This window comes from Trinickia camelliae (assembly GCF_053525655.1).
Window position 1 is genome coordinate 113,964 of sequence record NZ_JBCHAA010000016.1, and the last position, 57,671, is coordinate 171,634.

The following is a 57,671-nucleotide window of genomic DNA, read 5'->3' on the forward strand; positions in this document are numbered from 1 at the left end:
TATTTAGTACGACTACGCGAATGTTGAGCAGATGATTTGAGGATTCGGTCCGGAAATATGAGGGCCGACCCCACGATCCGGCGCAGTGGGCGGATCGCTTCAGGTGTGTGCACGATAAAAAAGATAACCAACCGATGAGACAGGAGAAGACGCGTGAGGAATAACAGGAGATATGTTCGCTCTGCCGTTATGGCGGGGTTTATATGTTCGGCTGCGCTTGCTGGAAATGCGAATGCCCAGTCGGCCGGAAGTTTTACCCTGGCGACAGGGTGGCTTCACGTAGCGCCACAGGGTCATGCAACGCCGCTCACCGTGGAAAGCGTTGGTGGTATGGCTGTCAATCAGGAATTGTCGGGTACTGGCGCACACGCGACGTCAACGAATACGCTTGGCATCACCACCGAGTACTACGTGACCGACCACATCGGCATCGCCACACTCTTCGGCCTGCCATTGACAGTGAATCTGCAGGGCGATGGGACGCTCGCGAAGTACGGCAAACTGGGTACGACGCGGCCGATGCCGCCCGCCGTCGAGCTTCGATATCACCTGTTTGAGGCTCAGTCGAAATTTCGTCCTTTCGTCGGATTGGGCGTGAACTACACGTGGTTCACCCAGGTTCGCGCAACCAACGGCCAGTTCATCACCGATAGCGTGGGTCCGGGCGGTTCGGTACGCGCAACCCTCAGTGCATCGTGGAACCCCGTGTTCGAGGTCGGGGCAAGTTACGCGTTTTCCAAACACTGGTCGGTCGGAGCGTCTGTCGGCTACATCCCGCTCAAGACGCACATGACTTTATACGGACAGACCGCAACCGGAACGCAGATCGTTTCCAAATCGACGCTCCGGATCGAACCCATTAACGTCTTTTTGAACGTCGCCTATACGTTCTAACAGGTACGACCGGCGTTCCGTGAGTCAATCGCGGCGGCGGTCCGTATTGCCGTGATGCTTGCATACGCGCAGCCCTTCCACTGGATAAAAAAGTGAAACGACAGATCCTCAAGACCATTCTCCTTGCCATGCCCAAGGTCCTTGATCTGACAGCACGCCGCTTCCCCGCCTATCGCGATCGTCTGAAGGAGCGCGACCTCGTCGCGTGGATCGGGCTCATGGATGAAAGCATTGGTCGAGTCATCAAGCTCAAGAACGGCCGCATTCGATCGTCCGCCGGCACGCATCCGAAGCCCGACGTGCGCATGCAGTTCAAGGATGTCGCCACCGCCCTGAAATTCCTTTCGCCCAGTCCGGACTACTTGGATATCATCCACGCGGCGAAGAATTTCAAGGTCGTCACTGAAGGCGACGATGAGCTGCTCGTTTGGTTCATGCAAACGCTGAGCATGATGCAAACCATCAGCCTGCCGATGGGCACGCCCATGCGGGATGGCACACACCGCTATACCACCTGCACCAACGGCGGGCCATTGTTCGTCTACGTGAAGGATGGACGAATCGTTCGCGTCACGCCCATCGATCTCGACAGCAAGGATGCGCCGAGCTGGGAGATCGAGGCGCGCGGACGCCGATTCAGCCCGCCACGGCGCGGCCTCGTCGCGCCGCATGCGCTGTCGATCAAGTCGCTTGTCTACTCGGACAAGCGCATCCTCCATCCGATGAAGCGGGTCGATTTCGATCCCGATGGGGAACGCAACCCGCAGAACCGCGGCAAGTCCGGCTATGTGCCGATCAGCTGGGACGAGGCGTTGGACATCGTCGCCCGGGAAATCAACCGGCAAAAGCGTGTCCACGGCCCGGGTTCCATTACCTTTCCGATGTCGTCGCACCATCAGTGGGGCAATATCGGCTATTACCTCAGCGCACTGACCCGCTTCGCCAATCTGATCGGCTTTACACGGGTGGCCGCGAATCCGGACAGCTGGGAAGGATGGTACTGGGGTGCCATGCACCACTTCGGCAACTCGATGCGCGTTGGGGTGCCATCTGGCTATGGCGGCATCGAGGACTGCCTTAAGGAGGCCGAAATGATCGTTTTCTGGTCCTGCGATCCGGAAAGCACGAACGGCGCCTACGCGGGATTCGAAGGCACACCGCGGCGTCTATGGGCCAAGGAGCTGGGAATCGAGTTCGTCCATATCGATCCGCATTGCAATCCGACCGCGCAGTTGCTGGGCGGCCGGTGGATTCCCATCCGGCCTCAAACGGACGCAGCCCTCGCCACTGCGATCATGTACGTGTGGCTCGAGGAGGATCTGTACGATAAGGAGTACGTCGCGAAGCGGACCACCGGGTTCGATGAGTGGCGGGCCTACCTGTCAGGCAAAACGGACGGCATACACAAGACCCCCGAGTGGCAGGAGCTGGAGACGGGCGTGCCTGCCAAGGACGTTCGTGCGCTCGCGCGTCTCTGGGGGAAGAAGAAGGTCTATCTTGCCGTCGGGATGACGGGTGCGGGATTCGGCGGGGCGGGACGCGGGGCAACAGGGGCCCAGTGGGCGCGCTGCATGATCATGATGATGGCGATGCAAGGCTGGGGCAAGCCAGGCGTGAATTTCGGCTGTCTGCAGCTCGGTGCGCCGCATGACTTGCATTTCTACTTTCCGGGCTACGCGGACGGTGGCATGTCGGGCGACCTCGCGTGGACCGCGAACGCCGTGAACAACTATCAGCGCATGCCGCACATACTGACCATGAATCCGGTCAAGCAGATGGTCCCGCGGCAGCAGCTGCCGGATGCCATCATCGACGGGCACGCGACAGGCTATCTCTGGGACGGTATGTCTCAGGAAGCCCAGTTCGCGCCATTCAGCTACCCGATGCCGGGCTACTCGCCGATCCACATGATCTATCGCTATGGCGGGTCTGCCTTCAGCACGGTCACCAAGTCCGGACGCTGGGTGGACGCCTACCGGCATCCCAGCATCGAATTCGTGGTCAACCAGTCGATCTGGATGGAGGGCGAGGCCCAGTTCGCCGACATCATTCTGCCGGCGTGTACGTCGCTGGAGCGATGGGATATCGGTGAATGGTCGAATTCCGGCGGCTATGCGCATCATGGCTTCAACACCGTGAATCACCGCATGATCACGATGCAGCACAAATGCATCGAGCCTCTCGGCGAGTCCCGCTCCGACTACGACATCTTCACCGCTATTCTGTCGCGTCTTGGCCTTGGCGGCGTTTTCACCGAGGGATGCAGTGAACTCGACTGGGTCAAGCGCGTGTTCGCATCGTCCGATCTCCCGGATCACATTTCGTGGCGCCAGTTTTGCCGCAAGGGCTATTTCGTCGTTCCGCCCGAAAAGCCGGAATTGCGGCACCCGGTGGACATGCGCTGGTTTGCGGAAGGACGGCGCAAGGACCTGCAGGAACCGCATCCGATGCCGTCGCAGTACGCCGAAAAGTTCGGCATGGGGCTGCAGACGCCCAGCGGCAAGCTGGAGTTCGTGCCGGAGTTGCTGAAGCGGCACACGGCGGACAACCCGGAGCGGCCGCCGCTGAACCGATACATCCCGTCCTGGGAGGGGCTGCGATCAGAATTGGCTCAGCGCTTTCCGCTGCAACTGATCGCCACTCACAGCCGGTACAGTTTTCACACGCATTGCGACGGGAAGAACTCGTCGGTCAATAGTGTCGAAGATCATCGCGCGTTGATCGGCGGTCATCGCTTCTGGCTGCTGCGGCTCAGCCCCGCCGACGCGGAGGCCCGGGACATCGCCCATCGCGACCTCGTCAAGGTGTACAACGACCGGGGCGCGGTCATCTGTGCGGCTGACGTATCGCAGCTTGTCACCGCCGGTGTCGTCAAGTCGTACGAGGCCAGCGCTGAATTTCAGCTGGTCGAAGTCGATGGCGAGCGCGTTGAAATAGGCGGCTGCATGAACCTGCTTACCCCAGACCGCTCCCAGACCGCGGGCACAAGCAGCATGAGCCCGAATTCATGCCTCGTGCAGGTTGAAAAATGGAAAGGCGCCGAAGCTTTCTTGCTCGGTCGCGCAGCATGAGGAGCACATGATGAGCAAGTGGAATCTGATTATCAAGGTAGGGCAATGCGAGAACTGCAACAACTGCGTTATCGCGGCACGTGATGAGCACGTTGGAAACGATTTTCCCGGTTACTCCGCGCCCGCCGCGGCCGGCGCCGAAAGCCCCATTCGCATCCTGCGCCGCGTGCAGGGCGATGCTCACATGGTCGAAACGACGTACCTGCCAGTGATGTGTAATCACTGCGACGAAGCGCCATGCATGCGCGTCGGCGGCGACGCGATCCGAAAGCGTGCCGACGGGATCGTCATCATCGATCCGACCAAGGCACGCGGCCGCAAAGATATCGTCAACTCCTGCCCGTACAAAGCGATTGTCTGGAACGAGGAACTGCAAGTGCCGCAGACCTGGATCTTCGACGCTCACCTGCTCGATCAGGGTTGGCAGCGTCCGCGATGTGAACAGGCTTGTCCCACTGGCGTATTCGAGGCCGTCAAGCTCGATGACGCCGCGATGGCGGAAAAGGCCCGGCGCGAAGGGCTCGAGGTTTTGCGACCCACTCTCGGCACGAGGCCTCGCGTGTGGTACAGCGGCCTCGAACGCTGGCAAAGCTGCTTCGTAGCCGGGAGCATCAGCGCCCAGGTGAACGGGGTGGTTGAGTGCGTCGCTGGTGCTGCGGTTGTCCTGTATACGGACGATCGGCGGGTTGCGGAAACGGTCTCTGACGCCTTCGGCGATTTCCGGTTCGGCGGGCTCGCGAAAGGCAGCGGCAAGTACCGGATCGATATTCGTCATGCACTCGGCGAAGCATCGCGCGAATGCAAGCTGGGCGAAAGTGTGTTCCTGGGCGAAATCAGCCTTGTACGCTCGACCAGCTCGGTCGGGCTTGTCTGAAGCCGCAGAAGGCGCCGATGTCTGAATGGGCAGACCGGTTGTGCTGTCGCTTTCTTTGGCAGGCCGCAAGCGGCCTTGACGAAGCTTATGCGCAACCGACCGTAACTATGATTGACAAAAGTATCATTTATGAGTTTAATGTCAATAGTCCGCTCGATCGCAGCCTGAGCAGAGGTCGACGGTGCTGATGTGAAACCGCCATCTGACAGTCTCGCCTATCGCTGCGAGTGCAGACGCCAACTTCACCCGTAAGCTACGCCATGAATCCCGAACGCATGACGCGCGACCGCAGAAAAGAGCAGACGCGCGAGCGACTGCTTGACGCTGCCCGACAGATGTTTCTCGAGAAGGGGGTTGCGGCAACGAGCGTCGAGGATATCGCCGGGACGGCCGGTTACACTCGCGGCGCGTTCTACTCGAATTTCCAGTGCAAGCAGGAACTGCTGGTCGAGTTGTTGCGGCGCGATGACGATAAGGCGCGCGCTGCTTTACATGGGGTCATCGAAGCGGAGGAGGGGGCGTCGCAAGAGGCGAAGGTGCGCGCGTGCGTTGGTTACGGTCGCCATTTAATGCAAAGCGATACCTTTGCGCTTTGGATGGAAGCCGGACTTCACGCCTGCCGTGACAGTGAGTTCCGGGAGCACATTAACGGGTTCCAGCAACACAAACTGGAAAAGATGGCGGCCTGCATCCGTTCATGGATGCAGTGCGACGAACACGGGTTGCGGCCACCACCGGAAAGACTTGCCCTCGGGCTAGTGAGCCTTTGCGACGGCCTGCAATTGCGCAGAATCTCCAACCCGGACGAAGTGAACGACCAGGTAATTCAAGAAACGCTATCCGGTTTTTTGTCGAGCCTCTTCAGACTTCCTCTCGCCGCGGACGCAGGACCTCCGTTTCCTTCGGCGGTCGGGTCTGACTCTGCAGGACTGACCGAGGCTCTCTCGCGCACGGCGAAACAGATATCAGACGCGCAGCGGAAATGATCGGGCCGGTCCACGCTGTTGCGTAGGCGGAAACATGATGGACGAGAAGTCGGAAGATGGAATATATCGCTAGCTTGCGCCTGTTTCGCACGATCGTGGAGGTCAAGAACTTCAGACGTGCCAGTGAGATGTTGGACCTGTCGCCATCAGTCGTTTCGAGGGCGATCGTGGCTCTCGAGGAGCGGCTGGGCGCTCGATTGTTCCATCGTTCTACCCGCCAGTTTTCGCTGACCGACGCGGCGGAGCGCTTCTATAGCGGATGTTGTCAGATCCTCGACGACCTGGACAATCTGGAAGCTTCAACGGCGGGTCACGGCCGGGTACCAACGGGCGTATTGCGCTTGGTCGCTCATACGACGGCTGCGCTGACCTGGCTCGCGCCGTTGATCGCAGCGTTCAGGAAAAAGCATCCTAACGTCACGTTGGATATCACGCTGACGGAGCGCCCCGTTGACCTTACGGCCGATGGCTATGATCTCGGCATCGTGCTGCCGTTCATGCTGGCGACCGACCTCGCCGTAACACGGCTGCTGCGGCGGTTGCCGCTGGCTATCGTTACCACGGAAGCTTATCTCCAGGGGCGTCGCCGGCCGCGACACCCCGCCGACCTCGCTGAGCATGTGTTTGTCGCCGTTCCCCCATCGATGCACAAACCATCCGTCACTTTCCGCGTCGGCCAGCAAGACGTTGCTGTCCCGACCAACTACGAGATCGCGTCAAATAACCCGATACTCAATCGCGACATCGTGCTAGAGGGAGTCGGTATCGGCTTGCTGCCGATCACGCTTGTCGATGAGTACATTCAGACCGGGCGGCTCGTGCGCTTGCTCGAAGACTTCGAGATCAGTGACGACGCAGCGGAGATCAGATTGGCGTACATCGGTCGCGCACTGTTGCCCGCGAAGGTCAGGGCATTCATCGACCACTGCACCGGGTTCTTCGAGGCAGGCATGCAGGGGTGTGCCGCTGATCGCTGATAGCAGCATGTGTTGAACCGCTGAGAAGCCGTACATAATGTTCAGCGCGCGATCTATATCGGCAAGATTCCCGTCGAACTGGCCCGACGCCAGGAACCACTGTCGGCGGTTTCCTCCGCGCTGACACTTCTCTCCAATATCCTGATGGCGTGGAACACCACCCACATGCAACGCGTCGTGGACGAGTTACAGGTTGCCACGGGCCAGCCACTGCAATCTGAACAGTTAAGGCGAATCGCGCCGACCCACCTCGATGGCATCAATCTGCGTGGGACGTTCAACTTCCCGGTAGCTCGGTACGCGCGACGAATCCTTCCAAGTCTCGCGAGTGATCTGCCCGCTGCGACAGCCAGTCGTCATGCATAAACAATCGAGTTCTGGCGATTGAATCGATATTGCAAACGACGTATGCAATGTCGGCTTGTCCTTGCGCTTTGCGGAAAGAACCATCGGGCTGCCAGGTCATCCACGCAAATGTGGGGCCCTCGAAGGGGCAGTCAGCAGGTGATTTGATTAGAAAGACAATTTAAACGGGGCCGCAAGGCAGACTCGTGCCATGCTCAGGTGCCCCTAACCGGAAAAACGCATGGAAATCAAATGCACCCCCTTATGTGGAGCTAGACATAGGCCGACGAGCGGTGACTTTCTTCCGTGACATCGAGCTGTGCAACGGCGACTAGTGAACGGGCCGACTGCACCGAATCGGCGGGCAACTGTGCCCATGCGTCAAATAGCGACGCCGCTAAGGGCAGCCTCGTTGGCCAAGCCAGCCAAGGCGGCCTGTTCGAATGCGGTTAGCTTGCTGACAGACATCTCGGGGCATTTGCTTAGACAGCGATCATGACTTGCCCCGCTGGGGGCGTACGCCACATTGTTCGACCAACCCGAGCAATGCGACCAAGCGTCGAATGGCCCGGTCCTCTTCAAGGAAACGGAAATCGTTGGGTTGCCGCGGCGCTGGGCACTGCGGAAACCGACGCAGGAGGAGGTTCGGCGAAGGCACGAAAATGCCCGCAGTTAGTGGGCTTTGGGGCAGCGCTGACTACGTGAAAATCTCGGACTGTTCATGCCTCAGTTCGTTGATCTTGTCGTGAAGCCGGATTTTCTCGTCGGCTTTTCTCATGGCTGGTTCAGACATAAAGCCGACCAGGCTTTCGAGCTGCGCCACGTCGCCGACAGTCTGAAACTGCTTCGCCTTGTTTACGAAGACAACTGATTTTTTCTTTTGGCGAAGCAGTTCGATGACGTTCCGGAGCGTTCCAGTACTCTTGGCGTCCCAAATCATGAGGCCAAAGTCAGCAGCCTTCGCCATCTCGATGTCCTTCGCTGTGAAGAATGTCCGAGAACCCGGCGCCGCGTGCTTAGTCTGAACGCACTTGACGGGCCAATGACCAATGTTGTTGCGTGGCTTATCGCCACTGCAATAGACGACGGTAAGACTGGCACCCTTTTTAAACAGGTATGCCTGTATCGAGCTGTCGGCGCCGTCAGCATCTCCGACGATGACGGTATGGTCCGCTTCGATGATGTTGTCGATACGCTCGCGTACCTTGGGGTCCAGATGTTTGATGCTGATCGAACCAGCGATGAAAATCTTGGTCATTCGTCGGCCCTCACCATGTCGCGGTTGCGACGTAGACTTTTCCCACCTTCGCATAGGTGCGAAGAACAGCGCAAGCGGCTTCCAACGACGCGCCGGCATCGTACCGAGCATCCATGAGCAGCACATTCCATCTACCATCGCCTGTGATCGCCTCGTTGAGCACGATCTTGCGCTCGAGCGCCTTGACCACTGCGGCGATCATCGACGACTAATCGCAACATACGAAACATCGCTTGTCCCGCCGGCTGCGCCGCGGTAGCACTGATCAGCGCGGCAACCACTCGACCGTTCGTTCGATAGGTCGGACACCGAACACATGCTGCTCGGCAAGACGTTTGGCAGCGACGTTCCACGTCGTGGCAACAATCCGGTAGTACAGATTCTGTAGTGAAATGAACTGATAAGAGGTTCGTGGGCTCGACAGACGTTCTGTTAAGAAGCTGATCGCGCGCCGGCGTTGATTTATGCCTGGATGGCTATCGCGCGTACTGCCAGGTAAAGACTTCCCGTTCTTGAGTATCTGATTTCCCTTGCGAATAAATTCCAGCGTTGCAAGAAGAGCCACCGCTCCGGCGTTTGCCAATGCAAATACATTGTTTCGAGGTTCCGAGTTGCCTGCCTCCATGCAGAGCCACGTGGCTAGCATGTCAGCTTCCAATTCCATACCATGTTGTCGATCTCGATCTTCCCCTTCTGCACTCGCAATTCCGCCGCTACCATGCTTCATGATGTGGTGGCCGTATTCATGACCGACCACAAACCACATCATCGATTCCGAGATGTCGTCCTGCACACTGAACTCACGCTCCCCCGGAATACTTATAAAGTCGCCGCGAGCAGGGGTGGTTGGATTATGCGAATAATCGTAGTAAAGCGAATACCATTGAGACATTAGGTTTTCGTTTTTGAGAAGCTTCTTTTCGATCCTTCGGAAATCCTTTTCGATCGTGAATCCTTCTCGCTTATTTTTCAGTGGAACGCTCAGGGCAAGCAGTTTCGACAATCGGTGAACCAGCAAAAGCAAATTCGACGTTAGCATCACAAGGCTTGTTTCCGTCCCGAATACTGGAACCTGCATTGCCTCGCTACCCTCGGCAAACAGAGCCCCAAAGGAAACGCCATTCCGAAGGTTGAAGCCGATATTTTCTGCCACCGTTTCGATTTTATCCACGGCTGCTTTCACCAATGAGTGCGACAATGGCTCGTCTAACGCAGTCTTCACGTCGCCTGGATCATCCAACGCGCGCTCAACCATATCTAGGTCGGCTGTCGGAAGCGCGTTCAAGGTATGCGCGATAGCGGCATGTCGCAAGGTCTGCAGTTTTTGGAGGGCTTGCTCGGCGGAACTCCCGTACCTCACCTGCTGCTGATGTCGATAGTCGTCAGCAGCGGCCATTTCCTCGGCTTTCTCATTGTCCATCTTCGTCCTTTTATTCGTTGCCCTTGTTATCTGGCACGGCAGCGTCTACGCATGCAAACCGGCATTACAGCTTAATCAAATTGGCGCCCTCTATGATAGCGGTTACTGGCGGCAGTGCTAATTCTCTCGACTTTCTGGTTCTCCGTTGACCTCTCGCGCCCAAACACGATCCAGAAAGCTCATGACCAACGGAAAGCCGTATCCGGAAAGAATCTTGAGAACACCTGGTTCTTTCGTCTATTTTTCAGCCCCTTTTACCCCACGCTCGGCGAGAACAAGCCAGTAATCAAAAATGTGTTGCAGAGCAAATCTAGCCGTGAAGTTTGGCGAAGCTGCGCTTCTCGAGACTGCTTGCCTCACCAGTTGTATATCGCCAGTCTTTGGTATTCCAGGAAATTCGGACATATTTTCTCTTCGCTTCGTCCTTCATGGCGGCGTTCCTCGCGTCGACTCTTCGTGAATGAACCACATCTCAATGTTGCCCCGCTGGCCTGTACGGCGGGAGGGCGTGTTGATGTATGGCGCTAGGTTCCTGACCCGGAATCGCAATGTTCGGCATTTTCGATCAAAAACCCTGAGGGAGTTTTCGACTTTTTGCTGAGACCCTAAAGCAAATTTCAATGTTGACGATATCAGAAAGGAGATTCCTTTTTTCATCACAGGTGTACATTTTCTTGTGAGGTCGCAATGGGTAAATCAAACGATAAGATGCCCTTGATCAGAAGCGGTATCAGCTTGCGGGACGTCCGAGACGAAGAAGAGGAGTACCTTGCCAAACGTCGGAATTCCACTGGAGTGGAAAAAACGGCAACTTTGGGGGTTGCGCTATCGGGCGGGGGCGTTCGAGCAGCGTGCTTTGCGCTCGGGGTAATCCATTGGATGGAGAGATCAGGCCACTGGGAGAGGGTGGATTACGTGTCCAGCGTGTCCGGTGGCGGTTACGCAGCGGCCGGCGTATTAGCGGCGTCAAATGACAAGGGAGCAGAAGTTGACAGTGTTACCAGGGCAGAAAGAGTTTTGGCGGAGCTAAACCGCGATGACAATGGATATATCAAATTTTCGGCGCTAACAATCTTGGTGATGCTCTCGCTTTGGGGCATCTCCATGCTGTTGTCCCTGTCTTGGCTTCTGCTTTTGGTGGGGCAGTCCGGGCCGCTTGTAATGGAGATGTTTCCGATACATCATGCGATTGACCGATATGTGCCGGGAGTCGGCTGTCTTGGCTTTCTGCTGGTCGTGATATACCAACTCGTGGCGTCCCGCGTGAGAAGGCGGGCTTCACCAGATGGTCAGGTCTGGTTCTTCCTCGCGATGATCTTCGGTGCCATACAGATGGCGGATCTGGCAGGGCACCTATCAATAGGGCATTCGCCGAGAGCGCTGTATTGGCTGACGTGCGTAGTAGCTGGCCTGATCTGGTTGTTCGTCGGAATTGCCTTGAGCCTGCGTCCTAGTCATCCATCCATCGTCAGGCTGCACGGCCGCGCAGGGTACGCCTTTGGGTTCGCTTTCATTCTATCTGCAGGATTGATCATGCAGGCGTTCATGCGCGATTTGACGCATCACGCTATCGCTGAGGGCTTAAATCTTCTTTATTTCGCGTCCCTGCTGATTGTGCTCTTTGCAATGGTGACGAATCCGAACTGGCTATGTTTGCCTGCGAAGATTTACTACGAAGGACTGAGACGGAAATTTGGTGGCGGTACGGATCAGGCGATACATAAGGTTCATGGCTATGAACGTGCGCCTATCCACCTGATAAACTGCTTCTCACAGTCGCCTGTTGCACGTGACGACGAAAAGAAGCAGCGACGGGGTGGAGAAAATTTCTGCGTTAGCCGTCGTTATTGCGGATCGGCATCCAGTGGGTATTTCCCGACTAAGGAATGGTATGTTGGGAACAAGCGAAAAAGCTGGAAGCATCAGTTTATCTGGCGACTGGTAGCCACTTCAGGGGCGGCGGTCGACATCCACCCGGTCAGGCAGAGCCCGCTACGGAATTCGCTTCTAACGGTGTTCAACATGGGACTTGGGGCGTGGGTGATCAATCCAGCGTTCAATCCCGAGCGTCGGACGTGGCGCCCGTCGTTTTTTCTCAATTCAATGGCGGCGCTGAATGTGCACAACAACCGCACGAAATGGATGCGCCTCAGTGATGGCGGGCATTTTGAGAATCTGGGGATATATGAACTGGTTGCTCGCGAATGCATGGATATCGTAGTGGTGGATGCCGGGCATGATCCGAACTATGAATTCTCGGACCTTGCGTATGCGATCGACAGATGTCGCGAGGACTTTGAGGCTGTGATCGACGTTCCGGACCTCTTTCCGCGTGAGACGCAGAATCGCATTCAGGAGGTGAACCTGACGGGAACGATTCGTTATAAGGGGAAGACCGAGCTCGGCAAGATCACATATATCAAATTGGGGGTGGAGAAATGGCATTCGCTCCCGCTACGGCTGCGGTCTTCAATCGACCGCCATTTTCCCCACGAGCCGACTACAAATCAATTTCCCACGCGGGATTTTATCAACGCCTACTACCGGCTCGGCGTGGAGACGGCATCGAGGGCGTTGCCAGTGGTGATTAGTGAACAAGCTTCCGTTGATGTCGCTGTCGCGTGAGTGCTGCCAGTCCATTTGTTCGCTCACGTGTTTGTCCAGTAGGGGTGGGAGGGACGTGTGAGCGTATCGATTTCGGTGATCATTTTGGACCATCGGCGATGCACGCGCTTGGTTCGCAGAAGGAATCAGTCCAACGCCGAAATGTTGATACGATAGCTCATGCCGCTTGCCGGTCGAGGGAATCTCGCGATGGATATCCTTCGTTCTCGACGAAGTGACAACAGTGATTAGGGGCTGGTGCCCTAGAGAAGCTAAACAACCCGCTATGAGCAACGGTGGATACATGCGCGCCCGCGTCGTCTACGACTATCCGAGAGACGAATTGATAGGGACATTGCTGGCCACGGGCGAGACCTTTGTTACGAGCGATCCGAAACAGATGGCCGAGTTGCTTTTCGCTGCGGGTGTTCGGCATGGTCAGGTACAGATGCCCGATTGGCGCGAGGGAGACATTGCCCCGGCCACTGGCGACAAGATCGCGCTGAATTTTCGCCTAGTCCAGCTCGGACGACAGGAGTCAGGGGAATGAAGCGGTAATCGCGATCGCCTTGACGTTCTATAGAGTGCTTGGTTGATTAGATCCGCGAGTGATTACCGCACACCGCCCAATGTGTCGAGGCATCGCCCATTGATCGAAACATTGTTAGAAGATCGAGATGTCAGTTGGCGCTAAAGTTCAGAAACCATCTTTCGTATCGCTTTCACGACACGGAACGCTGAACATTGAATCGACTCATATTGCTCTATCAAGTAGTATGGTCATGTCAGCATGACAATTTTTTATATTAACGGCCGGTTCATAGGATTAGCGCGCAAGAAGGCGGGCGTGACTGGTCTGATACTTTGGCGCGCTCGATTCCAAACTTTATTGTGACGAGACACCAAGTCTGGTTTCAGCAGGAAAAGCAGAAAGCCCTCGAATTCGAGGGCTTTTTGTATTTTGCGCGTCACCTTCTTACATCGGCGTGCGCTTAACGTAATCAACTCCGCAGCCCGCTCACCACAACACGCCTTTCTCCGGCTGCACCGCCGTCAATTCGTGCGCTTCGCCCAAGCTGTCCCGCAAGTCGATCTCGATCGTGCGCGTGATCGCCGTGAGCGGCACGTCGTTTTCCGTGTTCGAGAACGGATGTTCCATGTCGTTGCCGATTTGCAGCAACGCAAGAAACAGAAAGCCGACGCCGGTCGAGCCGAGCGGCGTGAAGATGCCGAGCGATTCGACGAGACCAAGCGGCAAGAGGATGCAGAACACATGGGTGAATAGCGCGGGGTAGGTCGCATATTGCTGAGGAAAGGGCGTGTTCCGGATGCGCTCCATGCCCCCTTGCGCGTTCAGCAGTTCGCGCATCGTCTGCTCGATGGTGGTGAGCCGGATGTTGTCGAGCGACGCTTCGCGCGCGATGATGCGCGCCGTCTCGTTGAGAATCGTGTTCGGCACGTTCGCGACTTGCTGCAGGCGCGCGATTTCGTCTTGCGACAGGCGGGGCGTGAGTTCGTCCCATGGGGGCTGGCGGCGCAGGTGCAGGCGCAACGCGTGAACGTAGGCAACGTGCCGGAGGATCAACAAGCGCTGCAACGCCGTCGTTTCGATTGGCAGCAGCGTCTGCATTTCGCGTCCGAAGCTGCGCGAGTAGTTAATCATCGCGCCCCACAGCGTGCGCGCTTCCCACCAGCGCGCGTAGGCTGCGGTGTTGCGAAAGGCCAGGTAGATCGCGATCGCGGAGCCGAGCAAGGATAACGGCAGATGCGGAAACGAGATGTACCGGTTATCGATGCCCTTGATGAAATACGCGACGGTGACGAGCACGTCCCAGAAGAACAACAAAGCCAGCGGGCGCCCGACATAGAAAACGACTTGTCCGAGGCGAGCACGGCCCGGAACGATCACGGCGCGGCCTTGTTCTGCAGATTCTGCAGACGCTCGCTCGCTTCTTCGAGCGTCAGGTACTGGCTGCCCTGTTCGTCGAACACGGAGATCTTGCCGTGCCCGATGTCGTAAACCCAGCCCTGCACGGCGAGCCGTCCTTCGGCAAGTCGCGCCGCGACGGCCGGATGGGTGCGCAGATGCATCAACTGCAGGCGGACGTTTTCCTCGACCAGCGCCTCGACGACGTGATCGTGCTCGATCTTGCGCGTACGCACCACGCTGCGCGCCGCTTCGGCGTTGCGCAGCCATGCATGGACGGTCGGCATCTCGTCGGCGAGCGATACGTCCGACGCGAGTCCCTTCATCGCGCCGCAATCGGTATGACCGCATATGACGACTTGCCGGACATTGAGCGCGAGCACCGCATACTCGACGACCGCCGAGACGCCGCCGAGCATCTCGCCGTATGCGGGCACGATGTTGCCGATATTGCGGCACACGAACAATTCGCCGGGACGGGTCTGCGTGATCATTTCCGGCGACACGCGCGAATCGGCGCAAGTGATGAAAAGCGTGTGCGGGGCTTGCTGGTGCGCGAGGCTCTTGAACAGGTCCTCGTTGCCGGGGAAGACGTCGCGGCTGAACTCGCCGACGCCTGACAGCAGGTAGAGCAGATCCGGCGTGTCGGAGCCCGCACGCCCGCCGTTGACAGGGGAGTTGCTTGACATGGCGCGCCTTTGCTTTTCAGCGTGGAACGTGGCCCGGCGGGGGCGCCGGGGCAGCACTATCGAAGTTTACGCCGCCGATGTGACCAGCGTATAGCGGACCGCGCGCCGTGCTAAACGTTGGCGCGATTTCCACCTACAAATGCAGCAGCGCCTCCACGCGACAGCAGCGCAACAGCAGCGCAGTTCAAAGCAGATCGCGGTTCGGGATAGACGGCAGCGAAGTGCGCTCGGTCAGCACGTCGTCGATCAAGCCGTATTCCTTGGCGGCGACTGCGGACATGAAATTGTCGCGATCGGTGTCCTTCGCGATTTGCTCGACGCTTTGGCCGGTGCGCTCGGCGAGCACCTTGTTCAAGCGCTCGCGCAAGAACAAGACTTCCTTCGCCTGGATCTCGATGTCGGCGGCCGTGCCTTGGCTGCCGCCCGAGGGCTGGTGAATCATGATGCGCGCGTTCGGCAGCGCGAAGCGTTTGCCTTTTGCCCCGGCAGCGAGAAGGAACGTGCCCATGCTCGCGGCGAAGCCCGTGCACAGCGTGGAGACGTCGGGCTTGATGAACTGCATCGTGTCGTAGATCGCGAGGCCGTCGTACACCGAGCCGCCCGGCGAGTTGATGTAGAAAAAGATGTCCTTGTCGGGGTTCTCCGATTCGAGAAACAGCATCTGCGCGACGATCAGGCTCGCGGTCTGTTCCTCGACGGGTCCCACGAGAAACACGATGCGCTCCCGCAAGAGGCGCGAATAGATGTCGTAGGCGCGCTCGCCGCGTCCCGATTGTTCGATGACGGTCGGTACGAGCTGGTTGTATGGCTGCATGACGTTCCTTGTAATCGGTGGGGCCGGCCATCCGGGGGGCGGCCAACCGCGGGCCGGCCATCCGGGGGCGGCATCTGCGGCGCGGCCATCCCATAAATCCACTGCTCAAGATAGTACTTTTTCGCTTTACCTGCCGGACGGGCGAGCGCTCGGTGGAAATAGAAAACGACGGCAATCCACCCCAGCGCACACGACAAGAAATCTTTCAAATTAACTACATAGAGTGACGGCTCAGGACAGCGCCGCTCCCATCTCGAATCCCTCCGATTAATCTGTTCGCCTTGCTGCAAAAGCGCGATGGGCCAGGACAGACAGGCATTTTTTTCGTCACCGCTCAGCTTTCCCAGCAACCGCTCGCTCTCCGCATTCGACCGCTCGCCAGATAGGGACTGACTGGCGTTCCTTTCGGCCATATAACGTCACTGAAACATCAGTTGATCAGTTGATTCGGAGGAACGCCTAATGACCCACGCCCTATACATCGTCATAGCGACGGCGTGCATCTTGATGATCACGTACCGTTTCTATGGCATTTTCTTCGTCCGCAAGGTTCTTGGGGCCGACGACAGCGAGGTGACCCCGTCCCACGCTCTCGCTGACGGTAAGAATTACGTCCCCACCAAGAAGTGGGTCAATGCCGGTCAGCACTTCGCGGCAATCGCCGCCGCCGGCCCGCTCGTGGGCCCGGTACTCGCCGCTCAGTTCGGCTATCTGCCTGGACTGGTCTGGCTGCTCGTCGGCTGCGTGATCGGTGGCGCCGTGCACGATACGGTCGTGCTATTCGCGTCGATGAAGTACCAGGGCAAGTCGCTTTCCGAAGTCGCGAAAGCCGAGCTCGGCCCGGTTGCCGGCTGGTGTACCGGTCTGGCGATGCTCTTCATCATCACGATCACGATGGCGGGTCTGTCGATCGTCGTCGTGCACGCCCTCGAGCGCAATGCCTGGGGCACGTTCGCCGTCTTCATGACAGTGCCGATCGCCATCGCGCTTGGCCTGTTCGAAAAATTCTTTGGCTCGTCGAAGATCGCAACCTGGATCGGCGTTGCGATGATCGGCGTTTCGGTGCTTGCCGGCCCGCATATTCAAGGCACGATGCTCGGCAACTGGCTGACGCTCAACGCCCACACGATCTCGCTGATTCTCCCGATCTACGCGTTCTTTGCCTCCGCATTGCCGGTGTGGCTGCTGCTCACCCCGCGCGGCTATCTCTCCAGCTTCATGAAGATCGGCGTGTTCGGCGCACTCGTGATCGGTGTCGTCTTCATCAACCCGGCCATCCATTTCCCGGCTGTCACGAAGTTCATCGCCGGCGGCGGCCCGGTGCTTTCCGGTCCGGTGTGGCCGTTCATCTCGATCACCATCGCTTGCGGTGCGATCTCGGGCTTCCACGCTTTCATCGGTTCGGGCACGACCCCGAAGCTGATCGACAAGTGGAGCGACATCCTGCCGGTCGCGTTCGGCGGCATGCTGGCCGAGTGCCTGGTTGGCGTGATGGCCCTGATCGCTGCGATCTCGCTGCAACCGGCTGACTACTTCGCGATCAACGCCGCACCGGCTGTGTTCCACACGCTTGGCATGCAAGTCGTCGACCTGCCGCGCCTGTCGAGCGAAATCGGCCTCGATCTCTATGGCCGCACCGGCGGCGCCGTGACGCTCGCCGTCGGCATGACCGAAATCTTCACGAAGGTGCCCTGGTTCACGAAGCTCGCTGCGTACTTCTTCCAGTTCGTCGTGATGTTCGAAGCGGTGTTCATCCTGACCGCCGTCGACTCCGGCACCCGCGTTGCCCGCTACCTGCTGCAAGACCTCGGCGGCAGCGTCTATGCCCCGCTCAAGCAGATCGACTGGGTCCCCGGCGCCGTGGGCGCGAGCCTGATTGCCTGTGCCGCATGGGGTTACATGCTGATGTCCGGCGACATCAACTCGGTGTGGTCGCTGTTCGGCGTGTCGAATCAAATGATGGCCTCCATCGGCCTCGCGATCGGCGCCACGATCATCCTGCGTCTCTCGGTGAAGCGCAGCTACATGCTCACGTGCCTGATCCCGCTGGCTTACCTCTACGTGACGGTGAACTACGCGGCTTACTGGATGGTGGCCAAGGTCTACTTCAACAGCGCGGCCAAGGGCTACAGCCTCTTCAACGGCGTGCTGACGATTGTGATGGTGGTGCTGGGCCTCGTGATCATCGGCTCGGCGATCCTGCGGTGGAAGTCGCTGATTGGCAATCGCATGCCGGTGATGACATCGGTGGCAGAACTTAGCAAGACTGAATAAACGACTAGTAGAGCAGTTCCCGACCTTTCGTAATTAACGGAGTTGAATAATGAACATGATGTCGAAAATCCAAAACGCAGACGCCTGGGCAGACTTTGCTGAGGGTCAGTGGCAGACATCAGTCGATGTGCGCGGCTTCATTCAAGCCAACTACGTGCCGTATCAAGGCGACGACTCGTTCCTCGCCGGTCCGACCGAACGCACCAAGGCTGTGTGGGCGAAGTTGTCGGAGCTCCTGAAGGAAGAACGCAAGAAGGGTGTGCTCGACGTTTCCGCCGATCGCGCTTCGTCGATCACCGCGCATGACGCCGGCTACATCGATCAAGAGATCGAGCTGATCGTCGGCCTGCAGACCGATGCGCCGCTCAAGCGCGCAATCATGCCGAACGGCGGCCTGCGGATGGTGGAGAACGGCCTGGAAGCCTTCAACTTCAAGCTCGATCCGGCCATCCATGAAATCTGGACGAAGTACCGCAAGAGCCACAACCAAGGCATCTTCGATACGTACTCGCCGGAAATCCTGGCAGCGCGCAAGTCGGGCGTCATCACGGGCCTGCCCGATGCCTACGGCCGCGGCCGCATCATCGGCGACTATCGCCGCGTCGCGCTGTACGGCACCGACTTCCTGCGCGCGGAACGCCTGCGCGTCTTTCACGAGCTCGACGACGCCGTCTTCAACGACGACACGCTACGCCTGCGCGAAGAGCTCTCCGAGCAATTCCGCGCGCTCGACGAGCTGAAGCAAATGGCCGCCAAGTATGGCTACGACATCTCGCGTCCGGCGACTAACGCGCGCGAAGCGATGCAGTGGACCTACTTCGGCTACCTGGCCGCGGTGAAGGAACAAAACGGCGCGGCGATGTCGATCGGCCGCATCTCGACCTTCCTCGACATCTATGTCCTGCGCGACTTCGAACGCGGCATCCTGACCGAGCAGCAAGCGCAAGAACTCTTCGACGACCTCGTCATCAAGCTGCGCATCGTGCGCTTCCTGCGCACGCCGGAATACGACCAATTGTTCTCGGGCGACCCGACCTGGGTGACCGAAGCGATCGGCGGCATGGGCGAAGACGGCCGTCCGCTCGTCACGAAATCGAGCTTCCGGATTCTGAATACGCTGTTCAATCTGGGCCCGGCGCCGGAACCGAACCTCACCGTGCTGTGGTCGGGCAAGCTGCCGGAAGGCTTCAAGGACTTCTGCGCGAAGGTGTCGATCGAGACCTCGTCGATCCAATACGAAAACGACGACATCATGCGTCCCCGCTGGGGCGACGACTACGGCATCGCCTGCTGCGTGTCGGCCATGCGCATCGGCAAGCAGATGCAGTTCTTCGGCGCCCGCGCGAATCTCGCGAAGGCACTGCTGTACGCAATCAACGGCGGCGTCGATGAAAAGAGCGGCGTGAAGGTGGCCGATGGCTTCGAGCCGATCAAGGGCGACGTGCTGAGCTACGAAGAAGTGATGGCCAAGTTCGACCCGATGATGGACTGGCTCGCGAAGACCTACGTCAAGGCGCTCAACTCGATCCACTACATGCACGATAAGTACGCCTACGAACGCATCGAGATGGCGCTGCACGACCGCGACATCCTGCGCACGATGGCTTGCGGCATCGCGGGTTTGTCGGTGGCCGCGGATAGTCTCTCGGCGATCAAGCACGCGAAGGTGCGCATCGTGCGCAACGCGGATGGGCTGGCAGTCGACTACGCGATCGAAGGCGAATACCCGGCCTACGGCAACAACGACGACCGCGCCGACAGCATCGCCGTGTGGCTCACCGAAACCTTCATGAAGAAGGTCGCTTCGCAGCCGTACTTCTATCGCAACGCAATGCCGACACAATCGGTGCTCACGATTACGTCGAACGTCGTGTACGGCAAGAAGACCGGCAACACGCCGGACGGCCGCCGCGCAGGCGAACCGTTCTCGCCGGGCGCGAACCCCATGAACGGCCGCGACAAGAAGGGCTTCGTCGCAGCGGGCGCATCGGTCGCGAAGCTGCCGTACGCGAGCGCGCTCGACGGCATCTCGTGGACGGCTTCGGCCACGCCCGACGCGCTCGGCCGCACCGGCGGCGAGCGCGTGAGCAACCTCGCGAAGTGCCTCGACGCCTACACGGGAGCGGGCGGCCACCACGTGAACGTGAACGTGTTCAATCGCGAGACGCTCGTCGACGCGATGGAGCATCCGGAAAAGTACCCGCAACTGACGGTGCGTGTTTCCGGCTACGCGGTGAACTTCGTCAAGCTGACTCGCGAACAGCAGCTCGACGTGATCTCGCGCACGTTCCACGCATCGCTGTAATCAAGTAGCAAAGCAGGCCGCCAGGCCATCCCGGCGGCCGCCAAAGACTCGGAATAGAAAGCAGTGCAGGGCAACCGGAAAGAGGAAACATCATGACTGCCGCCATTGAGACTTCGTGCCAACACCCGCAGTGCGTGCCTACCGTGAGCGTCGAAGGGGCCAACGGGCCGATCGGCTATCTGCATTCGGTCGAAAGCGGCGCGGCGAGCGATGGCCCGGGCATGCGCTTCGTGTTCTTCGTGGCCGGCTGCCCGTTCCGCTGCGTGTATTGCCACAACCCCGATACCTGGAAGCGTTCGTCGGGCCGTCAGGTGACGGTCGACGAGGCGATCGACGAAATCCGTCCGTACGTGCCGTTCCTGAAGATGGCGGGCGGCGTGACGGTGTCCGGCGGCGAGCCGCTGATGCAGCCGGAGTTCGTGGGCGCCTTGCTGTCCCGCCTGCATGACGAATACGGCCTTCACACCGCACTCGACACGCAAGGCTATCTGGGCCGCAACGTCAGCAGCAGCTGGTTCGACGCCGTCGATCTGGTGCTGCTCGACATCAAGCACATCGATCCCGCGAAGTACCGCACGATCACGAGCTGCGAGCTCGCGCCGACGCTCGACTTCGCCCAGCGCATGGTGCGTCTCGGCAAGCCGCTTTGGATTCGTTACGTGCTGGTTCCTGGTCTCACCGACGACGCCGGCGATATCGCGCGTCACGCCGATTTTCTTGCCGACCTCGGCCCTCTCGTTCAACGGGTCGACGTCCTGCCGTTTCACCAGATGGGCGCTCACAAATGGGAGCAGCTTGATCGCGAGTACGCATTGAAAGATACTCCGACGCCCACGCCCGAGCAGGTCGCCGCCGCCGTCGAAATTTTCCGCTCCCGCCAACTGCCGGCGGTATGAGCGCAGCTCAACTAAATAACTGAATCAACAACAAATCATGTCCACTCAACTCGATCTCGTTCTTGTTATCAACTGCGGCTCATCGTCGCTGAAATTCACCGTCCTGCCCACGGGCGGCGGCGAGCCGCTCGTCTCCGGCATCGCCGAATGCCTCGGCTTGTCCGATGCGCGGCTCGTCATCAAGGAAAACGGCGAAAAGACCACGCTATCGCTTTCCGGCGGCGCGCACCCGAAGGCGCTGGAAGTGCTGATGGACCGTTTCGACGACGCGGGCCTGCTCGATCGCGTGGCGGTCGTCGGCCATCGCGTCGTGCATGGCGGCGAGCGTTTCACGGAGTCCGTGCTGATCACGCCGGAAGTGATTCGAGATATCGAGGCGGTGTCCGGCCTCGCGCCGCTGCACAACCCGGCGAACCTGCTCGGCATCCGCGCGTGCCTCGAAGAGCTGCCGTTCGTGCCGCAAGTGGCCGTGTTCGACACCGCGTTTCACCAGACCATGCCGAAGGCCGCGTACTCGTACGCCGTGCCGCAGCGCTTCTATCGCGAGCACGGCGTGCGCCGCTACGGCTTTCACGGCACGTCGCACCGCTATGTGTCCGGGGAGGCCGTGCGCCTGCTCAAGCTCGATGCGAAGGACCACGGCGTCATCGTCGCTCACCTCGGCAACGGCGCTTCGGCGACGGCCGTCGTGAATGGCAAGAGCGTCGACACGTCGATGGGTATGACGCCGCTCGAGGGCCTCGTGATGGGTACGCGTTCGGGCGACCTCGACTTCGGCGCAGCCGCGAAGATCGCTCGCATCGGGGGCGCGGATTTCGCCGATATGGAAACGCTGCTCAACAAGCAGAGCGGCCTCTTGGGCCTCTCCGAGCTGTCGAGCGACTGCCGCGACCTCGAAGCTGCCGCGAGCGAAGGCCACGAAGGCGCGCAGCTCGCGCTCGACGTGTTCGTCCACCGGCTCGCCCGCTACATCGGCGGACTCGCCACTTCGCTGCCGCGCTTCGACGCGCTGATCTTCACCGGCGGCATCGGCGAGAACTCGGTGCGGATTCGCAGGATGACCCTCGAGCATCTGAAGGTGTTCGGCTTCGTGCTCGATGAAGCGGCCAACAAAGCGGCGGTGGGCGGCAAGAGCGGCCGCATCGATAGCGGCAGCGGCCCGCAAGCGTGGGTCGTGCCGACTGACGAAGAGGGCACGATCGCCCGCGAATCCACCGAGATCGCCAGCACCATCCGCCATTCCGAAAGCACCGCCGCGGCAAGCAGCTCGAGCAAGTCCGCGCACCGTTCGTCGTCTATGGAGCAACTGTCATGAACGTGACGAATCTACCCCGCACCTTCTATCTCGTCCCGGTATCGCACGACGCCGGTCTCACCTCGATGGCCCTCGGCCTCGTGCGGTCGCTGCAGCTCGCCGGCGTGCGCGTCGGTTTCGTGAAGCCGATCGCGCAGCCCGAAGCGTCCACCGGCGACCGCGATCTGTCGAGCCACTTCGCGCGCACGCTGTGCGGTACGACCACGCCCGATCCGATCCCGTTCGCCCACGCTGCCGAGATGGTGCGTGAAGGGCGCCTCGCCGGCCTGATGGAAGAGGTCGTTGCGATCGTCGAGAGCGCGCGCGAAGGCAACCACGTGATGATCGTCGAAGGCTTGATTCCTTACGTCGACGCGATGATCTCGACGCGCCTGAACATCGAGATGATCCGATCGATGGGCGCCGACCTCGTGCCCGTCGTCACGGGCGGCTCGAAGAGCGCATCGGAGCTGGCCGCCATCGCGGCCGGGGCGGCGGAGCAATACGGCAACGGCGGACGGCGGCCGCTCGCCGGCGTGCTGGTCAACCGCTGCAATGAGGCGAGTGCCGCCGCACTGGGCGAGTTGCGCAGCCTGCGTCTCGAAGGGGCGTCGAGCAACGTGCCGATCCTTGCCGCGGTGCGGAGCAACCCGCAGCTGATCGCGCCGCGTCTGATCGATGTCGCCGCTGGTCTCGACCTGACGGTGTTCCGGCGCGGCGATATCGAATCGGCGCGCGTCGAGAACTTCGTGGTTGCGGCGCGCTCGCCGGAGAAGCTGATTCCCCACCTGAAGAGCGGCACGCTCGTGGTGATGCCGGTGGACCGCTCCGACGCGATTCTCGCCGTGGCGTTCACCGCGCTGCGCGGCATGCCGCTCGCGGGCCTGATCCTGACCTGCGGCGGCGAGCCGGCCCCCGAGGCAATGAAGCTGCTCGAGGCGCCGCCGCTCGACCGCCTGCCGGTCTTGCTGTCGGACGAAGACACGTTCACGGTCGCATCGCGCTTGACGAGCCTGTCGAGCCACGTGGTCGCCGACGACCCCGAGCGCATGGAACGCGTGCTCGACTTCATCGCAGGCAACGTCGATGCGCAGCCGCTCGTCGCGCGCCTGGACGTGCCGGTCGACACGCTGATGCCGCCGCCGGTGTTCCGCCATCGCCTGGTCGGCAAGGCCAGCAAGGCCAACCGCCGCATCGTGCTGCCCGAAGGCGACGAACCGCGCACGATTCAAGCCGCCGTGATTTGCGCGGAGAAGGGCATCGCCCGCCCCGTGCTGCTCGGCGCGCCCGATAAGATCCGCTCGGTGGCGGCGGGGCATGGCATCGAGCTGTCGGAAGCGGTCGAAATCCTCGATCCGGAAGCGATCCGCGATGGCTACGTCGAGCCGATGGTCGAACTGCGCAAATCGAAGGGACTCACCGCGCTGCAAGCCGCGCGGCAGCTTGAAGACACGGTCGTGCTCGGCACCATGATGCTCGCGCAAGGCGACGTCGACGGTCTCGTCTCGGGCGCCGTCCACACGACGGCCAACACCGTGCGTCCGGCGTTGCAGCTGATCAAGGCCGCGCCGGGCAACAGCGTCGTATCGAGCGTGTTCTTCATGCTGATGCCCGATCAAGTGCTCGTCTACGGCGACTGCGCGATCAATCCCGATCCGAGCGCGGCGGAGCTGGCCGAAATCGCGATCCAGTCAGCCGACAGCGCGAAAGCGTTCGGCGTCGAGCCGCGCGTCGCGATGATCTCGTACTCGACAGGCTCGTCGGGTTCAGGCGACGACGTCGAAAAGGTGCGCGAAGCGACGGCGCTCGTGCGCGAACGCCGGCCCGATCTCGTCATCGACGGCCCGATGCAGTACGACGCGGCCACCGTGGAAAGCGTCGGCCAGCAAAAGGCGCCGGGCAGCCCGGTCGCGGGCCGCGCCAACGTCTGCATTTTCCCGGATCTCAACACCGGCAACACGACGTACAAGGCGGTGCAGCGTTCGGCCAACGTGGTCTCGGTCGGCCCGATGCTGCAGGGCTTGCGCAAGCCGGTCAACGACTTGTCGCGCGGCGCGCTCGTCGACGACATCGTCTACACGATCGCATTGACCGCCATTCAAGCCGCTTCCGGCGACGAGAATCCGTCGAGCGTCGTGCCGCCGGTTCCGGCCGCTGCCGCTTAATCGAGGACAACCCGAGAGAAATGTCATGAAACCCGTATCTGAAGTTTCCACGGAGGCCGCCGGCTCGACTGGCGGTACTCACAAGAGCGCGGTCGAGGTGCCGCTGTTCGATGCGCTCACGCCGCCCGCCATCGCGCGCGCGGCTGAAGACCTGGGGGTCAAGAAAGCCCACTACGACACCGCGACGCTCTTCGTGCTCGCCATCCTCGGCGGTGCGTTCATCTCGTTCGGCGGCTTCTTCGCGATCGTCGCGATGTCGGACGCCGCCGGGCATATGTCGTTTGGTGTGACTCGGCTGATCGGCGGCATTGTCTTCTCGCTCGGCCTCGTGCTGATCATGTGCGGCGGCGCGCAGCTCTTCACGGGCGATTGCCTGATGGTGATGGCGTGGGCGAGCAAGCGTCTGCGCTTTCGCGAACTGGTGCGCGTCTGGGTGACGGTGTGGGTCGGCAATGGGGTGGGCGCTATCGCCACCGCCGCGATCCTGTTCCTGGCGGGCGCCTACAAGATCGGCCATGGCGCGTTCGGCGCGGCCGCGCTGTCGTTCGCGTCGGCCAAGGCCAGCGATGCGCCGATGGAAGCCTTCTTCCTCGCGATTCTCTGCAACGTGATGGTCTGCCTCGCGGTCTGGCTGTCGCTGTCGGCGCGCTCGTTCACCGACAAGATGCTGTCGATCATGTTCCCGGTTGCGTTCTTCGTCGCCGCAGGCTTCGAACACTGTATCGCCGACATGTTCTTCGTGCCGTTCGGCTTGATGATCGAACAATGGGCGCCTGCTTCGTTCTGGCTTGATCTTGGCCACGGGAGCATTGCGATGGCGCCGGCGATTCCGGTCGAGCACTTTCTCGGCAATCTCGCTGTGATTACGGCGGGGAACTGGATTGGTGGGGCGGTGTTGGTTGGGGCGGTTTATTGGTTCGTGTTTTGCCGCAAGCGTTCGCACTGAGCGACGCTTAGCGTGGGTTGGCCGTGCAATGCGGCCAGTTGGAAATCATCGGCATCGTGAGGCTTGCGGGCGTTACGGTGCCGATGGTGTTTTTAGCATTCGGGTTTGTCAGCGAGGCCGTAGGTGCAGGCAAACGGATCATGCCAGCGGTTTTTTCGATGGAAGAGCGTTACTACGTCTCCTCTGGAAAAGATGAAGGTGGCGACGCCGCTCGAAGACAACTTCCACTCTCCGCTGCTGCCGTCGCTGAATTTCAATGTCCCCGTTGCGTAGCATGATGAATAGCGTTCGTGCGATAGCACGTAGCCTTCAACCGGATAGGCTTTCGAGAAGAATTCCTTTACCTGATAGGGAGTCGGTTGGAATTTCTTGCAGTTCTCTGAGGCGGTATCGTCTCTGCTTTTTCCGGTCTCGGTGATCTTGACGCTTGCTACGGTTCTCGCATGAGATACGGAGCTAAGAAATACGATCAGGACGGGAATTAATAGCCTCAATTCCATTTTGCTGTGCTTGCCTCGGTTTTTATTTTCTTTGAAGTTTGCGAGGGCTGGTAATTTCAAAGAAACGTTCTGCGACACCGATATATCCTTTCTTGCAAAAATCCGACTCTCCTGCGTCGGCCTAGTTCTCAGATGATCCATCGATTTGGCATAACTTATGACTATCTAGTTTGTCAGGTGGCGACTATTTGTCGCTATATCGTTTGATGTTCAATTATCTTGTAATAAATCCCTTGCGACTTCTGATGTCAGTGCAACCACGCGCCGCGGCTTTGAGAAGGGGGTGTTGAATTTTGCGATGACTATTCGCACCTGTCACCATGCTGGGACCAGTCAGCTGTTCAGAGATTGCTGTGTTTTTGACGTCGATGATATAGTCCGAGACCTATAAAAAAGGGAGTGAAGTAATGTCAAATATGTATGATTACGGCAATAATCGTAACCTGGATCGTGTTGAGTTTTTTTATTTATTGTTGCGCATGAGGCTTGCCAGCAATTTGGTATTGATGACATCGAATATATGATTCTCATATTCTCGGGGTTGCCTGTGTTGCCAACTAGAGCTAAGCCAATGGGCGCGACCAAGGGAACCTCTATAATGTCAGTTATGGCTCGCTCCACAATAAGGTACGAGCTAAAAAAGAAGGTGCTTCCGACGTTGACGTTAGAGAGCATGAAATCTTTGAGGATTCTTTTCACTCATCGTCTTAGTGTGTTTGTTGGCCGGACGTTGCCTGGTGTAGGATGGGTTTTGCTTGCGGCTGATGTCTATCAAGTTATTCACGATTCTGTGGTGAAATACAATCGTTTAGTCAAGCCAGAGGATAAAATTTTCTGAAAATGGAACGATATTCGTGGGATGATCTCGTCCAGTTTGTGCGCAAAGAGGCGTGCGTTTCTGAGCGAAAGCAGATTTCCGAGAGCACAACCGTTTCGGGGGATTTGGGCCAAGAAGGCGACGATGCCGATATATTCATGGAGCGCTTTTTTGAGCGCTTTGATATAGGAAGGGGGGATTACGATTTTTCGCGGTATTTTCTAATGGAAGGTGAAGGGGTCTTCTATCACCTTCTGAGGAAGTTTATTCTGCGGAAGCCCCATTCGTTTGACCGAGAGGTCCTGACCGTCGGCATGTTGTATAGGGCGTTGTCTGTTGGTAGGTGGGATGCGCAAGGCATAAGGTCAATAGCGGGGCAGGGCGATCAGCGGTAGGGCATGCATCGGCCTGTTCGAAGGCTATTTGCGGGCCGAGCCGTGTGCGCGGTACCTCCGACCTGATCGCCGACGGGAACCACATCGTGATCCTGGATGAGGATGACAGCACTGTCACCGCGGCGAAAATCGTGCATGCGCGGTTGAAGCATCCCCGACGGCCTGTCCGCGCGGGTGATTGACCTTAGTCTTTTCTTATTATGTTTTGACGGCGTTTCTCGGGTCAAATTTGAGATCTATAAGCGAGTCTAAATATCTGAATTTATGGAATATTATAGTTGGACATTTTCACGAAGATTTTGATTTGTTTGGTCAAAATATTGAGGAGATAATTTCATATCATAAAAGTGTTTCCGATGCCTCGGCCAGAGCGGAAACTATCCGTGAGATTGATGAGTTCAAGACGGACAATCAGGGGAATTTGGATGCCGCATTGGAGAGAGAATTCGGAAGGCAATTCGATCCCAAATTATGGGGCCACACGACCGAATCGTTTCTTGACGAATTAAAACACTTGCTGAAAGCTTAGCGTGTTGCGGGCGGTCTAAAGGCCGCCCGCTTTCCTTGGTGACACGCTACGCGCACTCCGCGAAGGGCTCGGCTGATTTACGTATAACGGAATGCTCTAGCCCCCTCACGCAATCGCCAACCTCTCCTTCAACGGCCCCAGAAACCGCCGGCTCACCGGAATCTTCTGTTCGCTGAACGTAACGATCTCCGCAAGCCCGTTGTGCTGAAACACGATCTCCCGAATCGCTTCCGGATTGACGAGCACCTGCCGGTGGCAGCGAATCAGCGGCGTGCGCGCTTCGAGCGTCTTCAACGTGAGTTCCGTGAAGCGCTCCAGCCCCCCGCGGCCGACGACGAACGCGCCGCTCGCCTTCGAGATCACGTATTCGATGTCCGCCACCTTCACGAGAAAGATGCGGTCCTGGCCCGAGCACGGGATCTGCGTGAGCCTCTGGCTCTCGTCGAACAGCGCCGGCGGCGGCGAGCTTGCTTCGCGCAGCCGTTCGATCGTCTTCGCGAGCCGATCGTGATCGGCGGGCTTGAGCAGATAGTCGAACGCGTTTTCCTCGAACGCCTTGAGCGCATATTCCTCGTGCGCGGTGAGAAACACGACTTTCGGCTTGCGGTCGGGATCGAGCATCGTGAGCATTTCGAGGCCCGTCACGCGGGGCATCTGAATGTCGAGAAACACGACGTCCGGCGACAGCCGGTTGATCGCCGCAATCCCTTCGATCGCATTCGCGCATTCGCCCACGACCGTCACGTCTTCGAAAGCCGCCAGGAGCCGGCGCAGTTCGTCGCGTGCGGGCGCTTCGTCGTCGACGATGAGGGTATTCATATCGTTGTGGTCTCCATGGGAATGCGCAGCGTGACGCGCGTCGAGACATCGTTCTCGCAGGTGACCGTGGTGCCGTAGCCTGGGCCGAACCGGTTTTCGAGGCGTTTGGCGACGAGATTCATGCCGAGTCCGCCGCTTGTCGCATGTTCGTCGTAGAGGCCCGCGTTGTCTTCCACATCGATCAACAGATCGTCACCGTCGCGCCGGGCGGTGATATGGATTTCACCCTTGCCGATCAATTGCGAAGTGCCGTGCTTGATCGCGTTCTCGACGATCGGCTGAATCGAGAAAGCGGGCAGGCGCACCGCAGCGAATTCCTTCGGGATGTCGATCCGCACTTCGAGCTTGCCGGCAAAGCGCGCCTTCTCGATCTCCAGATACGCCTCGATGTGCTCGAGCTCGTCGTCGAGCGTCACTTCCTCGGCCGGCCGCTTCAGGTTCTTGCGGAAAAACGTCGACAGGTTCTGCACGAGCTGGCGGGCGCGCTCGGGGTCTTTGGCGATGACGGCCGCGAGCGTGTTCAGCGTGTTGAAGAGGAAGTGCGGATTGATCTGCGCCTGCAAGAGCTTGAGCTCCGATTGCGTGAGCAGTTGCTTCTGGTCTTCGAAGCGGCCGGCCAGGATCTGCGCTGACAGCAAATGCGCGATGCCTTCACCGAGCGTGCGGTTGATCGTCGAGAAGAGCTTGGTTTTCGCCTCGGCGAGGATGATCGTGCCGATCACGCGGTCCTCTTCGCCCAGGAGCGGGATGATCAGCGCGGCGCCGAGCGGGCAGGTCGCCGGCTCGATCGGGCACACGTAGGCGACCTCGTTGCCGTCGGCGAAGACGACGGTGTTCAATTCGATCGCCTCGATCGTCTGCAGCGACGTGATCGGTGTGCCGGTGAGATGGTGATCGTCGCCGATGCCGATGAACGCGAGCACCTTGTCGCGATCGGTGATGGTGACCGCGCCGACTCCGGTCTCCTCGTAGACGATGCGCGCGACCCGCGTCGCGTTCGCCGCATCGAGACCGCTGCGCAGCGCCCCTTCGGCCCGCGCCGCGATCGTGAGCGCGCGCGCCGAGAAGATGCTCGATTGCCGCTCGAGCGCCTTGCGGCGGTCGAGCAGGATGCTCACGAACATGCCTGCGCCAAACGTGTTGGCGACGATCATCGGCACCGCAATGTGGTCGACGAGCAGGGTCGCTGCGCTCGCGGGCTTCACGATCACGAGCAGAATCGCCATCTGCGTGAGCGCCGCGATGAACGTGGCGAGCGCGACGCCGAACGGCTGCAGGACGCGCTTGAGCTTGCCGCGCCGGACCATCCACAGATGGTAGAGGCCGCCGACCAGCCCCTCGGCGATCGTCGAGATCATCCCTGCGAAGCCCGTCGGCCCACCGATCCAGTAGCGGTGCAGCCCGCCTGTCAGCCCGACCGCGACGCCGACGAGCGGCCCGCCCAGCGCGCCGCCGAGCACCGCGCCGATTGCCCGCGTGTCGGCGATCGACTCGTCGATGCCGACCCCGAGGTAGGTGCCCATGATGCAAAAGATCGAGAACACGACATAGCACGCGACGCGGTGCGGCAGGCGCACGCTCACGTGCATGAACGGCAGGAACAGCCGTGTGCGCGTGAACAGGTAGGCGATGACCAGATAGCCGCAGGTCTGGACGATCAGCGTGAGGGTCAGGTGGGCGGTGTCGTTCGACAGCACGATGGGCGGTACGGAGGCGTTGTTACGTTCGTTGTGCAGTCCGGGGACGGCTGGGGTGCGATGCGGCCCCTGCTCCGGGTGTTTCGAGGCACCGGAGCACAAAAATGCCGGGCGATCCTGATTATCTCAAAACTCAGGATGAGACATTTCTTGTCAGATGTAAACGACGCCGCCGCGGACGCCCCGCGCCGTCAAACGCGATGCAGGGCCGCTTCCCAGTTGATGTCGGCGCACAGCACCTGCAGGCCGCGTTTGGTCTGCGCCGCGATCGAGGCCGTCACGCACAAGTGCGCTTCGTTGATCGACAGATACGGCGCGGTCAGATGCGCGCGCCCCGGCACACGCATCGCTTCGATGAAGTAGGGACGGCGTTCCCAGCTCGCCCCTTCCGAATGCAGGAGCGGCGAGAAGCGCTTCGCGCGCCGCGACACGCGCCCCGGCGGCAGGACGTTGTCGCCGATTTGCCGGCCCGACGCATCGAGCAGGAAGCAGCGCGCGGTCTCGCTCAAGGCGAGCAGCGGCGCCGCGGCTTGCTCGACATCGTCGCCCGCGATGATGCGCTCGCTCGCTTCTTCGAGCGCGCGGACATACGGCTCGAGACGCGCAAGTTGCGCCCGCTCGCGCGTGGCGACGCGCTGGCGCAGCGCGGCCGACAGCGCGTCCATCACGCCCGCGGCTGTCTCCGGCTTGACCGGCTCGACGCTCGGTCCGGCGAAGAACGTGCCTTGCACGAAGTCGACGTCGCATTCGAGCGCAATCAGCGCGTCGCGCTCGGTCGCGAGGCCGCCCATCAGCACCAGTTGCCCCGACTCGTGCAGCAGCGACACCAGCCCGGGCAGTACGCGCTCGATATGTGAGTGCTCGCTCGCTTGCGCGAGGATGCAGCGGTCGAGCGTGACGATATCCGGGTGCAGGTGCCAGACGCGGTCGATATTCGAATGCTTCGCGCCGAAGCCGCCGAGCGCGATCAGGAAACCGGACTTGCGCAGGCTGTCGATGATTTCGGCGAAACGCGTGGTTTCGCCGCCCGCCTGCTCGGGCACTTCCAGCACGACGCGCTGCGGCGACAGGCCGAGCGCCTTGAGGCCGGCGAGCAGGGCGTCGCCGTAGCTGGTGTCCATCAGCGCGGCCGGGTGCAGGCTCAGGAAGAGCCACTCGTCGTGGCTGTCGAAGGCGTTGAAGTTGCCCAGGTGCAGCGATTCGGCGAGCCGTCCCAGCTCCAGCAGATCGCCGCGCCGCGCCGCCTGCGTGAACACCTCGTGCGACGGCGCGTGCTCGCCTTGCTCGTCGTGCGCGCGCAGCGACGCGTGGTAGCCGATCGCGCGCCGGTGCGACACCGAAAACACCGGCTGGAACACGCTGAACACGGTGTAGCCGCCATACAGGATGGTGCGCCGGGCGCCTTCGTCGCCGGCCATCGGACGCGGCGGCTGAAAGCCGGGTGGATCGAGTTCGATCATGCTCATGTCAGTCGTGGGGTAGGGCGGTGCCGGTTTTCGAGATGCGCAGATGCGAAGTTTAAAGGATCGGCACGCAAGAAGCATGCGCAGGGCATAGTCCGTTTCGGCCGACGCAAGACACGTTTTAGCGCTTTTAGGCGCACTGTCGTAGTGCGCCGCGTGCCCCGTCGCGGGTCGAGGCAGCGCCGGCGCGCCGCGGCTGGCGGTTCGCCGAGGCAGGCCCGGCGGCGTCAGGTCCGCTCGGACGGGTCCGTCTTTTTGGCCGTCGTCCGGATATCAGGCGCCAATTGCGCGAAGATCCACGCCGATCCCGACGTAATGATCCCGACGCATAAGAACGTCGCGTGGAACGCCGGCAGCGGATTGGCCGTGCTCGCGCGCGGGATCAGATCCGTGAACGTGGTCAAGAGCGCGCCAGCGACGGTCACCCCAAGACTCATCGACAGCATCTGCACGAGCGAGAACAGGCTGTTGCCGCTGCTCGCGCCACCCGTGCCGAGGTCTTTCAGCGTGAGCGTGTTCATCGCGGTGAACTGCATCGAGTTGACGCTGCCGAAGATCGCGAGCTGCACGAGCCGCAGCCACATCGGCTGATGGAGGCTCGTCAGCAGGAAGCTCGCCATCATGAGCCCCACGAGCACCGTGTTCACGACGAGCACTTTGCGATAGCCATGCTTGAGGATCAGGCTCGTGACGAGCCGCTTCGAGAACATGCCCGCCGCCGCGACCGGCAGCATCATCAGGCCCGCTTCGAACGCGCTGTAGCCGAGGCTCACTTGCAGGAGCAGCGGAATCAGGTAAGGCATAGCGCCGCTGCCGATCCGCGCGAACAGGTTACCGAGCAGGCCCACGCAGAAGGTATGGATCTTGAACAGATCGAGCGGGAAGATCGGCCGCTCCGCGCGCGTCGCGTGCAGGCCGTACGCGACGAAGCAGGCGAGGCTCAGGATCAGCAGCACGAGCACGGTCGCGTGCTGCAGGCCGAGTTCGGCCAGGCCGTCGAGCGAGAACGTGATCGCGATCATGGCGAGCGCGAGCAGCAGGTAGCCCTTGAGATCGAAGCGTCCGGTGTCGGGATTCTTCGCGTCGGGCATGTAGATGAAGGTGGCGATGCAGCCCGCCACGCCGACCGGTACGTTGATCAGGAAGATCCAGTGCCACGACGCGATCTTCACGAGCCAGCCGCCGAGCGTCGGCCCGATCAGCGGACCGATCAGGCCGGGGACCGCCACGAAAGCCAGCGCCGACAGGTAGCGTTCGGCCGGAAACACGCGCAGCACGGCCAGCCGTCCGACCGGCAGCAGCATCGCGCCGCCCACGCCCTGCATCACGCGCCACACGACGAGCTGCGAGAGCGAGTGCGCGTTCGCGCACAGGAGCGAGCCGAGCGTGAAGATCAGGATCGCGCTGAAGAAGACGCGCCGGATGCCGAGCTTGTCCGCGAGCCAGCCCGAGACGGGGATCATCACCGCCATGGTCAGCGAGTACGCGATCACCACCGATTGCATCCTGAGCGGCGACTCGCCGAGGCTTCGCGCCATCGACGGCAGCGCCGTGTTGACGATCGTCGAATCGAGCGTCTGCATGAAGAAGCCGGTGGCGACGAGCCATAGCAGTACGTTCAGCGACTTGGGCGAGTAGGCGCGGGCAGGGGGGGCGGCGGTGGTCGGCGGATTGGACATGGGCTGGGCGTGGCGCGCGGCCGGTCGAAGCGAAAAGAAACGCGGGCGGCGCGCGCTGTGGTGAACCAGTTGGTGAATTGCGCGCCCGCTATTCTAGTCCGCCTCCACGCTTTCGCGCGCCGGTTCCAGCTCGAACGCTCGCGCGAAGAACGCGCGGGCGCGCGGATCGTTCGTGTACGCCGTGTTGATGCGCGTCCACGGGGAGGGTTCCGAATGTGGCCGGAAATAGCTCCCCGGCGCTATGTCGACTCCGCAGGCCACGCCGCATTCCAGGAGCTGCTGCGAATCGTCGATGTGCGGCACGCGCGCCCAGACGAACTTGCCGCCCGCCGGCCTCGCGAAGACTTCCCAGCCATAGGCTTCGAGCGTCTGCACGGCGGAGCCGAGCGCATCGTTGATGCGCCGGCGCAGGCGGTCGAGGTACTTGCGATACGCGCCGCGCTCGAGCAGCGCGAGCGCCACGCTCTCCGCAAACAGCGAGCCGCTGATGCTCGTGAGTGCCTTGATGTCGACGAGATCCTTGATGATCTTTGGATTGGCCGCGATGTAGCCGATCCGCAGAGACGACGACAACGTCTTCGACAGCCCGCCGATATAGATCACCTGTTCGAGCTGGTCGAGCGTGGCGAGGCGGTCGGTCGGCTCGGCCTGGAAGTCGGCGTAGATGTCGTCTTCGAGGATCGTGAAGCCGTGCTCGCGCGCAAGCTGCAACAACCGGAACGCGACGGGCGGCGTGACCGTCGTGCCGGTTGGATTGTGGAACACGGTGTTGATGAAGAAGAGGCGCGGGCGGTGGCGCTTGAGCTGCTCCTGCAGCACGTCGAGATCGGGCCCGTTGACGGTGCGCGGAATGCCCACCACGTTCACGCCGTGCAGCTTCAAGAGACCGAACAGGTTGTAGTAGCCGGGGTCTTCGACAAACATCGTGTCGCCGGCCTTGAGCATGTAGCGGATCACGAGGTCGAGCGCCTGGCTCGCGCCGTTCGTGATGAGGATTTGCGAGACGTTCGCGTGGACGCCGACCAGCGCGGCGCGCGCGTTCAAGTGCTCGCGCAAGGCGGGATGGCCGAGCGGCGTCGCGTAGTCGATCATGCTCAGCGGATCGCCTCGCGAGACTTGGCGAATCGCTTGCGCGAGGCCGTCCATGTCGCGCCATGCCTCGGGGATGAAGCCGCCGCCGAGCTTCAGGTGCTCGCCCGGGTGATTGAACTGCTGGAGGATGTGGATCGATTCTTCCTCGGCGCGGCGCGGGTCCGTGGTGCCTTGGCAGCCGTCGTTGACCGACGCGTGCCGCGACACGTAGAAGCCCGAGCCATGCCGCGACTCGACGTAGCCCAGCGAGACGAGCCGGTCATAAGCCTCGATGACGGGAAAGCGGCTCACGCCGTAGTCGGCCGCGAACTGGCGGATCGACGGCAGCTTCGTGCCCGCGTGCGCTTCCCGCGAACGAATCCAGACCTGCACGCCGGCCACGATTTGCTCGGTGAGCGGCACGCCGCTTTCGCGGTCGAGTTTGAGATCGGGTTTCATGCGGCGCCACCTCACTGTTCGGTAATTCGCCTGAACAGTTTCAGTGAAACTGTTCGGAACTGTGCATGTGATTCTAGTCGCGGCATCTCAATAATGAGCCTACGTACTTTCCCTAGGACGCGACTTCAAGGAGAACAGTGATGCGCGAAATCCGGACTTTTGAACTCGAGCACGGCGAGCCGGCTGCCGCTTGGCACATCGACCGGCCGGCTGTGCTCACGGTGACCGACGGCGAAATCTGGCTGACGGTCGAAGGCGATTCCGAGGACTACTGGCTCAAGCCGGGCGAACCGTTTGTGCTGCCCGAAGGCGCTCGGACTTGGGTCAGCGCCGGGCGTGGCGGGGCGAAGTTTTCGTTGGCGTTTTCGCGGGCGGGGCGCAGCGTGTCGGCAACGCCGGCTCCGGTGGCGCGCAGCTGGATGCCGCGTTGGCTGAACGTGGCTTGAGTGTTCGTTGAGCGGGGCAATTCACGCAGTCTCAGTCTGCGGATGCGCCCCGATATAACGCGCGCGCGGCCGGATCACGCTGCCGTCGGCGGTCTGCTCCATCGCATGCGCGATCCAGCCCGTCACGCGGCCAAGCGCGAACAGCGTGAACGCGGCGCCGGCAGGCAACGCCAGCACGCGCTCGAGCGCTGCCAGCGCGAAATCGACGGTCGGCGTGAGCCCGGTTGTGTCCTTCACCGCGCGTACGATCGCGCCGATCTCCGCCATTCCGGCCCGCTTATCGGCTCGCTCTGTCAGCTCATCGAGCAGCAATTGCGCGCGTGGATCGCCCTGCGGATAGAGCGGGTGCCCGAAGCCGGATAGGTGTTGGCGGCGTGCGCCGTCATCGTCGCGAGCCAGGCGGCCGGCGAGATAGCGGTCGATGTCGCCGGCGCGCGTTGCTTCTTCGAAGAACGCCGCGACGCGTGCGGTCTCGCCGCCGTGGCGCGGACCCGACAGCGCCGCGAGGCCGCCCGCCACCGCGCCGAACAGATGCGTGCCGGTCGACGTGATGCAGCGCACGGTGAACGTCGACGGATTCAGCTCGTGATCGGCGCAGACGACGAGCGCCATGCGCAATAGCTCCGCGTGCCGCCGGTTGCGCACGCCCCACGCAGCGGCGAGCTGGCGGTGCAGCGGTTCGTTCGACGGCGCCGCCGAGATCATCGCGGCGGCCAGGAGCCGCATCAACGCGCAGGCGGTGTCGAGTTGCGCGTCGCGGCCGAGCGCCCAGACGCGCGGCATCTGCGCGGCGACGGCCGGCAGCAGCACGAGCGCGCGATCGAGCGGCGCGCTGTCGCTCCACAGCTTCAGCCACGCGGACCATTGCGCGCCGGTGATCGGCGCGGCGGGCGCCTCGGCGATCCGGCGCGCGCTGCATTCCCAAAGCAGCGCGGCGGCTTCTTCTAGCGTCGCGCTTCGGGCCAGCTCGATCGCATCTTGACCGCGATAGAACAGGCGGCCGTCGGCAACCAGCGTGATCCGCGATTCGAGCACCGGCACCCCCCAATCGAGCACCTTCTGCGCGACCTTGCCCGCGCGCTTGCCGTCCTCCTTGCGGCGCGCGAGGCGGCGCACTTCGTCGGCGTCGTAGAGACGGCGCTTGCTGTCGGCGTCCGGCGACGAGCGCAGCATGCCGCGGCTCACGTACGCGTAGAGCGTCGGGACGCTGATGCCGAGCGCGGCGGCGGCTTCGGCGGCGGTCAGATGGCTGGGCATGGGGCGGTGTCTTCCGGTTCGATTCGAGATATCGATGCAGGCTTCGGACGAGAAACCAAACAAATCGATATATCTTGATTATTTGAATCAAGATTGATCGCGACTGGGGTGGATTCTAGACTCGTCTCAACTTCTCAGCCACCGCTGTTCAGACACAGCCTCTCGCCGATCATGACTCCGCTCATCGCTCTGGAACACCTCTGGTCGGTCGCCGAATGCGATCCTGCCGCGCTCGAATCGATCGCCTTCGATGGCAATGACCCGGGGCTGCCTTCGGTCCACCGCGTCGGCACGCTCGCGTCGGCGACGATCGGCGCGATGGCGCTTGCCGCGGCCGAATGCTTTCGTCTGCGCTCCGGGCGTCGGCAGCGCGTCGAAGTCGAGATGCGCCGCGCGCTCGCGTCGTTTCGCAGCGAACGGTATTTACGCGTGGATGACGGGCCGGCGCCGGAGTTGCGCGCTCCGCTCACCGGCTTCTACGAGACGCGCGACGGGCGCTGGATTCAGCTGCACACGAATTTCGAGCATCACCGCGACGGTGTGCTCAAGGTGCTCGGCTGTGCGAACGACCGTGACGCCGTGGTCGAAGCGATTCGCGGCTGGAACGGCGCGACGCTCGACCAGACGCTCGCGGACGCGGGGCTGTGCGCCGCGTTGATCCGCACGCCGCGCGAGTGGGCGGCGCTGGAGCAGGCGGCGGCGATCGCCACTTTGCCGCTCTTTCAGATCGAACGGATCGGCGACGCGCCGCCCGAACCGGTGGGCATCGGCGCCGAGCGGCCGCTTCACGGGACGCGCGTGCTGGACCTCTCGCGCATCATCGCCGGGCCGGTGGCGGGGCGCGCGCTCGCGCAGCACGGCGCCGAGGTGCTGCTCGTGAACGGCCCGCATCTGCCGAACATCCCGCCGCTCGTCATCGACAACGGGCGCGGCAAGCGCTCGGCCACGGTCGATCTGCGCGACGCAGAGGGCCGCGCGACGCTGCAAGCGCTGGCCGCCAAGGCCGACGTGTTCCTCCAGTCGTACCGGCCGGGGGCACTGGCCGCACGCGGCTTCGCACCGGAAGACATGGTGCGTCTGCGGCCGGGCATCGTCTACGTGTCGATTTGCGCATACGGGCACACGGGACCGTGGGCCAACCGGCGCGGCTTCGACAGCCTCGTGCAGTCGGCGAGCGGAATCGCCTGGAACGAGACGCACGCGGCGCAAGCGGCGAGCCCGCAGCATCTGCCGTGTCAGGCGCTCGATCACGCCACCGGCTATCTCGCCGCGTTCGGCGCGATGGTCGCGCTTGCGCGGCGCGCGACCGAAGGCGGCAGCTGGCACGTGCGGCTCTCGCTCGCGCAAACCGGGCGCTGGCTCCAATCGCTGGGTCAGATCGAAGGCGGCCGGCGCGCGCCGGAGGTCACGCTCGACGACGTGCGCGATTGCCTCGAGACCGTCGAATCGCCGTTCGGCAGGGTGCTCGGGACTTCGCCCGCCGAATCGCTCTCCGAAACACCGCCGTTCTTCGGCCGCGCGCCGGTGCCGATCGGGACCGACGAGGCGCGCTGGCTCTAGCGTCTGTTATTGGTGTTTAGAACAGGCGCCAGAAAATGCTCGCCGCGATTTGTCGGTGCTGATTGATGCTCGAACGGCGGCGCGTAGCGAGACTCTGGCGGCTGGCGGGGGCGGTGTCGGACCTGCCGGGCTCGTGCGCGCGGCGTATCATTTTTTTATAAGAAAAGCGGACCGGCGCAAACGTCGCTGCAGCAGGTTTTGCGGCCGTTCCGGCCGTTTCCGCTTGATCGCGCGCAAGTTGGCTGAATTTGACGGTACGTCATCCTCAACTTTTTCCGCGGGCGGTCGTTAAACCTGCGTAGCTAGGTCCAATCCGGAGTCGTCAGGAGCTACGCATGAAAATCCATCCCTTGACTGCCGCCGTGTGCTCGTTCGCCATGGCCGTGTTGCCCGCGCTCGCGGCGGGGCAGGCGTCCTCGTCCGATCCGGATCTGAATGCCGTCTTCGGCTCCGTCAAGCTGACGTCGACGCAGACGATCGGCGGTTCGGCCAGCATCGGCCCGTCGTCCTCCTCCACCAAGGGTGCCGCGTTCGACGCCTCGATCGGCGCCGACGCGATGAAAAACGTGAGCGGCAACGTCGGCGTGAATGTCGCGGCCGGCGCGCTCAACGTGCAGGCCAATCAAATCGCGCTCATCGACACCCCGGCGGCCGATGTCTCGTCGAGCCAGACGGTGGCGGCCGCCGTGCATCTTTCCGGCAGCGGCAGTGCGGCACTCGGGTCAGGCGCGCTCACGGGCGTGTCGGGCAATGTGGGCGTGAATCTCACCGCTGGCGTGGGCAACGCGCAATACAACGGTTTCATCATTCACTGACCATGACATGATCGGATACTTCTGGTCGTTCACTGCCTGGTTGACCGCGGGCCTTATCTACGGCGCGCCGTGCGTGGCCCTGATCGTGAGGCAGCGCGCGTCGGCGCGCGTGCGCCGGCGCCATCGCGCCTACTTGCGCAGTTCCGCGACGAAGTCGTAATAGTCGTTGCGGCAGTAAGTGTCGGTGAGTTCGATCGCGCGTTGCTCGGCCGTGTAGCCGACGCGAGTGATCAGCAGGAGCGCGTCGTGCGGCGCAATGCCCATCTGATGCGCGATTTCGTCGCTCGCGTTGACCGCGCGAAAATGCTGCAACGCGCGCACGATCGCGAGCCCGCGATGTTCGAGGTAGGTGTAAAGCGAATCGCCGATCGCCTGCGGATCGGGCACCACCGACGACGGCAGCGTCGAATTCTCGACCGCCATCACGATGCCGTTGGCGAGGCGCAAGCGTTTCAAACGCGTGACCGCCGCCGCCGGCGACAGTCCCAGTTGAATCACTTCCTCCCGATTGGCCGGTTGAATTTCGCGCGAGATCCATTTCGAACTCGGCGTGAAACCGCGCCGCCGCAGCATTTCGCTGAAGCTGGACAGGCGCGACAGCGGATCGTCGTAGCGCGGCGTGATGAAGCTGCCCGCGCCTTGCGTGCGGCGAATGAGCCCCTGTTCGACCAAGAGCGCGATCGCCTTGCGCGCCGTGATGCGCGAGACGCCGAGCGCCTCCGACAGCACGCGCTCGGACGGCAGCGCCTCGCCCGCGTTCCAGCGGTTTTCGTGGATCGCGTTGCCGAGCTTGCGGGCGAGTTGCAGATAAAGCGGTGTGTCGTTGTCCGGGTCCGGGCGCAGGTCGCGCCAGCGGTCTTCCGTGGTTGAGGTCATGAAGTGAACGCGGCGAAGGGCAAGCGGCAATTTTATGTCATTGGCGCGCGGCGTTATAGCGGGGTTTTGCCAATCGTTACGATCGACGCATCGGCGAGGGGCTAAACTCGGCGGCATCCATCGCACGAATCTTGCACGCCTTGATTGTGCGCGCCTGGTTCGCGCGTACCCACCGCTAAGGAGATGTCATGACCGCTGACCCAGCCTACGTCAGCTTGCCCGACGGCGAGCGCATCGCGAAGCTCGGACAGGGCACCTGGGAAATGGGCGAGCGCGCTTCGCGCCGTGCGTCGGAAATTGCCGCCTTGCGTGAGGGCGTCGAGCTCGGCATGACCGTGATCGATACCGCCGAAATGTATGGCGAAGGCGCGACGGAGACGCTCGTCGGCGAGGCGCTTGCGGGCCTGCGCGAGCAAGTGTTCCTCGTGAGCAAGGTCTATCCGCACAACGCGAGCCGGCGTGGCGTCGTCGCGGCTTGCGAGGCGAGCTTGAAGCGCCTGAAGACCGACCGGCTCGACCTGTACCTGCTGCACTGGCGCGGCGGCGTGCCGCTCGCGGAGACGATCGAGGGCTTCGAGGCGTTGAAGGGCGCGGGCAAGATCCGCCATTGGGGCGTGAGCAATTTCGACACCGACGACATGGAAGAACTCGTCTCGGCGCGCGGCGGGCCAGCGTGCGCGACGAACCAGATTCTCTACAACGTCGCACGGCGCGGACCGGAATTCGATCTGTTGCCGTGGCTCGAAGCGAACCGGATGCCGGCGATGGCCTACAGCCCGGTCGACCACGCGCGCCTGCCCAAACGCACGCCGCTCGACGAGATCGCGCAGGCGCGCGGCGTGTCGGTGGTGAATATCGCGCTGGCTTGGGTGCTCGCTCAGCCGAACGTGTCTGCGATACCGAAGGCCGGCAGCGTCGAGCATGTGCGCGAGAATCGACGCGCACTCGATCTGCGCTTCACCGCGGACGAAGTCGCGGCGATCGACGCCTATTTCAAGCCGCCGCGCGGCAAGCGTCCACTCGAAATGCTCTGATCGCAACGGCGCGCGCGACGTGACATGCGTCGCGTGCGCGCTCTCGTGTCATGAATGGCCGGTCAATTGCACGCGTGATGCATATGGACCGAGCCGAGCACGGCGACTTCGGCGGGCGTGCGTTTGAGCGAATCTTCATCGACTTGGTGGGTATCGGCGACGAATTCGTCGACGATCGACGCGACCGGCGTGCCGGAGAGGCACAGTGCGACGTGCTGTACGGCCTCATTGGGCACCGCTGCGCGCTGGCCGAGAAACAGCACGCCGTACTGATAGCCGTGGATGATCCCGCGCACGGCGCCCACGCATTGGCCTTGGGCGACGTTGTCGGTTTTTTGCTGGCAGAGCTGGGAGAGCGCGTAGGCCGAGAACGAGGGATCGGTGTGCGGCGCTTCGAGTGCGGCCGTTTGCTGGGCATGCGCTTGAGAAGTCAGCGCGAGCGCCGCGGCGGCGAGCAGGGCGCTGGCGGCGCGTGTCGCCTGGGTGGAGAAGTTTCGCTTCATTTTGATCTCGTCTTCTCGAATGTCGAATTCGATAGAGGAGTTCGCGCCCGTTTGGTTCCTGCCTGCGGGTTCGTTAGCGCACGGATATCCGTGCAAGATGCGTAGACGCGTTCCGCATTCGAGCTCCGCGCCTCGGGCGGTGACGTTCGACCGGGGGATCGAACCGTCACCGCCAAAGGACGCTCGGAAGCGCTTGGCTGGGGTTGATGTGCCGGGTGCGATGGCGTCGAGATGCCGTCGCTGGAATCTAGTGTCCCTTGCCGCCCGAACCGTGTCCGCCGGAGCCGCCGCCGAAACCCCCGCCGAACCCGCCACCAAAGCCGCCGCCAAATCCTCCTCCGAAGCCGCCCATGCCGCCGGGGCCGCCAGGACCGCTCGGGCCGCCGCTGCTGCCGCAGCCGCAACCGCTGCTGCCGCCGCCCTTGCTACCGCCGCCGTTGCTACCGCCGCCGTTGCTGCCACCGCCGTTGCTGCCACCGCCGTTGCTGCCACCGCCGTTGCTGCCACCGCCGTTACTACCGCCGCCGTTACTACCGCCGCCGTTGCTACCACCGCCGTTGCTGCCACCACCGTTGCTGCCACCACCGTTGCTGCCACCACCGCCGCTATTACCACCGCTGTTATTCCCACCGCCATTGCCCCCACCACCGCCATTACCGCTTGCACTTGCACTTGCGCTCCCAACACCACCTTTACCGCCCGAACCCGTCCCGCTGCTCGACGTGCCCGCCGGATCGCCCCCACCCGAGCCTCTCGAACCGCCCGCGCCGTTCGCGGCAAGACCGCCGCCTCCGCCCGCGTGCTCGTTGCACGCGCCGCGGTTCGGATCGTCCCGGCAAGTCCTGACGAGGAAGACCGAGGACACATCGTCGACGCTCGCCGCCGCCGTGACGAGCTGACCGTTCGGCGCCGCTGCAGCCGGCTCCGTTGTGTCCGCGGCATCGACGAGCCACTCCGGAATCACGTCGCCGGAAGTCGTCGCGGGCGCGCCGTTCGCTATCTGCATGACCGCGAGGCCGGCCGTCAGCACCACGGCCCCGCGCGTCATTGAGTAGCAATACTGAATAAATGATCTTGTTTTCATGACGCATCTCCCGAGGAAACGGTCAGTCGCTCGTTGTTGCCTTACCGTTTGGCCATTCGCGCGCGCACGGCTCGCGTGACCGCGAAGCAGGCGGTCCTCGGACCGATGGTGCAAAGCACGCGCACGCGTCCGAGCCGTGATGCAAACGGTGGATGTGGCGCCCGCGCGGCCGGTGTTTTGTCGACTGCCCGTCGGTCGAGACGCTATGCGTCAGCGCGATCGGCGGCCCGTCCGTATGCGTCTTCTTTAGCGATAAGCGTGCCATTGAGCCGAAACCCCCACCGCATCTACGGCGGACGCTACGTGCTTGGTGCCGACTCGAGTGAAATCCGTGAAAACGTTTCGGGTGTGAAACGGACGGGAGAATTTGCGCCGCTTCGCGTTACCTCGGTGATTGCGCGGCACGACGCCTGCCAGCCGATGCGAACCTATAGCGCGGGGGCGGCGCGAAAGCGGTGGCCTTACGCGCGCTGCGGTTTGCGTTGCAATTCGCGAAGTTCGTCGATTGGGATATGGCAGCGAATACGATGCTCGCCGCCCGCGTCGACGAACGGCGGGTCTTGCTGCTCACAGATCGCACCGAGCTTGCGCGGGCAGCGCGTCTGGAACATGCAACCCGAAGGCGGTTCCGCCGGGCTCGGCAAATCGCCGGAAAGGCGAATGCGCGCGACTGTGCTGCCGTCGCCGTCGAGCGTCGGCACCGATGAGAGCAGCGCCTCGGTGTACGGATGGTGAGGGCCGTCGAACACCGCGCTCGCCGGACCGATTTCCATCAGGCGGCCGACGTACAGCACCGCGATCCGGTCGGAAACATAGCGGACGACATGCAAGTCATGCGAAATGAACACGTAGCTCACGCCGCGCTCGCGCTGCAAGTCGGCGAGCAGATTCAGAATCGCCGCTTGCACGGAGACGTCGAGCGCCGAGGTCGGCTCGTCGCACACCACGACGCGCGGGTCGCCCGCGAACGCGCGCGCGATCGCGACACGCTGTTTGAGGCCGCCGGACAACTGCCGCGTGCGCACGCCGAGATAGCGTTCGGGCAGGCGCACCGCGGCGGTCAGCGCGGCGAGCCGCGCGTCGTGCGCGGGGCCGCGCAGCGCGCCGAGTTTCGACAGCGCGCGCCCGATCAATCGCTTCACCGAATGCGCGCGATTGAGCGCGGAATCCGGGTTCTGAAACACGATCTGCAGCGACTTCACCTGATCGTCGTTGCGTCCCGTCACGCGCGGCGGCAACGGCGTGCCGTCGAGTTCGAGCACGCCGCCGACATCGGGAGCGACGAGACCGAGCAGCAATTTCGCGAGCGTGGTCTTGCCGCTGCCCGATTCGCCGACGAGGCCGAGCGTCTCGCCGGCGGCGAGATCGAGCGAGACGTCGTCGACAGCGCGCAGCGGGCCACCCGAAGCGTGGAAGGTCTTCGACAGATGCGCCGCGCGCAGCGCGAGCGGGCTGCCGTTCATTTTCGCGGCCGCAATCGTGGGGCTTGCACCGTTGCCGGCGGCAACGCTCACTACGCGCGGCAAGTCGATCGCACGCTCGTGGTAATGGCAGCGCGACATCTGATCGCCGTGCGCGGCGTTCACGCGATAGGGTGGCGGCGCTTCGCGCCGGCAGCGCTCGTCGGCGAGCCGGCAGCGTTCCGCGTACACGCAGCCCTGCGTGACGGACCCCGGCAACGGCAGGCTGCCCGCGATGGTGTCGAGCCGGTCGATGTCCTTGCTGCGTCCCGGGCTCGGCAGGCAGCGCAAGAGGCCCACGGTGTACGGATGGCGCGGGCGCTCGAACACGTCTTGCGTCACGCCTTCTTCGACGAGCTTGCCCGCGTACAACACGCCGACGCGGTCGCACATGCGCCCGATCACCGCGAGGTTGTGGCTGATGAAGAGCACCGCCGTGCCGAGTTCGCTGCGCAGTTGCGCGACGAGATCGAGCACTTCCGCTTCGACGGTGGCGTCGAGCCCGGTGGTCGGCTCGTCGAGAATCAGGAGCGCGGGGTTCGAAGCGAGCGCCATCGCGATCACGACGCGCTGCTGCATGCCGCCCGACAGTTGATGAGGATAGCTATCCATCACGCGCTCGGGCGCCGCGATGCGCACGCGCCGCAGCATCTCGAGCGTGCGCTCGAGCGCTTCGGCGCGCGTCGCGCCTGCCGCTTCGAACGCTTCGGCGACTTGCCGCGCAATCGTCATCGATGGATTCAATGCGCGCGACGGGTCCTGATACACCATCGAGATCGCGTTCGCGCGCAGCCGCCGCAAGGCGTCGGTGTCGAGCGTCGCGATGTCTTGTCCCGCAATGGAAATGCGCCCGGCTTTGACCTTGCCGTTGCGCGGCAGATAGCGCAGCGTCGCCATCGCGACCGTCGACTTGCCGCAGCCCGATTCGCCGACGAGCCCATACGCCTCGCCGCGCCGCACGCGAAACGATACGTCCTGCAGCACTTCGCGATCGCGTCCACGCATCCGGTACGTGACGGTGAGACCGACGACCGTCAGCGCGTCGGCCTTGTCGCTCTTGGAAACTTCGAACGCCGGGAATTTGGCGGGCGGGGGACCATTCATCGGTCGAGCACTCCCTGGACGCTGTCGGCGATCAGGTTCACGCCGACCACGAGCGTCGCGATCGCGAGCGCGTCGAACACCACGGTCCACCACGCGCCGCCCGCCATCAGCGTGTATGACTCGGAGAGCGCGAGCCCCCAGTCGGCCGAAGGCGGCTGGATGCCGAAGCCGAGGAACGACAGCGTCGCGACCGCGAAGATCGCGTAGCCGAGCCGCACGTTCGCTTCGACGGCGATCGGCGGCAGCACGTTCGGCAGGATCTCCGCGAACATGATGTAGAGCGCGTTTTCTCCGCGCAATTGGGCGGCGGCCACGTAGTCGAGATGGCGCTCGGCGAGCACGGCGGCGCGCACGGTGCGCGCGGTGATCGGCGTGAACGTGATGCCGATCACGAGAATCACGGTCGCGTTCGAAGCGCCGACGGCCGCGAGCGCGAGCAGTGCGACGATCACGAGCGGCAGCGCGAGCAGGGCATCGATCGCGCGGCCGACAACGTTATCGACCCAGCCGCCGAAATAACCGACGAAGAGGCCGAGCGCGGTGCCCGCGAACGTGCCGAGCAGCGTGGCGAGCGGTGCGATCGTGAGGATGTCGCGCGCTCCGACGATCACGCGCGAGAAGACGTCGCGCCCGAGCTGGTCGGTGCCGAACCAGTGGACGTGGTCGGGCGGGGTCAGCGAATTGAGCGGATCGGATGCGTATGGATCAAGCGGCACGACGAGCGGGCCGATGAGCGCGCATAGCACCCAGAACGCGACGATCAGCACGCCGACGACGAAAGCCGGCGAGCGCAGCAGCACACGCAGCGTTTCGAGGTACGCATGCTTCGGCCGCGCGGCGATATCGATGGCGGTGCTCATTCGGCGCCCCTTACGCGAAGACGCGGATTCAGCGCGACATAGAGCGCATCGGCGGCGAGATTGGCGACCGTGTAGACGACGCCGATCGTCAGCACGCCCGCTTCGAGCATCGGAAAGTCCTTCGATTTCGCGGCGTTGTAGATCAGCGAGCCGATGCCTTGGTAGTGAAACAGCGTCTCGACCACGACGAGCCCGCCGATCATGTAGCCGAGCTGCGTCGCGGCGACGGTGATGGTCGGCAAGAGCGCATTGCGCAGCACGTGCCGCATGATGACGACGCGCTGCGGCAGGCCCTTCAGGATCGCGGTGCGCGTGTAGTCGGCGTCGAGCGCTTCGACGGTGCCCGCGCGCGCCATGCGTGCGATATAGCCGAAGAACACGAAGACGAGCGGCAGCACCGGCAGGATCAAATGCTTGAGCTGTTCGAAGAATCCTGCGCCGGCGGGGTAGTCGGCTTCGATCGGCAGCCAGTCGAGCCAGATGCCGAACACGAGGATCAGCACGATCGACGACACGAACTCGGGCACCACGGTGGCCGACAGCCCCGTGATGCTGATCGCGCGGTCGAGCCAGCGTCCGGCGTGCATCGCGGCCCACACGCCGCCCGCGATGCCGAGCGGCACGACGACGATGAACGCGAGCGCGCCGAGCTTCGCCGAGTTGCCGACCGCGCTGGCGATGAACGGCGCGACGGGCGCACGGAACGCGTACGACATGCCCATGTCGCCCTGCACGAAGTGCGTGATCCATTCGACGTACTGCACGAGGAGCGGCCGGTCGACGCCGAGCTGATGATCGAGCGCGGCGACTGCGCGCGCGTCGGCGAGCGGGCCGAGAATGGCCCGGCCGACGTCGCCGGGCAGAAGCTGGCCGCCCGCGAACACGATCACCGAGAGCAGCCACAGCGTGACGAGCGACAACGCGAACCGCGTCGCGAGAAAGCGTGCGACGCGGGCCGCATTGCCATTTGCGACTCGCCGTTGAGGAGAAGTGACCGTGGTCGACATCGTGGGTTCGTGAATGGCTCGCTTGAATGCCGCGCGTTACGTCGCGCGGCGCCGTGTTAAGCCGTGAGCGTCGCGCGATCGAAGTACAACTGCTGGAGCGCCGAAAAGCGCACGCCGTTGACCGTCTTGCGCGTCGCAATCAGCTGATCGAAGAAGTACGGGATCACGACGGGCGTCTCGTCGAGCAAGAGCGTCTGGATCTGGCCGGAGATCTTCTTCTGCTGCGCGATGCCGAGCGCGCCGACGAATTGCGTGACGAGCGCGTCGTACTGCGGGTTCTTGAAGTGCGCCGCGTTCCATGTGCCGCTGGAGGTGAGCGGCGCGCTCAGGAACACGTTCGGCACGCCGCGGTGGCCGTAGTCGGTGATGCCGACGGGCGAGTCGAGCCAGTCCGATTTGCCGGGCGTGCCCGCGCCGTAGTAAAGCTCCTGGCTCTCGACCTTGAGCGATAGGTTCACGCCGATCGCTTTCGCCGCGTTTTGGGTGACGACCGCCAGATCGGGAATCTCCATGAACTTCTCGGTGGTGAGCGAGACTTCGAAGCCGTTCGGGTGTCCCGCTTGCGCGAGCAATTGCTTGGCCTTCGCGATGTCGAGCTTGCGCTGCGGGATCGCGGTGTCCGTCGAGGGGAAGACGGGGGCGAACGGGCTGTCGTTGCCGAGCGCCGCGCGGCCGTGGAAGAGCCCGCGCACCATCACTTCGCGATTGATCGCGAGCGCGAGCGCCTGCCGTACGCGCTTGTCGGTGAACGGCGCGATATCGTTGCGCATGTGAACCTGCCGATGCGCGCTCGACTTCACGCCTACCACCTTGAAATCGGGATTGTTCACGATGCCGGCGCCGCCCTGAATCGTGAAGGCGACCATCACGTCGGCCTGCCGGCCCTGAAGCGCGAGGATCTGCGCTTGCTGGTCCGCGTAGAACGAAAACTGTACGCGCTCCGGCAACGCTTTTTCGCCCCAGTAGTCGGGGTTGCGCACGAACGAGGCGCCGACCTTCGGCGTGTACTTCTCGAGCTTGAACGGGCCGGTGCCGATGAAGGTCGCTTCGTAGTTGCCGCTGAAGTTCGCCGGCAGCATCACGGCGTTGTAATTGTCGGAGGAAACGTAGTACGGGAAGTTGCCGTTGGGCGCGTCGAGATGGAACGCGACCGTGTGATCGTCGACGACCTGCGTGCCGCCCTTCGACAGCACGCCCTTGAACACCGACAGCGCCGCCGAGCCGCTCGCCGGATCGGCGAGGCGGTCGAAGGTGGCCGCGACGTCTTTCGCCGTGAACGGCTGGCCGTCGTGGAACTTGACGTTCTGGCGCAGCTTGAAGGTCCACACGTCGCCCTTGTCGTTCGGCTGCCACGACAACGCAAGCGAGGGCTTGAGCGCCAAGTGCTCGCTGTCGTCGTCGACCAGGAACTCGCCCGTCTGGGTCAGGAGTCCGGCGCCCGAGGCGTCCGACACCGTCAGCGGGTTGATTGCGCCGGCCGGCATCAACTGCGCGACGCGGATCGTCGCGTTGGCGCCGGCCGAGCCTTGTGCGCGCGCGCTGCGCGGCACGAGGAGGGCGCCGCCGCCGACAGCGACCAGCAAGCCTGAAAGGCCCATGATGCTGGCGTGACGCAGCAGTTCGCGGCGCGTCACGCGGCCCGCGAGATATTCGTCGATGGCGTGATTGCCCAATTCGCCGGCGTCGCGGCGGGCGGCTTCGAGAGCCAAGCGGAGGTCCGCAGGAGTCTTCATCGATGAGTTTTCCGTTTCGTGGAGGGGCGCGCCTCCTGGGGCGCGTTTGAGACGAGCGGTACTGCGATGATGAATGCGGTTTTAGTGTAAGCGATTGGGCTCGTTTGCGGCGCGTTCGTGCGTGCCGCGGACGGCCCTCAGGGCGGGAAGCCCGTCGATTTGTGTCATGCCGACAACGGCGCGTTGGCCGCGCGCCGCTGCGGCGCAAAAGCCGCTGCTATGGCTGCGCCGTCGGGCGGCGAGCAAGCGGCGTTCCCGCTTCAATCATCGTGAGGATGCTTGTGGATCGGATCGACCCAATAGACGGTCTCGGGCGATTCGACGGCATCGATATTCAGGTTCACGACGACCGCCTCGTTGTCGCTGCGCACGAGCACGCATTCGAGTGGATCGTCGGTGCTCGCGTTGATCTCCTGGTGCGGCACGTAGGGCGGCACGAAGATGAAGTCGCCTGGGCCCGCTTCGGCCGTGAATTCGAGGTGCTCGCCCCAGCGCATGCGCGCATGGCCGCGCACGACGTAGATCACGCTCTCGAGCGCGCCATGGTGATGCGCGCCCGTCTTCGCGTTCGGATGGATCGTGACCGTGCCGGCCCAGATCTTCTGGGCCCCGACGCGCGCCGCGTTGATCGCCGCCGCGCGGTTCATGCCGGGCGTCTGCGCCGTGTTGGTGTCGAGCTGGTCGCCGCGGATCACTTTCACGCCGTGCTCGCGCCAGTCCACGTGGGCGTGCTCGGGTTGATCGCTCATGACGTCTCCTGGTTTCGCTTGAATTCGAGTGAAGAAAAAGCCCGCCCAAAACAACGCGTCCTGGGCGGGCTCGATTCACGCATGCGTTCGACTACAGTGGCGCAGAGTCAGTCGAGGCTCACCGTGTCGATTTCGAGTTGATGATCGCCTCCGACACGTTCCCCGGCGTCTCGGCGTAGTGCTTGAACTCCATCGTGTAGGTGGCGCGCCCTTGCGTGAGCGAGCGCAGCGACGTCGAGTAGCCGAACATTTCCGCCAGCGGCACCTCGGCGCGCACGAGCTTGCCGCCGCCGCCCGCGATGTCTTCCATGCCCTGCACGATGCCGCGCCGGCTCGACAGATCGCCCATCACGTTGCCCATGAAGTCTTCCGGCGTCTCCACTTCGACGTGCATCATCGGCTCGAGCAGCACCGGCTTCGCGCGGCGCATGCCCTCCTTGAACGCCATCGAGCCGGCCATGCGGAACGCGTTTTCGTTCGAGTCGACGTCGTGGTAGGAACCGAACGTGAGCGTCGCCTTGATGTCGACGACCGGATAGCCCGCGAGCACGCCGGACTTGAGCGTTTCTTGAATGCCCTTGTCGACGGCCGGAATGAATTCGCGCGGCACCACGCCGCCCTTGATCGCATCGACGAATTCATAACCGCCGCCAGGCTTCTGCGGTTCGAGCTTGAGCACGACGTGACCGTACTGGCCGCGCCCGCCCGACTGCTTGACGAACTTGCCTTCGACGTCTTCGGCCGTGGTGCGGATCGTCTCGCGATACGCGACCTGCGGCTTGCCGACCGTCGCCTCGACGCCGAACTCGCGCTTCATGCGGTCGACGAGAATTTCGAGGTGCAGCTCGCCCATGCCCGAGATGATCGTCTGGCCGGATTCCTCATCGGTTTGCACGCGGAACGACGGATCTTCCTGCGCGAGGCGATTGAGCGCGATGCCCATCTTTTCCTGGTCGGCTTTCGTCTTCGGCTCGACGGCCTGCGAGATCACCGGTTCGGGGAAGATCATCTTCTCGAGGATGATGATGTGGTCCGGGTCGCAGAGCGTGTCGCCCGTCGTCGCTTCCTTCAGGCCGACCGCCGCGGCGATATCGCCCGCATACACTTCCTTGATTTCCTTGCGCTCGTTCGCGTGCATCTGCAGGATGCGCCCGAGCCGCTCCTTCTTCGACTTCACGGGGTTGTAGACCGTGTCGCCCGAATTGACGACGCCCGAGTACACGCGGAAGAAGATCAATTGGCCCACGAACGGGTCGGTCATGATCTTGAACGCGAGCGCGGAGAACGGCTCTGCGTCGCTCGGGTGGCGTTCGGCTTCCTTGTCGTCCTCGTCGTGGCCGAGAATCGCGGGCACGTCGACGGGCGAGGGCAGGTAGTCGATCACGGCATCGAGCATCGCCTGCACGCCCTTGTTCTTGAACGCGCTGCCGCACAACATCGGCACGATTTCATTGGCGATCGTGCGCTTGCGAAGCGCGGTCTTGATGTCTTCTTCGGTCAGCGAATGGTGATCCTCGAGATATTTCTCGAGCAGCTCCTCGCTCGCCTCGGCGGCAGCCTCGACCATCTTCTCGCGCCATTCCTCGGCGGTTGCCTTGAGGTTGTCGGGGATGTCCTGATACTCGAACTTGACGCCCTGACTTTCCTCATCCCAGATGATCGCCTTCATCTTCACGAGGTCGATGACGCCCTGGAAGTGCTCTTCCGCGCCGACCGGAATCTGGATCGGCACGGCGACGCCTTTCAGACGCTCGCCGATCTGCCGCTGCACGCGGAAGAAATCGGCGCCGACGCGGTCCATCTTGTTGACGAACGCGATGCGCGGCACCTTGTACTTGTTCGCCTGGCGCCACACCGTTTCCGATTGCGGCTGCACGCCGCCGACCGAGTCGTACACCATGCACGCGCCGTCGAGCACGCGCATCGAGCGCTCGACTTCGATCGTGAAGTCGACGTGCCCCGGGGTGTCGATGATGTTGATCCGATGCTCGGGGTAGTTGCCGGCCATGCCTTTCCAGAAAGCCGTAGTCGCAGCGGACGTGATGGTGATGCCGCGCTCTTGCTCCTGCTCCATCCAATCCATCGTCGCCGCGCCGTCGTGAACCTCTCCGATCTTATGGCTCACGCCGGTGTAGAACAGAATGCGTTCGGTGGTGGTGGTCTTGCCGGCATCGATGTGAGCGCTGATGCCGATGTTCCGGTAGCGCTCGATGGGGGTCTTGCGGGGCACGTGAGCCTCCTTGGAGTTGGGCGCCGCCGACGTTACCGGACGGGCGGCGCTGGCGGACCGCATGGCCGGAAACGCTGGATCGTACGGCTTGGCCGGACGACGGGGCGGGCGCGGCGCTTGCGGTGACAGACTACAAGAATAGCGCTTGGCGAAAGCTTTTGCAGGAATCTTGCCAGGCGCGGGAGGCGGTGGCGCGCCGCGTGGCGGCGCGAGTGAAACGCTGTGAAGCGTAGCCTTATTGCGGCTGCGGCAAGCCTTGAATCTTCATGCCGGGCTTGATGCCCTTCGCGGCGAACCAGCCCTTGCTCATCTCCAGCGCATAGACGCCGTTGTTCGTCGGGCAGTGGTTGTTGGTGGTCTCGGCCTGCATCTCGTCGATGTCGGTGACCGTGCCGTCGGCGCGCATGAACGCGATCGACAGCGGGATCAGCGTGTTCTTCATCCAGAAGCAATGCACGGCGTTCTCGTTGAACACGAAAAGCATCCCTTCGTTCGGTTCGAGCTTCGTGCGGTACATGAGGCCCTGTTCGCGATCGGCGTCGTTCGCGGCGACGGCGGCATCGATCGCATACATGCCGATCGACAGTTTCGCGCGCGGGAAGTCGCCCGGTTGCTTGGCGCCGGGAGGCATTTGCTGTGCGTACGCGGCGCTCGATGCGGCGAACGACAGGGCTGCAACCGGCAATGCGACGGCAAGCGCCACGCGCGCCATCAACGAGCTCGGGGAAAATCTCACGACACGACTCCTTGCTGATTGGAACTTGCGCATGTTACGCGAGCAGCCCTCAAACCAAAAGACAAGGCGGAAAAAGAAAAAGGCAGATCGCCTTGCGGCCATCTGCCTTTCAACGCCGTAAAGAACGGCAGGACTGCTAGTTCTTGACTGCGTTGTTACGACAAACTTACTCCGAAGCTGCCGATGCGGCTTCTGCCTTCTTAGCAGCCTTCTTGTGCGACTTCTTGTGCGTTGCCTTCTTAGCCGTCGAAGCAGCAGCAGCCGGAGCAGCCATTGCGCCCGAAGCAGCCGGAGCCGGAGCCGAAGCTTGTGCGAAAGCAGCCGTTGCGAAGAGGCCAGCGACCAGAGCGGCGATCAGTTTGTTCATTTTGTAAATCCTCAGCTTTAGTTAATTAACCAAATGACCCGGTCATTGAGTCAAGTCGGTAAACGTGCCATCCACCTTTCGGTTGACAGCCGCATCAAACAATTTTGCTGACGCGTCTGCGAGCTGTGGGACCGCCTGTTCACACCGCTGTAACGGCTGGGACAAACGACCTTGAGGCTAATGCCGGATAGCTTTCGGCGGCATCTGCGTCGAATAACGCGTGGGTTCGCGAGTCGGTTGACGAGATTTTTCGCGAATTCTTATTCGAGATAGTGCGAAGGCGTAATTCTTCGGCGATAGATGCGTTTGCAACCAATTTGAGAAAGCCGGTGGGATGCAAAAAGACTTTTCGGTACAACGGCTTAGTGGGAATCGGGCGTGGCGGCACACGTGTGAAACATTTGTGAAACGTCAGGCGATGCCGTCCCATGGCGCACGCGGTGGCAGCGTCGTGGTTTGACCTGGTTCAAGGCCGAGCGCAAAGATATCGAGCGCGCCAATGCCGACGCGCACGAGCCGCAAGGTCGGAAATCCGACCGCCGCGGTCATCCGCCGCACTTGACGGTTCTTGCCCTCGGTGATCGCAAGCTCGATCCACGTGGTCGGAATCGCCGCGCGATAGCGGATCGGCGGCGTGCGCGGCCAGAGGGTCTCGGGCGGTTCGACGAATTCGGCGCGGCACGGGCGCGTCACGTAGTCACCCAAGTCGACGCCGCGCGCCAGTGCCTTGAGCGCCGCTTCGTCGACGGCGCCTTCCACCTGCGCCCAATACCGTTTGACAAGTTTGTGACGCGGCTCGGCAATGCGCGCTTGCAATGCGCCGTCGTCGGTCAGGAGCAGGAGGCCCTCGCTGTCGGCGTCGAGGCGTCCGGCCGGATAGACGCCCGGCGTCTTCACCCAGTCCGAGAGCGACGCGCGCGTGTCGTGAGGCGAGAACTGGCAGATCGTGCCGAAAGGTTTGTTGAGAGCGATCAAGGGCATACAGGAAGTTCCGCTGACTCGAGCACGGCTACGCTTATCCACTGATCCGCTGACGGGCTTCGGAGCGCCGCCGGCGCCCGCCAGGTAACGTGCCGCGCTCAGGTGGCGTCGATGGCAAATGGCGGAATGTTAATGCATAATACGGGACGTCAAGTCTTATGTCTTATATAAGACTAACCCGGAGTCGCGCTCCTTGCGCGTTGCTGCGCGCGGCGCCCGGCTGTTTTCCCTGCACAGCTCGCATGTCCCGCGTGGGCTAGAATAGCCGTCTGGCCGCTCATGGCGTCCGTCGTTGCTTGCAGTGAAATAGCGCCCGGTTTCGCAAGTCCTCCTCTGCTTCCTATACCAGCTCAGTCAACACTGGAGTCGATCATGCCGTATCAGCACATCACGCTCCCGACCGGCGGTGACAAGATCACTGTCAACGCGGACTTTTCGCTCAACGTTTCCGATCAGCCGATCATTCCGTACATCGAAGGCGACGGCACGGGCTTCGATATCACGCCGGTGATGCTGAAGGTGGTCGACGCCGCTGTCGAAAAAGCCTACGGCGGCAAGCGCAAGATCCACTGGATGGAAATCCACGCGGGCGAGAAAGCGACCAAGGTGTACGGCCCGGACGTGTGGCTGCCGGAAGAAACGCTGGAAGTGCTGAAGGACTACGTCGTGTCGATCAAGGGGCCGCTCACGACGCCGGTCGGCGGCGGCATCCGTTCGCTCAACGTCGCGCTGCGCCAGGAGCTGGATCTGTACGTGTGTCTGCGTCCGGTGCAGTACTTCAAGGGCGTGCCGTCGCCGGTGCGCGAGCCGGAAAAGACCAACATGGTGATCTTCCGCGAGAACTCCGAAGACATCTACGCCGGCATTGAATGGGCAGCCGGATCCGAGCAGGCCAAGAAGGTCATCAAGTTCCTGCAGGAAGAGATGGGCGTGAAGAAGATCCGCTTCCCGGATTCGTCGGGTCTCGGCGTGAAGCCGGTGTCGCGCGAGGGCACTGAACGTCTCGTGCGCAAGGCGATCCAGTATGCGATCGACAACGACCGCCGCTCCGTCACGCTCGTTCACAAGGGCAACATCATGAAGTTCACGGAAGGCGCGTTCCGTGACTATGGTTACGCGCTCGCGGCCAAGGAATTCAACGCGGAGCTGGTGGACGGCGGCCCGTGGATGAAGGTCAAGAACCCGAGGACGGGCAGCGACATCGTCATCAAGGACGTGATCGCCGATGCGTTCCTTCAGCAGATCCTGCTGCGTCCGGCCGAGTATGACGTGATCGCGACGCTGAACCTGAACGGCGACTACATCTCCGACGCCTTGGCCGCGCAAGTCGGCGGCATCGGCATTGCGCCGGGCGCGAATATGTCGGATTCGGTTGCGATGTTCGAAGCGACGCACGGCACGGCGCCGAAGTACGCGGGCAAGGACTACGTGAACCCGGGCTCGGAAATCCTGTCGGCGGAAATGATGCTGCGTCACCTCGGCTGGACCGAAGCGGCCGACATCATCATCGCGTCGATGGAAAAGTCGATTCTGCAAAAGCGCGTCACGTATGACTTCGCGCGCTTGATGGAAGGCGCGACGCAAGTGTCGTGCTCGGGCTTTGGGCAGGTGATGATCGACAATATGTAAGAGCGCGGCTGAAACGAAAACCCCGGTCGAGCCAGAGGCTCGCCGGGGTTTTTTATTGGCATCAGCGCTGTATTGCTCTAACTCACGAAGACCGCTTTTAGCGATCCGTGAGCGTCAAGCCTTCTTTGCATCGAGATCGATAACGAGCTTGCGCCATCCGCCGGTTTGTTCATCGCCGACGACACGTCCCGCCTTGACCACGACACGCCGCAATTCCCCTGCCGGCACGAAGACTTCGACCGTCGATTGAGCATGCGGCATGCTGCCGGCGCGTTCGACGGCAATCGATAGCATGTCTGCTTCGCCTTGTGCCGACACGAGCCATTCGCCGAACTCTCCGCGACGCCAGGCTTCCGATTCGCCGTCATCCTCCACGCATCGGCCCAGGACGCGCGCGTCGCCGCGTGACGGAACGACGATGAATGCGCGCCGATCCCCGCGCTGATCGAAGTGCTGTTCGGCGACGTTCAGCGGAATCACGCTGCCTTCGCGAATCAGCATCACCGGCTGGTCCCACGGCGCGGGCAGCGTGACGGCGCGGCCGCCTTCGAACGATTCACCGCTCCAATAGCAGACCCATCGCGCACCGGCCGGCAGATAGACTTGCCGATGCGTTTGCCCAGGTTCAACTACGGGAGCCGCGAGCAGCGACGCACCGATCATCATGTCGTCGCATTCGGCGTAGCAGTTCGGGTCGTTGGGGAATTCGGCGAACGTCGGGCGCAGCACGGGCTCATAGCGCATCGTCGAATCCCAGAGCAGCTGATAAAGATACGGAATCAACCGGTAGCGCAGCTTGAGCAGCGACGACACATGCTGCGTGTATTCCGGATGCATCCACGGTTCGTTGACCGTGCCGTCGTCGTTCCAGGAGTGAATCGAAAAGCGCGGCATCCACACGCCGAACTGGACCCAGCGAATGAAAAGCTCGGGCTCCGGCGCGGGCCCCGAGAAGCCGCCGATATCGTGGCCGATATTGGATACGCCCGAGAGCGAGAGCCCCAGGCCCATCTTCAGGTTGAAGCGCAGCGTTTCCCACGACGTGTAGTTGTCGCCCGACCAGGTTTGCACATACCGGTGCATGCCGACGCCGCCCGAGCGCGATACGAGAAACGGACGCTGATTCGGCGCATGCGCGCGCTGAGCGTCGCGAGATGCGCGCATCATCAAGAGCGTTTGCAGCACCTTTGCCTGGCGCGCGGGGAAGGGCTCGCCGAAGCCGTGCGCGATGGCATCGGGCGACCAGATTTCGAATTCGTTGTTGTCGTTCCAGGTCGACGCGATGCCGTAGCGCAGCAGCGCATCCGTCACGTGCGTTTTCCACCAGTCGACCGCGGCCGGATTCGTGAAGTCCAGATAGGCGCCGACTTCGTCCCAGAACTGCACCCACGCCGGCTCGCCGTCGCGCGCGCGGATCAAGAGCCGATCGCGCGCGGCTTGTTCGAACTCCGGATGATCGCGCAGCAGACAGGGCTTGATGTTCGCGCACAGCTTCACGCCATGATCGAGGTAGCTGTTCACGAAGCCGCCGACGTCCGGGAATTTGTCGCGATTCCAATTGAACACGTAGCGCTTTGGGCCGATCGACGTATAGCCCGAGGACAAGTGGAACGAGTCGCACAGGATGTCGTGCTCGCGGCAACGCTCGATGAATTCGCCCATGCTGCGTTGTGCGTCGGGCGCGTCGGTATAGCTCATCGTCGAGCCCGAGTAGCCGAGGCCCCACTTGGGCATCAGCGCGGGCCGCCCGGTCAGCCAGGTGAAACGCTTGGTGGCCGCAAGCGGCGTATCCGGCGACGCGATGAAGTAGTAGTCGAGATCGCCGTGGTCCGCGACGAAGTGCCGGTAGTGGCCGTGATAGTTGTCGAGCTCGCGGCCCATGTCGAGCGTGCAGTCGGCGAGCGTATCGTAGAAGAGCCCGTAGCCGAGTTGCGCGTCTTTCCGCCAGGTCAAATAAAACGGAATGTGCTTGTAGAGCGGATCGGTCGTCTTCGCGCTGTAGCCCATGGCGTCGACGTTGGTCATCCGGTAGCTCTGGTTCGCGCGATCGAGCGAGCCGGCGCGCTCGCCGA

At 62.3% G+C, this 57,671-nt stretch carries 46 protein-coding genes and 2 pseudogenes (1 of these 48 only partly in view); 22 read left to right on the forward strand and 26 right to left on the reverse strand.

Annotated features, from left to right (window positions below):
• Nucleotides 1-189: 189 nt before the first annotated feature.
• The 6 genes and pseudogenes from AAHK20_RS24730 to AAHK20_RS24755 form a co-directional block, all read left to right on the forward strand.
• Nucleotides 190-894: an OmpW/AlkL family protein gene (locus tag AAHK20_RS24730; RefSeq protein ID WP_449184222.1), complete on the forward strand. Its 705-nt coding sequence runs from the start codon at nt 190-192 to the stop codon at nt 892-894.
• Nucleotides 895-986: 92 nt separating this feature from the next.
• Nucleotides 987-3,965: a molybdopterin-dependent oxidoreductase gene (locus AAHK20_RS24735; protein WP_449184136.1), complete on the forward strand. Its 2,979-nt coding sequence runs from the start codon at nt 987-989 to the stop codon at nt 3,963-3,965.
• A gap of 10 nt (nt 3,966-3,975) precedes the next feature.
• Entirely contained in the window at nt 3,976-4,839 is an 864-nt protein-coding gene (locus AAHK20_RS24740) for a 4Fe-4S dicluster domain-containing protein (protein WP_449184137.1), read from the forward strand.
• A 260-nt stretch (nt 4,840-5,099) separates the two neighbouring features.
• The gene (locus AAHK20_RS24745) at nt 5,100-5,825 is read left to right on the forward strand and encodes a TetR/AcrR family transcriptional regulator (protein ID WP_449184138.1); all 726 of its coding nucleotides are present in this window, start codon (nt 5,100-5,102) and stop codon (nt 5,823-5,825) included.
• A 56-nt stretch (nt 5,826-5,881) separates the two neighbouring features.
• Nucleotides 5,882-6,802 carry a LysR family transcriptional regulator gene (locus tag AAHK20_RS24750; RefSeq protein ID WP_449184139.1) on the forward strand — a complete coding sequence of 307 codons (921 nt, stop codon included), beginning with the start codon at nt 5,882-5,884 and terminating at the stop codon, nt 6,800-6,802.
• Between the two features lie 3 nt (nt 6,803-6,805).
• A pseudogene (locus tag AAHK20_RS24755) lies at nt 6,806-7,168 on the forward strand (Tn3 family transposase); the annotation flags it as partial.
• Between the two features lie 676 nt (nt 7,169-7,844).
• Here the strand turns inward: AAHK20_RS24755 and AAHK20_RS24760 are convergent.
• The 3 genes from AAHK20_RS24760 to AAHK20_RS24770 form a co-directional block, all read right to left on the reverse strand.
• Nucleotides 7,845-8,405: a hypothetical protein gene (locus AAHK20_RS24760; RefSeq protein ID WP_449184140.1), complete on the reverse strand. Its 561-nt coding sequence runs from the start codon at nt 8,403-8,405 to the stop codon at nt 7,845-7,847.
• A 10-nt stretch (nt 8,406-8,415) separates the two neighbouring features.
• Nucleotides 8,416-8,607 carry a hypothetical protein gene (locus tag AAHK20_RS24765; RefSeq protein ID WP_137331300.1) on the reverse strand — a complete coding sequence of 64 codons (192 nt, stop codon included), beginning with the start codon at nt 8,605-8,607 and terminating at the stop codon, nt 8,416-8,418.
• Between the two features lie 63 nt (nt 8,608-8,670).
• On the reverse strand, nt 8,671-9,825 hold the full coding sequence (locus AAHK20_RS24770) for a M48 family metalloprotease (protein WP_449184141.1): 1,155 nt from the start codon (nt 9,823-9,825) through the stop codon (nt 8,671-8,673).
• Between the two features lie 687 nt (nt 9,826-10,512).
• Here AAHK20_RS24770 and AAHK20_RS24775 point away from each other — a divergent pair.
• Nucleotides 10,513-12,450 carry a hypothetical protein gene (locus tag AAHK20_RS24775; protein ID WP_449184142.1) on the forward strand — a complete coding sequence of 646 codons (1,938 nt, stop codon included), beginning with the start codon at nt 10,513-10,515 and terminating at the stop codon, nt 12,448-12,450.
• Nucleotides 12,451-12,715: 265 nt separating this feature from the next.
• The gene (locus AAHK20_RS24780) at nt 12,716-12,979 is read left to right on the forward strand and encodes a hypothetical protein (RefSeq protein WP_449184143.1); all 264 of its coding nucleotides are present in this window, start codon (nt 12,716-12,718) and stop codon (nt 12,977-12,979) included.
• Between the two features lie 468 nt (nt 12,980-13,447).
• On the opposite strand, the gene AAHK20_RS24785 is transcribed toward AAHK20_RS24780, so the two are convergent.
• The 3 genes from AAHK20_RS24785 to clpP all read right to left on the reverse strand — a co-directional run bounded on the left by AAHK20_RS24785 (nt 13,448) and on the right by clpP (nt 15,859).
• Nucleotides 13,448-14,338, reverse strand: coding sequence for a bestrophin family protein (locus tag AAHK20_RS24785; protein ID WP_449184144.1), 891 nt, complete (start codon nt 14,336-14,338; stop codon nt 13,448-13,450).
• Entirely contained in the window at nt 14,335-15,045 is a 711-nt protein-coding gene (locus AAHK20_RS24790) for a carbonic anhydrase (RefSeq protein WP_449184145.1), read from the reverse strand. Before AAHK20_RS24790 ends, AAHK20_RS24785 begins: the two co-directional genes overlap by 4 nt.
• 184 nt (nt 15,046-15,229) lie before the next feature.
• Nucleotides 15,230-15,859, reverse strand: coding sequence for an ATP-dependent Clp endopeptidase proteolytic subunit ClpP (gene clpP / locus AAHK20_RS24795; protein ID WP_449184146.1), 630 nt, complete (start codon nt 15,857-15,859; stop codon nt 15,230-15,232).
• 462 nt (nt 15,860-16,321) lie between these two features.
• Between clpP and AAHK20_RS24800 the strand changes: the two genes are divergently transcribed.
• The 6 genes from AAHK20_RS24800 to AAHK20_RS24825 all read left to right on the forward strand — a co-directional run bounded on the left by AAHK20_RS24800 (nt 16,322) and on the right by AAHK20_RS24825 (nt 25,739).
• Nucleotides 16,322-18,133 carry a carbon starvation CstA family protein gene (locus AAHK20_RS24800; protein WP_449184147.1) on the forward strand — a complete coding sequence of 604 codons (1,812 nt, stop codon included), beginning with the start codon at nt 16,322-16,324 and terminating at the stop codon, nt 18,131-18,133.
• Between the two features lie 55 nt (nt 18,134-18,188).
• Nucleotides 18,189-20,438, forward strand: a complete 2,250-nt coding sequence (gene pflB, locus AAHK20_RS24805; RefSeq protein ID WP_449184148.1) for a formate C-acetyltransferase — start codon at nt 18,189-18,191, stop codon at nt 20,436-20,438.
• 92 nt (nt 20,439-20,530) lie between these two features.
• On the forward strand, nt 20,531-21,334 hold the full coding sequence (pflA, locus tag AAHK20_RS24810) for a pyruvate formate-lyase-activating protein (protein WP_449184149.1): 804 nt from the start codon (nt 20,531-20,533) through the stop codon (nt 21,332-21,334).
• 37 nt (nt 21,335-21,371) lie between these two features.
• A complete protein-coding gene (locus tag AAHK20_RS24815) occupies nt 21,372-22,649 on the forward strand; it encodes an acetate/propionate family kinase (protein ID WP_449184150.1) in 1,278 nt (425 codons plus the stop codon).
• On the forward strand, nt 22,646-24,793 hold the full coding sequence (gene pta / locus AAHK20_RS24820; RefSeq protein ID WP_449184151.1) for a phosphate acetyltransferase: 2,148 nt from the start codon (nt 22,646-22,648) through the stop codon (nt 24,791-24,793). Before AAHK20_RS24815 ends, pta begins: the two co-directional genes overlap by 4 nt.
• A gap of 25 nt (nt 24,794-24,818) precedes the next feature.
• Nucleotides 24,819-25,739, forward strand: a complete 921-nt coding sequence (locus AAHK20_RS24825; protein WP_449184152.1) for a formate/nitrite transporter family protein — start codon at nt 24,819-24,821, stop codon at nt 25,737-25,739.
• 92 nt (nt 25,740-25,831) lie between these two features.
• On the opposite strand, the gene AAHK20_RS24830 is transcribed toward AAHK20_RS24825, so the two are convergent.
• Nucleotides 25,832-26,317 carry a hypothetical protein gene (locus AAHK20_RS24830; protein ID WP_449184153.1) on the reverse strand — a complete coding sequence of 162 codons (486 nt, stop codon included), beginning with the start codon at nt 26,315-26,317 and terminating at the stop codon, nt 25,832-25,834.
• Between the two features lie 329 nt (nt 26,318-26,646).
• Here AAHK20_RS24830 and AAHK20_RS24835 point away from each other — a divergent pair.
• The 3 genes and pseudogenes from AAHK20_RS24835 to AAHK20_RS24845 all read left to right on the forward strand — a co-directional run bounded on the left by AAHK20_RS24835 (nt 26,647) and on the right by AAHK20_RS24845 (nt 27,980).
• Nucleotides 26,647-27,077: pseudogene (locus AAHK20_RS24835) on the forward strand (STM2901 family protein).
• 2 nt (nt 27,078-27,079) lie between these two features.
• A complete protein-coding gene (locus AAHK20_RS24840) occupies nt 27,080-27,451 on the forward strand; it encodes a DUF1493 family protein (protein ID WP_449184154.1) in 372 nt (123 codons plus the stop codon).
• 178 nt (nt 27,452-27,629) lie between these two features.
• Nucleotides 27,630-27,980, forward strand: coding sequence for a contact-dependent growth inhibition system immunity protein (locus AAHK20_RS24845; RefSeq protein WP_449184155.1), 351 nt, complete (start codon nt 27,630-27,632; stop codon nt 27,978-27,980).
• Between the two features lie 105 nt (nt 27,981-28,085).
• Here the strand turns inward: AAHK20_RS24845 and btsR are convergent, their stop codons facing one another.
• The 5 genes from btsR to AAHK20_RS24870 form a co-directional block, all read right to left on the reverse strand.
• A complete protein-coding gene (gene btsR, locus AAHK20_RS24850; RefSeq protein WP_449184156.1) occupies nt 28,086-28,799 on the reverse strand; it encodes a two-component system response regulator BtsR in 714 nt (237 codons plus the stop codon).
• Nucleotides 28,796-30,496: a LytS/YhcK type 5TM receptor domain-containing protein gene (locus tag AAHK20_RS24855; protein WP_449184157.1), complete on the reverse strand. Its 1,701-nt coding sequence runs from the start codon at nt 30,494-30,496 to the stop codon at nt 28,796-28,798. Before AAHK20_RS24855 ends, btsR begins: the two co-directional genes overlap by 4 nt.
• Nucleotides 30,497-30,687: 191 nt before the next feature.
• Complete coding sequence (locus AAHK20_RS24860) at nt 30,688-31,962, reverse strand: EAL domain-containing protein (protein ID WP_449184158.1); 1,275 nt, start codon at nt 31,960-31,962, stop codon at nt 30,688-30,690.
• Between the two features lie 224 nt (nt 31,963-32,186).
• Entirely contained in the window at nt 32,187-33,638 is a 1,452-nt protein-coding gene (gene mdtD, locus AAHK20_RS24865) for a multidrug transporter subunit MdtD (protein WP_449184159.1), read from the reverse strand.
• Nucleotides 33,639-33,731: 93 nt separating this feature from the next.
• Nucleotides 33,732-35,168: an aminotransferase-like domain-containing protein gene (locus AAHK20_RS24870; protein WP_449184160.1), complete on the reverse strand. Its 1,437-nt coding sequence runs from the start codon at nt 35,166-35,168 to the stop codon at nt 33,732-33,734.
• Nucleotides 35,169-35,308: 140 nt separating this feature from the next.
• Between AAHK20_RS24870 and AAHK20_RS24875 the strand changes: the two genes are divergently transcribed.
• Entirely contained in the window at nt 35,309-35,614 is a 306-nt protein-coding gene (locus AAHK20_RS24875; RefSeq protein WP_449184161.1) for a DUF2917 domain-containing protein, read from the forward strand.
• A 21-nt stretch (nt 35,615-35,635) separates the two neighbouring features.
• Here the strand turns inward: AAHK20_RS24875 and AAHK20_RS24880 are convergent, their stop codons facing one another.
• The gene (locus AAHK20_RS24880; RefSeq protein WP_449184162.1) at nt 35,636-36,871 is read right to left on the reverse strand and encodes a citrate/2-methylcitrate synthase; all 1,236 of its coding nucleotides are present in this window, start codon (nt 36,869-36,871) and stop codon (nt 35,636-35,638) included.
• A 171-nt stretch (nt 36,872-37,042) separates the two neighbouring features.
• On the opposite strand from AAHK20_RS24880, the gene AAHK20_RS24885 reads away from it, so the two are divergent.
• Both AAHK20_RS24885 and AAHK20_RS24890 read left to right on the forward strand, forming a co-directional pair.
• Nucleotides 37,043-38,431, forward strand: coding sequence for a CoA transferase (locus AAHK20_RS24885; RefSeq protein WP_449184163.1), 1,389 nt, complete (start codon nt 37,043-37,045; stop codon nt 38,429-38,431).
• A 335-nt stretch (nt 38,432-38,766) separates the two neighbouring features.
• A complete protein-coding gene (locus AAHK20_RS24890; protein WP_449184164.1) occupies nt 38,767-39,246 on the forward strand; it encodes a FapB/FapC family functional amyloid domain-containing protein in 480 nt (159 codons plus the stop codon).
• Between the two features lie 129 nt (nt 39,247-39,375).
• Here AAHK20_RS24890 and AAHK20_RS24895 read toward each other — a convergent pair whose 3' ends face one another.
• A complete protein-coding gene (locus tag AAHK20_RS24895; protein WP_449184165.1) occupies nt 39,376-40,122 on the reverse strand; it encodes a GntR family transcriptional regulator in 747 nt (248 codons plus the stop codon).
• Nucleotides 40,123-40,310: 188 nt separating this feature from the next.
• Between AAHK20_RS24895 and AAHK20_RS24900 the strand changes: the two genes are divergently transcribed.
• Nucleotides 40,311-41,156, forward strand: a complete 846-nt coding sequence (locus AAHK20_RS24900; protein WP_449184166.1) for an aldo/keto reductase — start codon at nt 40,311-40,313, stop codon at nt 41,154-41,156.
• Nucleotides 41,157-41,218: 62 nt separating this feature from the next.
• Here the strand turns inward: AAHK20_RS24900 and AAHK20_RS24905 are convergent, their stop codons facing one another.
• The 11 genes from AAHK20_RS24905 to AAHK20_RS24955 all read right to left on the reverse strand — a co-directional run bounded on the left by AAHK20_RS24905 (nt 41,219) and on the right by AAHK20_RS24955 (nt 53,970).
• Nucleotides 41,219-41,659 (reverse strand): hypothetical protein, encoded by a 441-nt coding sequence (locus tag AAHK20_RS24905; protein ID WP_449184167.1) that lies wholly within the window; start codon nt 41,657-41,659, stop codon nt 41,219-41,221.
• A 247-nt stretch (nt 41,660-41,906) separates the two neighbouring features.
• Complete coding sequence (locus AAHK20_RS24910) at nt 41,907-42,743, reverse strand: hypothetical protein (protein ID WP_449184168.1); 837 nt, start codon at nt 42,741-42,743, stop codon at nt 41,907-41,909.
• A gap of 461 nt (nt 42,744-43,204) precedes the next feature.
• The gene (locus tag AAHK20_RS24915) at nt 43,205-45,307 is read right to left on the reverse strand and encodes a dipeptide ABC transporter ATP-binding protein (RefSeq protein WP_449184169.1); all 2,103 of its coding nucleotides are present in this window, start codon (nt 45,305-45,307) and stop codon (nt 43,205-43,207) included.
• Nucleotides 45,304-46,167, reverse strand: coding sequence for an ABC transporter permease (locus AAHK20_RS24920; RefSeq protein WP_449184170.1), 864 nt, complete (start codon nt 46,165-46,167; stop codon nt 45,304-45,306). The genes AAHK20_RS24915 and AAHK20_RS24920 overlap by 4 nt, the downstream gene beginning before the upstream one ends.
• Nucleotides 46,164-47,174 carry an ABC transporter permease gene (locus AAHK20_RS24925; RefSeq protein ID WP_449184171.1) on the reverse strand — a complete coding sequence of 337 codons (1,011 nt, stop codon included), beginning with the start codon at nt 47,172-47,174 and terminating at the stop codon, nt 46,164-46,166. The genes AAHK20_RS24920 and AAHK20_RS24925 overlap by 4 nt, the downstream gene beginning before the upstream one ends.
• A gap of 56 nt (nt 47,175-47,230) precedes the next feature.
• A complete protein-coding gene (locus AAHK20_RS24930; protein ID WP_449184172.1) occupies nt 47,231-48,907 on the reverse strand; it encodes an ABC transporter substrate-binding protein in 1,677 nt (558 codons plus the stop codon).
• 260 nt (nt 48,908-49,167) lie between these two features.
• On the reverse strand, nt 49,168-49,656 hold the full coding sequence (locus AAHK20_RS24935; RefSeq protein WP_449184173.1) for a cupin domain-containing protein: 489 nt from the start codon (nt 49,654-49,656) through the stop codon (nt 49,168-49,170).
• A 118-nt stretch (nt 49,657-49,774) separates the two neighbouring features.
• A complete protein-coding gene (gene fusA / locus AAHK20_RS24940; RefSeq protein WP_449184174.1) occupies nt 49,775-51,886 on the reverse strand; it encodes an elongation factor G in 2,112 nt (703 codons plus the stop codon).
• A 235-nt stretch (nt 51,887-52,121) separates the two neighbouring features.
• Entirely contained in the window at nt 52,122-52,622 is a 501-nt protein-coding gene (locus AAHK20_RS24945; RefSeq protein WP_137331323.1) for a DUF192 domain-containing protein, read from the reverse strand.
• A gap of 166 nt (nt 52,623-52,788) precedes the next feature.
• The gene (locus tag AAHK20_RS24950) at nt 52,789-52,989 is read right to left on the reverse strand and encodes a hypothetical protein (RefSeq protein WP_449184175.1); all 201 of its coding nucleotides are present in this window, start codon (nt 52,987-52,989) and stop codon (nt 52,789-52,791) included.
• Between the two features lie 411 nt (nt 52,990-53,400).
• A complete protein-coding gene (locus tag AAHK20_RS24955; protein ID WP_449184176.1) occupies nt 53,401-53,970 on the reverse strand; it encodes a pseudouridine synthase in 570 nt (189 codons plus the stop codon).
• Nucleotides 53,971-54,342: 372 nt separating this feature from the next.
• Between AAHK20_RS24955 and icd the strand changes: the two genes are divergently transcribed.
• Nucleotides 54,343-55,599: an NADP-dependent isocitrate dehydrogenase gene (icd, locus tag AAHK20_RS24960; protein ID WP_449184177.1), complete on the forward strand. Its 1,257-nt coding sequence runs from the start codon at nt 54,343-54,345 to the stop codon at nt 55,597-55,599.
• 114 nt (nt 55,600-55,713) lie between these two features.
• Here icd and AAHK20_RS24965 read toward each other — a convergent pair whose 3' ends face one another.
• Nucleotides 55,714-57,671: the 3' portion of a glycoside hydrolase family 31 protein gene (locus tag AAHK20_RS24965; protein ID WP_449184178.1), read on the reverse strand. The gene runs 469 nt beyond the window's last position; the window shows 1,958 of its 2,427 coding nt (coding positions 470-2,427); the start codon falls outside the window, past its right edge; it ends in the stop codon at nt 55,714-55,716.

Excerpts from the sequence above, each read along its gene's own strand:
- AAHK20_RS24730 (WP_449184222.1), top strand. The coding sequence starts at position 190 with ATGGCGGGGTTTATATGTTCGGCTGCGCTTGCTGGAAATGCGAATGCC.
- AAHK20_RS24740 (WP_449184137.1), top strand. The coding sequence starts at position 3,976 with ATGAGCAAGTGGAATCTGATTATCAAGGTAGGGCAATGCGAGAACTGC.
- AAHK20_RS24745 (WP_449184138.1), top strand. The coding sequence starts at position 5,100 with ATGAATCCCGAACGCATGACGCGCGACCGCAGAAAAGAGCAGACGCGC.
- AAHK20_RS24750 (WP_449184139.1), top strand. The coding sequence starts at position 5,882 with ATGGAATATATCGCTAGCTTGCGCCTGTTTCGCACGATCGTGGAGGTC.
- AAHK20_RS24760 (WP_449184140.1), bottom strand. The coding sequence starts at position 8,405 with ATGACCAAGATTTTCATCGCTGGTTCGATCAGCATCAAACATCTGGAC.
- AAHK20_RS24765 (WP_137331300.1), bottom strand. The coding sequence starts at position 8,607 with ATGATCGCCGCAGTGGTCAAGGCGCTCGAGCGCAAGATCGTGCTCAAC.
- AAHK20_RS24770 (WP_449184141.1), bottom strand. The coding sequence starts at position 9,825 with ATGGACAATGAGAAAGCCGAGGAAATGGCCGCTGCTGACGACTATCGA.
- AAHK20_RS24775 (WP_449184142.1), top strand. The coding sequence starts at position 10,513 with ATGGGTAAATCAAACGATAAGATGCCCTTGATCAGAAGCGGTATCAGC.
- AAHK20_RS24780 (WP_449184143.1), top strand. The coding sequence starts at position 12,716 with ATGAGCAACGGTGGATACATGCGCGCCCGCGTCGTCTACGACTATCCG.
- AAHK20_RS24790 (WP_449184145.1), bottom strand. The coding sequence starts at position 15,045 with ATGTCAAGCAACTCCCCTGTCAACGGCGGGCGTGCGGGCTCCGACACG.
- clpP (WP_449184146.1), bottom strand. The coding sequence starts at position 15,859 with ATGCAGCCATACAACCAGCTCGTACCGACCGTCATCGAACAATCGGGA.
- AAHK20_RS24800 (WP_449184147.1), top strand. The coding sequence starts at position 16,322 with ATGACCCACGCCCTATACATCGTCATAGCGACGGCGTGCATCTTGATG.
- pflB (WP_449184148.1), top strand. The coding sequence starts at position 18,189 with ATGATGTCGAAAATCCAAAACGCAGACGCCTGGGCAGACTTTGCTGAG.
- pflA (WP_449184149.1), top strand. The coding sequence starts at position 20,531 with ATGACTGCCGCCATTGAGACTTCGTGCCAACACCCGCAGTGCGTGCCT.
- AAHK20_RS24815 (WP_449184150.1), top strand. The coding sequence starts at position 21,372 with ATGTCCACTCAACTCGATCTCGTTCTTGTTATCAACTGCGGCTCATCG.
- pta (WP_449184151.1), top strand. The coding sequence starts at position 22,646 with ATGAACGTGACGAATCTACCCCGCACCTTCTATCTCGTCCCGGTATCG.
- AAHK20_RS24825 (WP_449184152.1), top strand. The coding sequence starts at position 24,819 with ATGAAACCCGTATCTGAAGTTTCCACGGAGGCCGCCGGCTCGACTGGC.
- AAHK20_RS24840 (WP_449184154.1), top strand. The coding sequence starts at position 27,080 with ATGGAACGATATTCGTGGGATGATCTCGTCCAGTTTGTGCGCAAAGAG.
- btsR (WP_449184156.1), bottom strand. The coding sequence starts at position 28,799 with ATGAATACCCTCATCGTCGACGACGAAGCGCCCGCACGCGACGAACTG.
- AAHK20_RS24860 (WP_449184158.1), bottom strand. The coding sequence starts at position 31,962 with ATGAGCATGATCGAACTCGATCCACCCGGCTTTCAGCCGCCGCGTCCG.
- mdtD (WP_449184159.1), bottom strand. The coding sequence starts at position 33,638 with ATGTCCAATCCGCCGACCACCGCCGCCCCCCCTGCCCGCGCCTACTCG.
- AAHK20_RS24870 (WP_449184160.1), bottom strand. The coding sequence starts at position 35,168 with ATGAAACCCGATCTCAAACTCGACCGCGAAAGCGGCGTGCCGCTCACC.
- AAHK20_RS24875 (WP_449184161.1), top strand. The coding sequence starts at position 35,309 with ATGCGCGAAATCCGGACTTTTGAACTCGAGCACGGCGAGCCGGCTGCC.
- AAHK20_RS24880 (WP_449184162.1), bottom strand. The coding sequence starts at position 36,871 with ATGCCCAGCCATCTGACCGCCGCCGAAGCCGCCGCCGCGCTCGGCATC.
- AAHK20_RS24885 (WP_449184163.1), top strand. The coding sequence starts at position 37,043 with ATGACTCCGCTCATCGCTCTGGAACACCTCTGGTCGGTCGCCGAATGC.
- AAHK20_RS24890 (WP_449184164.1), top strand. The coding sequence starts at position 38,767 with ATGAAAATCCATCCCTTGACTGCCGCCGTGTGCTCGTTCGCCATGGCC.
- AAHK20_RS24895 (WP_449184165.1), bottom strand. The coding sequence starts at position 40,122 with ATGACCTCAACCACGGAAGACCGCTGGCGCGACCTGCGCCCGGACCCG.
- AAHK20_RS24900 (WP_449184166.1), top strand. The coding sequence starts at position 40,311 with ATGACCGCTGACCCAGCCTACGTCAGCTTGCCCGACGGCGAGCGCATC.
- AAHK20_RS24905 (WP_449184167.1), bottom strand. The coding sequence starts at position 41,659 with ATGAAGCGAAACTTCTCCACCCAGGCGACACGCGCCGCCAGCGCCCTG.
- AAHK20_RS24910 (WP_449184168.1), bottom strand. The coding sequence starts at position 42,743 with ATGAAAACAAGATCATTTATTCAGTATTGCTACTCAATGACGCGCGGG.
- AAHK20_RS24915 (WP_449184169.1), bottom strand. The coding sequence starts at position 45,307 with ATGAATGGTCCCCCGCCCGCCAAATTCCCGGCGTTCGAAGTTTCCAAG.
- AAHK20_RS24920 (WP_449184170.1), bottom strand. The coding sequence starts at position 46,167 with ATGAGCACCGCCATCGATATCGCCGCGCGGCCGAAGCATGCGTACCTC.
- AAHK20_RS24925 (WP_449184171.1), bottom strand. The coding sequence starts at position 47,174 with ATGTCGACCACGGTCACTTCTCCTCAACGGCGAGTCGCAAATGGCAAT.
- AAHK20_RS24930 (WP_449184172.1), bottom strand. The coding sequence starts at position 48,907 with ATGAAGACTCCTGCGGACCTCCGCTTGGCTCTCGAAGCCGCCCGCCGC.
- AAHK20_RS24935 (WP_449184173.1), bottom strand. The coding sequence starts at position 49,656 with ATGAGCGATCAACCCGAGCACGCCCACGTGGACTGGCGCGAGCACGGC.
- AAHK20_RS24950 (WP_449184175.1), bottom strand. The coding sequence starts at position 52,989 with ATGAACAAACTGATCGCCGCTCTGGTCGCTGGCCTCTTCGCAACGGCT.
- AAHK20_RS24955 (WP_449184176.1), bottom strand. The coding sequence starts at position 53,970 with ATGCCCTTGATCGCTCTCAACAAACCTTTCGGCACGATCTGCCAGTTC.
- icd (WP_449184177.1), top strand. The coding sequence starts at position 54,343 with ATGCCGTATCAGCACATCACGCTCCCGACCGGCGGTGACAAGATCACT.